This window comes from Bacillaceae bacterium S4-13-56 (assembly GCA_040191315.1).
Taxonomy (GTDB): domain Bacteria; phylum Bacillota; class Bacilli; order Bacillales; family JAWJLM01; genus JAWJLM01.
Window position 1 is genome coordinate 115,344 of record JAWJLM010000001.1, and the last position, 57,671, is coordinate 173,014.

At 37.1% G+C, this 57,671-nt stretch carries 59 protein-coding genes (2 of these 59 cut by a window edge); all 59 read left to right on the top strand.

Going from position 1 to position 57,671, the window contains the following annotated elements; all coding sequences use genetic code 11:
• Positions 1 to 428: the final stretch of a flagellar hook-length control protein FliK gene (locus RZN25_00580; GenBank protein MEQ6375328.1), read on the top strand. Its footprint begins 973 nt before the window's first position; 428 of the gene's 1,401 nt are visible here — the last part of the coding sequence; its start codon lies beyond the left edge, outside the window; it ends in the stop codon at positions 426 to 428.
• Positions 429 to 437: 9 nt separating this feature from the next.
• Entirely contained in the window at positions 438 to 872 is a 435-nt protein-coding gene (gene flgD, locus RZN25_00585) for a flagellar hook assembly protein FlgD (protein ID MEQ6375329.1), read from the top strand.
• A gap of 14 nt (positions 873 to 886) precedes the next feature.
• Complete coding sequence (locus tag RZN25_00590; protein ID MEQ6375330.1) at positions 887 to 1,258, top strand: TIGR02530 family flagellar biosynthesis protein; 372 nt, start codon at positions 887 to 889, stop codon at positions 1,256 to 1,258.
• 89 nt (positions 1,259 to 1,347) lie between these two features.
• Complete coding sequence (gene flgG, locus RZN25_00595; protein ID MEQ6375331.1) at positions 1,348 to 2,253, top strand: flagellar basal body rod protein FlgG; 906 nt, start codon at positions 1,348 to 1,350, stop codon at positions 2,251 to 2,253.
• A 48-nt stretch (positions 2,254 to 2,301) separates the two neighbouring features.
• Entirely contained in the window at positions 2,302 to 2,526 is a 225-nt protein-coding gene (locus RZN25_00600; GenBank protein MEQ6375332.1) for a flagellar FlbD family protein, read from the top strand.
• Complete coding sequence (fliL, locus tag RZN25_00605) at positions 2,516 to 2,938, top strand: flagellar basal body-associated protein FliL (protein ID MEQ6375333.1); 423 nt, start codon at positions 2,516 to 2,518, stop codon at positions 2,936 to 2,938. Before RZN25_00600 ends, fliL begins: the two co-directional genes overlap by 11 nt.
• 30 nt (positions 2,939 to 2,968) lie before the next feature.
• Positions 2,969 to 3,967 carry a flagellar motor switch protein FliM gene (fliM, locus tag RZN25_00610; GenBank protein MEQ6375334.1) on the top strand — a complete coding sequence of 333 codons (999 nt, stop codon included), beginning with the start codon at positions 2,969 to 2,971 and terminating at the stop codon, positions 3,965 to 3,967.
• Positions 3,957 to 5,096: a flagellar motor switch phosphatase FliY gene (fliY, locus tag RZN25_00615; GenBank protein ID MEQ6375335.1), complete on the top strand. Its 1,140-nt coding sequence runs from the start codon at positions 3,957 to 3,959 to the stop codon at positions 5,094 to 5,096. The genes fliM and fliY overlap by 11 nt, the downstream gene beginning before the upstream one ends.
• A gap of 26 nt (positions 5,097 to 5,122) precedes the next feature.
• The gene (locus RZN25_00620; GenBank protein MEQ6375336.1) at positions 5,123 to 5,485 is read left to right on the top strand and encodes a response regulator; all 363 of its coding nucleotides are present in this window, start codon (positions 5,123 to 5,125) and stop codon (positions 5,483 to 5,485) included.
• Positions 5,486 to 5,504: 19 nt separating this feature from the next.
• A complete protein-coding gene (fliO, locus tag RZN25_00625) occupies positions 5,505 to 6,149 on the top strand; it encodes a flagellar biosynthetic protein FliO (protein MEQ6375337.1) in 645 nt (214 codons plus the stop codon).
• Positions 6,142 to 6,807 (top strand): flagellar type III secretion system pore protein FliP, encoded by a 666-nt coding sequence (gene fliP, locus RZN25_00630; protein ID MEQ6375338.1) that lies wholly within the window; start codon positions 6,142 to 6,144, stop codon positions 6,805 to 6,807. Before fliO ends, fliP begins: the two co-directional genes overlap by 8 nt.
• A 21-nt stretch (positions 6,808 to 6,828) precedes the next feature.
• Positions 6,829 to 7,098, top strand: coding sequence for a flagellar biosynthesis protein FliQ (gene fliQ, locus RZN25_00635; GenBank protein ID MEQ6375339.1), 270 nt, complete (start codon positions 6,829 to 6,831; stop codon positions 7,096 to 7,098).
• A 4-nt stretch (positions 7,099 to 7,102) separates the two neighbouring features.
• The gene (fliR, locus tag RZN25_00640) at positions 7,103 to 7,882 is read left to right on the top strand and encodes a flagellar biosynthetic protein FliR (protein MEQ6375340.1); all 780 of its coding nucleotides are present in this window, start codon (positions 7,103 to 7,105) and stop codon (positions 7,880 to 7,882) included.
• Between the two features lie 9 nt (positions 7,883 to 7,891).
• A complete protein-coding gene (flhB, locus tag RZN25_00645) occupies positions 7,892 to 8,965 on the top strand; it encodes a flagellar biosynthesis protein FlhB (protein MEQ6375341.1) in 1,074 nt (357 codons plus the stop codon).
• Between the two features lie 21 nt (positions 8,966 to 8,986).
• Entirely contained in the window at positions 8,987 to 11,014 is a 2,028-nt protein-coding gene (flhA, locus tag RZN25_00650; protein ID MEQ6375342.1) for a flagellar biosynthesis protein FlhA, read from the top strand.
• The gene (gene flhF / locus RZN25_00655) at positions 11,011 to 12,144 is read left to right on the top strand and encodes a flagellar biosynthesis protein FlhF (GenBank protein MEQ6375343.1); all 1,134 of its coding nucleotides are present in this window, start codon (positions 11,011 to 11,013) and stop codon (positions 12,142 to 12,144) included. Before flhA ends, flhF begins: the two co-directional genes overlap by 4 nt.
• Entirely contained in the window at positions 12,144 to 13,004 is an 861-nt protein-coding gene (locus tag RZN25_00660) for a MinD/ParA family protein (protein ID MEQ6375344.1), read from the top strand. Before flhF ends, RZN25_00660 begins: the two co-directional genes overlap by 1 nt.
• Positions 13,005 to 13,012: 8 nt before the next feature.
• Positions 13,013 to 14,095: a chemotaxis response regulator protein-glutamate methylesterase gene (locus RZN25_00665; GenBank protein MEQ6375345.1), complete on the top strand. Its 1,083-nt coding sequence runs from the start codon at positions 13,013 to 13,015 to the stop codon at positions 14,093 to 14,095.
• A gap of 19 nt (positions 14,096 to 14,114) precedes the next feature.
• Complete coding sequence (locus tag RZN25_00670; protein MEQ6375346.1) at positions 14,115 to 16,139, top strand: chemotaxis protein CheA; 2,025 nt, start codon at positions 14,115 to 14,117, stop codon at positions 16,137 to 16,139.
• 12 nt (positions 16,140 to 16,151) lie between these two features.
• Positions 16,152 to 16,634 carry a chemotaxis protein CheW gene (locus tag RZN25_00675; GenBank protein MEQ6375347.1) on the top strand — a complete coding sequence of 161 codons (483 nt, stop codon included), beginning with the start codon at positions 16,152 to 16,154 and terminating at the stop codon, positions 16,632 to 16,634.
• A complete protein-coding gene (locus RZN25_00680) occupies positions 16,631 to 17,269 on the top strand; it encodes a chemotaxis protein CheC (protein ID MEQ6375348.1) in 639 nt (212 codons plus the stop codon). Before RZN25_00675 ends, RZN25_00680 begins: the two co-directional genes overlap by 4 nt.
• Positions 17,262 to 17,756: a chemotaxis protein CheD gene (locus RZN25_00685; GenBank protein ID MEQ6375349.1), complete on the top strand. Its 495-nt coding sequence runs from the start codon at positions 17,262 to 17,264 to the stop codon at positions 17,754 to 17,756. The genes RZN25_00680 and RZN25_00685 overlap by 8 nt, the downstream gene beginning before the upstream one ends.
• 25 nt (positions 17,757 to 17,781) lie before the next feature.
• On the top strand, positions 17,782 to 18,555 hold the full coding sequence (locus RZN25_00690) for a FliA/WhiG family RNA polymerase sigma factor (GenBank protein MEQ6375350.1): 774 nt from the start codon (positions 17,782 to 17,784) through the stop codon (positions 18,553 to 18,555).
• Positions 18,556 to 18,582: 27 nt separating this feature from the next.
• A complete protein-coding gene (locus RZN25_00695; GenBank protein ID MEQ6375351.1) occupies positions 18,583 to 19,971 on the top strand; it encodes a FapA family protein in 1,389 nt (462 codons plus the stop codon).
• 57 nt (positions 19,972 to 20,028) lie between these two features.
• On the top strand, positions 20,029 to 20,331 hold the full coding sequence (locus tag RZN25_00700) for a hypothetical protein (protein ID MEQ6375352.1): 303 nt from the start codon (positions 20,029 to 20,031) through the stop codon (positions 20,329 to 20,331).
• Positions 20,332 to 20,335: 4 nt separating this feature from the next.
• Positions 20,336 to 20,797 carry a coupling factor for flagellin transcription and translation gene (locus RZN25_00705; protein ID MEQ6375353.1) on the top strand — a complete coding sequence of 154 codons (462 nt, stop codon included), beginning with the start codon at positions 20,336 to 20,338 and terminating at the stop codon, positions 20,795 to 20,797.
• Between the two features lie 147 nt (positions 20,798 to 20,944).
• Entirely contained in the window at positions 20,945 to 21,679 is a 735-nt protein-coding gene (rpsB, locus tag RZN25_00710; GenBank protein ID MEQ6375354.1) for a 30S ribosomal protein S2, read from the top strand.
• A gap of 123 nt (positions 21,680 to 21,802) precedes the next feature.
• Entirely contained in the window at positions 21,803 to 22,687 is an 885-nt protein-coding gene (gene tsf, locus RZN25_00715) for a translation elongation factor Ts (GenBank protein ID MEQ6375355.1), read from the top strand.
• Positions 22,688 to 22,750: 63 nt separating this feature from the next.
• Entirely contained in the window at positions 22,751 to 23,473 is a 723-nt protein-coding gene (pyrH, locus tag RZN25_00720; protein MEQ6375356.1) for a UMP kinase, read from the top strand.
• A 1-nt stretch (position 23,474) separates the two neighbouring features.
• Positions 23,475 to 24,032 carry a ribosome recycling factor gene (frr, locus tag RZN25_00725; protein MEQ6375357.1) on the top strand — a complete coding sequence of 186 codons (558 nt, stop codon included), beginning with the start codon at positions 23,475 to 23,477 and terminating at the stop codon, positions 24,030 to 24,032.
• 153 nt (positions 24,033 to 24,185) lie between these two features.
• Positions 24,186 to 24,950 carry an isoprenyl transferase gene (locus RZN25_00730; GenBank protein ID MEQ6375358.1) on the top strand — a complete coding sequence of 255 codons (765 nt, stop codon included), beginning with the start codon at positions 24,186 to 24,188 and terminating at the stop codon, positions 24,948 to 24,950.
• 14 nt (positions 24,951 to 24,964) lie between these two features.
• Positions 24,965 to 25,738 (top strand): phosphatidate cytidylyltransferase, encoded by a 774-nt coding sequence (locus RZN25_00735; protein MEQ6375359.1) that lies wholly within the window; start codon positions 24,965 to 24,967, stop codon positions 25,736 to 25,738.
• 24 nt (positions 25,739 to 25,762) lie between these two features.
• Entirely contained in the window at positions 25,763 to 26,908 is a 1,146-nt protein-coding gene (dxr, locus tag RZN25_00740) for a 1-deoxy-D-xylulose-5-phosphate reductoisomerase (GenBank protein ID MEQ6375360.1), read from the top strand.
• A gap of 16 nt (positions 26,909 to 26,924) precedes the next feature.
• A complete protein-coding gene (gene rseP / locus RZN25_00745) occupies positions 26,925 to 28,187 on the top strand; it encodes an RIP metalloprotease RseP (protein MEQ6375361.1) in 1,263 nt (420 codons plus the stop codon).
• Positions 28,188 to 28,206: 19 nt separating this feature from the next.
• Positions 28,207 to 29,913: a proline--tRNA ligase gene (locus RZN25_00750; protein MEQ6375362.1), complete on the top strand. Its 1,707-nt coding sequence runs from the start codon at positions 28,207 to 28,209 to the stop codon at positions 29,911 to 29,913.
• A 139-nt stretch (positions 29,914 to 30,052) separates the two neighbouring features.
• Positions 30,053 to 34,354, top strand: a complete 4,302-nt coding sequence (locus RZN25_00755) for a PolC-type DNA polymerase III (protein MEQ6375363.1) — start codon at positions 30,053 to 30,055, stop codon at positions 34,352 to 34,354.
• 635 nt (positions 34,355 to 34,989) lie between these two features.
• Positions 34,990 to 35,463, top strand: coding sequence for a ribosome maturation factor RimP (rimP, locus tag RZN25_00760; GenBank protein ID MEQ6375364.1), 474 nt, complete (start codon positions 34,990 to 34,992; stop codon positions 35,461 to 35,463).
• A 15-nt stretch (positions 35,464 to 35,478) separates the two neighbouring features.
• Positions 35,479 to 36,585, top strand: a complete 1,107-nt coding sequence (gene nusA, locus RZN25_00765; GenBank protein ID MEQ6375365.1) for a transcription termination factor NusA — start codon at positions 35,479 to 35,481, stop codon at positions 36,583 to 36,585.
• A 12-nt stretch (positions 36,586 to 36,597) separates the two neighbouring features.
• A complete protein-coding gene (locus RZN25_00770; GenBank protein MEQ6375366.1) occupies positions 36,598 to 36,876 on the top strand; it encodes a YlxR family protein in 279 nt (92 codons plus the stop codon).
• Positions 36,869 to 37,183: a YlxQ family RNA-binding protein gene (locus RZN25_00775; protein MEQ6375367.1), complete on the top strand. Its 315-nt coding sequence runs from the start codon at positions 36,869 to 36,871 to the stop codon at positions 37,181 to 37,183. Before RZN25_00770 ends, RZN25_00775 begins: the two co-directional genes overlap by 8 nt.
• Positions 37,184 to 37,187: 4 nt before the next feature.
• The gene (gene infB / locus RZN25_00780) at positions 37,188 to 39,590 is read left to right on the top strand and encodes a translation initiation factor IF-2 (GenBank protein ID MEQ6375368.1); all 2,403 of its coding nucleotides are present in this window, start codon (positions 37,188 to 37,190) and stop codon (positions 39,588 to 39,590) included.
• Complete coding sequence (locus RZN25_00785) at positions 39,587 to 39,865, top strand: DUF503 domain-containing protein (protein ID MEQ6375369.1); 279 nt, start codon at positions 39,587 to 39,589, stop codon at positions 39,863 to 39,865. The genes infB and RZN25_00785 overlap by 4 nt, the downstream gene beginning before the upstream one ends.
• A 28-nt stretch (positions 39,866 to 39,893) precedes the next feature.
• Complete coding sequence (rbfA, locus tag RZN25_00790; protein ID MEQ6375370.1) at positions 39,894 to 40,244, top strand: 30S ribosome-binding factor RbfA; 351 nt, start codon at positions 39,894 to 39,896, stop codon at positions 40,242 to 40,244.
• 78 nt (positions 40,245 to 40,322) lie between these two features.
• Positions 40,323 to 41,222 (top strand): tRNA pseudouridine(55) synthase TruB, encoded by a 900-nt coding sequence (gene truB, locus RZN25_00795; GenBank protein MEQ6375371.1) that lies wholly within the window; start codon positions 40,323 to 40,325, stop codon positions 41,220 to 41,222.
• Positions 41,223 to 41,436: 214 nt separating this feature from the next.
• Positions 41,437 to 42,372: a riboflavin biosynthesis protein RibF gene (gene ribF / locus RZN25_00800; protein MEQ6375372.1), complete on the top strand. Its 936-nt coding sequence runs from the start codon at positions 41,437 to 41,439 to the stop codon at positions 42,370 to 42,372.
• A 151-nt stretch (positions 42,373 to 42,523) separates the two neighbouring features.
• On the top strand, positions 42,524 to 42,793 hold the full coding sequence (rpsO, locus tag RZN25_00805) for a 30S ribosomal protein S15 (protein MEQ6375373.1): 270 nt from the start codon (positions 42,524 to 42,526) through the stop codon (positions 42,791 to 42,793).
• 429 nt (positions 42,794 to 43,222) lie between these two features.
• Complete coding sequence (gene pnp, locus RZN25_00810) at positions 43,223 to 45,343, top strand: polyribonucleotide nucleotidyltransferase (GenBank protein ID MEQ6375374.1); 2,121 nt, start codon at positions 43,223 to 43,225, stop codon at positions 45,341 to 45,343.
• Positions 45,344 to 45,544: 201 nt separating this feature from the next.
• Positions 45,545 to 46,495 (top strand): polysaccharide deacetylase family protein, encoded by a 951-nt coding sequence (locus RZN25_00815; GenBank protein ID MEQ6375375.1) that lies wholly within the window; start codon positions 45,545 to 45,547, stop codon positions 46,493 to 46,495.
• Between the two features lie 20 nt (positions 46,496 to 46,515).
• Complete coding sequence (locus RZN25_00820) at positions 46,516 to 47,742, top strand: pitrilysin family protein (GenBank protein MEQ6375376.1); 1,227 nt, start codon at positions 46,516 to 46,518, stop codon at positions 47,740 to 47,742.
• 55 nt (positions 47,743 to 47,797) lie between these two features.
• Entirely contained in the window at positions 47,798 to 48,034 is a 237-nt protein-coding gene (locus RZN25_00825) for a YlmC/YmxH family sporulation protein (GenBank protein ID MEQ6375377.1), read from the top strand.
• Positions 48,035 to 48,436: 402 nt separating this feature from the next.
• Positions 48,437 to 49,333: a dipicolinic acid synthetase subunit A gene (gene dpaA, locus RZN25_00830; protein ID MEQ6375378.1), complete on the top strand. Its 897-nt coding sequence runs from the start codon at positions 48,437 to 48,439 to the stop codon at positions 49,331 to 49,333.
• Positions 49,333 to 49,920, top strand: a complete 588-nt coding sequence (gene dpaB, locus RZN25_00835; GenBank protein ID MEQ6375379.1) for a dipicolinate synthase subunit B — start codon at positions 49,333 to 49,335, stop codon at positions 49,918 to 49,920. The genes dpaA and dpaB overlap by 1 nt, the downstream gene beginning before the upstream one ends.
• Before the next feature lie 85 nt (positions 49,921 to 50,005).
• Positions 50,006 to 51,049 carry an aspartate-semialdehyde dehydrogenase gene (asd, locus tag RZN25_00840; protein MEQ6375380.1) on the top strand — a complete coding sequence of 348 codons (1,044 nt, stop codon included), beginning with the start codon at positions 50,006 to 50,008 and terminating at the stop codon, positions 51,047 to 51,049.
• Positions 51,050 to 51,079: 30 nt separating this feature from the next.
• Positions 51,080 to 52,315 (top strand): aspartate kinase, encoded by a 1,236-nt coding sequence (dapG, locus tag RZN25_00845; GenBank protein ID MEQ6375381.1) that lies wholly within the window; start codon positions 51,080 to 51,082, stop codon positions 52,313 to 52,315.
• A 13-nt stretch (positions 52,316 to 52,328) separates the two neighbouring features.
• The gene (gene dapA / locus RZN25_00850) at positions 52,329 to 53,195 is read left to right on the top strand and encodes a 4-hydroxy-tetrahydrodipicolinate synthase (protein MEQ6375382.1); all 867 of its coding nucleotides are present in this window, start codon (positions 52,329 to 52,331) and stop codon (positions 53,193 to 53,195) included.
• Between the two features lie 321 nt (positions 53,196 to 53,516).
• Positions 53,517 to 54,242, top strand: a complete 726-nt coding sequence (locus RZN25_00855) for an ATP-dependent Clp protease proteolytic subunit (GenBank protein MEQ6375383.1) — start codon at positions 53,517 to 53,519, stop codon at positions 54,240 to 54,242.
• Positions 54,239 to 54,445, top strand: a complete 207-nt coding sequence (locus RZN25_00860; protein ID MEQ6375384.1) for a YlzJ-like family protein — start codon at positions 54,239 to 54,241, stop codon at positions 54,443 to 54,445. The genes RZN25_00855 and RZN25_00860 overlap by 4 nt, the downstream gene beginning before the upstream one ends.
• A gap of 76 nt (positions 54,446 to 54,521) precedes the next feature.
• Positions 54,522 to 56,846 (top strand): DNA translocase FtsK, encoded by a 2,325-nt coding sequence (locus RZN25_00865; protein ID MEQ6375385.1) that lies wholly within the window; start codon positions 54,522 to 54,524, stop codon positions 56,844 to 56,846.
• A 237-nt stretch (positions 56,847 to 57,083) separates the two neighbouring features.
• A protein-coding gene (locus RZN25_00870) for a GntR family transcriptional regulator (protein MEQ6375386.1) crosses the window boundary here: on the top strand, positions 57,084 to 57,671 show its 5' portion. 138 nt of this gene lie beyond the right edge of the window; 588 of the gene's 726 nt are visible here — the first part of the coding sequence; the start codon lies at positions 57,084 to 57,086; its stop codon lies off the right edge, out of view.

The following is a 57,671-nucleotide window of genomic DNA, read 5'->3' on the forward strand; positions in this document are numbered from 1 at the left end:
AACAGCAACAAAGACAATTTTTACAAGAATTCCAAAAAGTAGTTCAAAAAAGCCAATTCCTTCAACAAGGAGGAGTTCAACAGCTTTCCATTCGTCTACAGCCCGAGAATCTAGGAAACATGTTGATGAGATTTGTAGAAGTTGATGGGGAAATGGTTGTTAAAATTACAGTAACAAGCTTAGCAGCAAAAGAATTATTGGAAGGTAATTTGCACCAGCTTAAACACATGTTTTCTCCTCACCAGGTAGTTGTAGAAAAACAAGAAACTCTACAACAGCAAAGCTTTCTTAGTCAAAAGCAGCAGGAACAATTAAATAAAGAACAGCAATCAAGGCAAGAACAACAACAGCAACAAAGACAGGAAAACCCAAAGGAAGATCATGAGGAATCCGTATTTAAGGAATTTTTATTAAATATGAAGGTATAGGTGAAGGAAATGAAAATTGATTCATCCGTGTATTTAGATCAGCAACAGAAAACGAATGGTTCATCCGGTAGTACTCTTGGAAAAGATGATTTTCTAAAGCTATTAATGGCACAATTGCAAAATCAAGACCCATTAAATCCAATGGAAGATAAAGAATTTATTTCTCAGATGACAACTTTTTCTTCCTTAGAACAAATGATGAGTATGCGCCAGGCTATAGAAAAAATGGCTGATAATCAACAAATTAACCCAATCGTACAATATAGTTCATTTATTGGAAAAGAGGTTGACTATCAAGATATTGATGAAAGTCAGGAAATAATAACCTCAAAGGTTACTTCAGTTTATAAAATTGGAAATGGTGTAGAGTTAGAATTAGAAAATGGGTCGAGAATAACCCCGGAACAGATAACACGAGTTGGAAAGGATCAAATCAATGAATAGAGGTGGAATAGTAAATGGATCATAGAATTCATCATTTGGCACCGCAACCTTTGCCATTAAAAAGAACTGTTCCCCAGCCGAATACAGATTTTCATGGAGTATCCTTTAAAGATATACTCCAGCAAGAAAGTGATTTAAAGATTAGTAAACATGCTACTCAGCGTATGGAAGACAGAAATATCACGATTGATTCTTCCGGTTGGGAAAAAATTAATCGATTAGTCAGTGAGGCAAGGTCTAAAGGTATCACTGATTCACTTGTGGTTACAAAAGATGCTGCGCTCATTGTTAGTGCAAAAAATAAAACGGTTGTCACAGCTATGGACCGGAAAGAAGCTTCTTCACAAATTTTCACTAATATTAATGGAACGATTTTAGTAGATTAGGCTGGACCGTAATGGAGGCCTAATTGTCACTGTGGACCGATTGAAGCAGTGAAACAATCAAAAACAAAATAAGAGAGGATTGAAGTCTCATGTTACGTTCAATGTATTCAGGTATTTCAGGTATGAAAGCTTTTCAAACTAAGTTAGATGTTGTGGGAAATAATATCGCTAATGTAAATACAAGTGGATATAAGAAGAGTGTCATCTCATTTAAAGATATGATGAGTCAAACAATGACAGGTTCTCAAGCTCCTGTGGCTAATGCAATGGGTAACCCAATAAGAGGAGGAATTAACCCCTCTCAGGTGGGATTAGGAACAACTGTTGGTTCTATTGATACGGTCCATACTCAAGGAAACCGACAAACTACAAATCGTCCACTAGACTTGGCTCTCGAGGGAGATGGAATGTTTGTCCTCGCAGAAGGGAATGGAACGGCCATCACAGGATCCAATATTGATGAAACAATTGCATCTATTTCTTTTACAAGAGCTGGAAATTTTTATTTAGATAGCCAAGGATATATTGTCAATTCAAGTGGTAAATATTTAATGGGTGAAACAACATCAGTCTCTACCGCTGATTACATTCGCATTCAAATTCCGGGAGACGCGAAGAGCTTTAGTGTAGGAAAAGATGGTAGTGTAAATTACGTAGATTCAACAGGCACCGCCCAGATAGCTGGTTATATCAAGCTAGCTAAGTTTTCCAATCCAGGAGGTTTGGAGAAAATTGGGGGGAGCGAATATCAATTAACTTCCAATGCGGGTTTAACAGATTCGACTGGAGCAGTTGTACAAGCAATTAGTACCCTTTATCCAGCAGGTCAAAACGGTGCAGCCCAAATTGTAGCTGGAGCATTGGAGATGTCGAACGTTGACCTTTCTGAAGAATTCACAGAAATGATTACTGCTCAGCGTGCATTCCAAGCAAATACTAGAATTATTACAACTTCAGATGAAATTCTTCAGGAACTTGTGAATCTAAAACGATAAGTGAGGAGGATAGGAGCTGAAGTATAACTTTAGCTCCTCCTTGTACATATGATTCCTTTAAACAAATTAAATGGTGAAGAGTTTATTTTAAATGCCTTATTAATTGAACAGATTCAGTCCTTACCAGATACAACAATCACATTGATATCAGGTAGGAAAATGGTCGTTCGAAACTCATTAGACGAAGTTATGGAAAAGATTAAAAAGTATCATCAGGAAATAGGCTTACTTGGAATTTCTGTAAAGGCTGGAGGGGAAGAGTATGAAAGGTAATGTATATAAAACCATGCTTATCATTCTCATAGGAATTACTTTAATAGGAGTAGCAGCCATCGTTGTTATAGTAAACGTTAAAGATTCAGAGGCCAAAGGGTCAGAACCTTCTCTGGAGGAAATTATAGAAAATTCCTTTGATACGGAAGAAGTTGTTACAAATTTAAAAGATGATGGATTTGTCAAAATCCAATTTAAAATTGTAACTGATAGCCAAGAGACCAAAGAAGAACTATCTCTTGGAGAATTTCAGATTAGAAATATAATCATAAAAGAGTTATCAAAGATGGAAAAAGAAGAATTTAATACAGGACTAGATAATATTGAGCAATTGATCAAACTTCGTTTAAATGAAACTTTAGAGTATGGAAAAGTAACGGATGTCTACACCATCAACAAATTATTACAATAACTCTCCATATGTAAATGGGAGGTGAGGAATTTGGCTGAAGAGGTACTATCTCAAAATGAAATAGATGCTCTTTTATCTGCACTATCATCTGGGGAAATGAATGCCGACGAGTTAAAGCAAGAAGAAAAAGAGAAAAGGGTAAAAGTGTATGACTTTAAGCGCGCCTTAAGGTTTTCGAAAGATCAAATTCGAAGTTTGTCTAGAATTCATGAAAACTTTGCACGGCTGCTAACCACTTATTTTTCAGCCCAGCTGCGAACCTATATTCAAATTTCTGTAGCTTCAGTAGATCAAATTCCTTATGAAGAATTTATCCGTTCTATCCCTAAGATGACAATTTTAAATATATTTTCAGTTTCTCCTCTAGAAGGGAGGATTTTATTAGAAATAAACCCTAATATAGCGTATTCCATGATGGATCGCACCCTAGGTGGAAGAGGTATTAGTGTAAACAAAGTAGATAATTTAACGGAAATCGAAACCAAAATCATGTCTCAACTTTTTGAAAAAGCAGTTGAAAACCTGCAGGAAGCATGGAGCTCTGTCGTTGAGATTGATCCAATATTAGAAGAATTTGAAGTGAACCCTCAGTTTCTACAAATGGTATCACCGAATGAAACTGTAATTGTTATATCATTGAATACAACCATTGGAGAAACAAGTGGAATGATTAATATTTGTATTCCACATGTGGTTTTGGAACCTATCATTCCTAAACTGTCTGTACATTACTGGATGCAAACACAATCAAAAGAAAGAAAGCCTGAAGAGTACGAGAGACTGTCTTCTCATGTGAAAGGTGCAACTGTAGGCGTTCAAGCTATATTAGGTGAATCTAGTATAACGATACAAGATTTATTGAGTATGGAAGTTGGAGATGTTATTGAGCTAAGACAACCTATAGATAAACCTCTTGAAATGAGAGTGGATCATTCACCAAAATTCTATATCCAACCAGGAAAGGTAAAAAATAAATTGGCAATACAAATCATGGAAGAAATTAAGGGGGGAACGATGGATGATGAGTGATGATATGCTTTCACAAGATGAAATCGATGCGCTATTAAAAGGAACCAACGATGATCAAAATACAGCAGTGGAGCAGCCCCCTGTTGACGATTTTCTTAGTGGACTAGAACAAGATGCTTTAGGTGAAATAGGGAATATATCTTTCGGAAGTGCTGCTACAGCCTTATCTACGCTACTAAACCAAAAGGTTGAGATTACAACTCCAACAACTTCTGCTGTAAAAAGAAGTTTACTAGAGCAAGAGTTTCCACAACCCCATGTAGCTGTACGCGTTACCTATACAAAAGGATTTGCTGGAATGAATGTACTTGTCATTCGTTCACAAGATGCAGCAGTTATAGCTGATTTAATGCTAGGGGGTGATGGAACAAATCCGGAAAGTGAGTTAAATGAGATTCACCTAAGTGCTGTGCAGGAAGCAATGAACCAAATGATGGGATCAGCTGCAACAAGTATGTCTACTATTTTTAACAAAAGAGTTGATATTTCGCCCCCTTCTATTGATGTATTAGACGTAAAACACGGCGAGGGGACGGAGCAAATCCCAGAGGAAGATATACTAATTAAAGTTTCCTTTCAGCTGAAGGTTGGCAATTTAATAGATTCAAGAATTATGCAGCTTTTGCCTATTGAGTTTTCTAAAGACTTGGTAGATCAATTGTTGAATCCGCAAGAAGAAGTTCTGGTCCCTCCGAAGGAGGAAATAAGAGTTTCTCAAGAAGAGAATAGCTTCCACCAAGAGTCTGGATACCAAGAGCCCGTTCATTCAACTCCAAAACACATGGGAGGATTATCCACTCGAGACGCGGAAGAGGCACAAACTGCTGAGTTTTCTGAATTTGTACCTAGCCAGATTGCTCCAAATGAACAGAGGAATTTAGATATGCTATTAGATATTCCTCTAAAGGTAACTGTTGAACTTGGAAGAACCAAAAGAACTATAAAGGATATTTTAGAATTATCAGCTGGTTCAATAGTAGAGTTAGATAAATTAGCAGGTGAGCCAGTCGATATACTTGTAAATGATAAGTTGATTGCTAAAGGAGAAGTAGTCGTCATTGATGAAAACTTTGGTGTTCGTGTAACGGACATTCTCAGTCAACGAGATCGTTTGAATAAAATACAGTAGATGTTGGTTAAGGGAGGATTTTTTTCATGGCAGATAAAATTTTAATCGTAGACGATGCAGCGTTTATGAGGATGATGATTAAGGATATTTTAACTAAAAATGGATACGAAGTTGTTGGAGAAGCGCAGGATGGTGTACAAGCAGTTGAAAAGTATAGTGAGTTAAAACCAGATCTTGTGACCATGGATATAACGATGCCAGAAATGGATGGAATTACGGCCTTAAAGGAAATAAAGAAAAAATTCTCGGACGCGAAAATTATTATGTGTTCTGCTATGGGACAACAGGCTATGGTAATTGATGCAATCCAAGCAGGCGCTAAAGATTTTATTGTAAAACCATTCCAAGCAGATAGGGTTTTAGAAGCGATTAAGAAAGCATTAGGATAAAAAAAGTGAGGGTTTCCCCATGAAACTACAAGTGTACAAAGTTTTTATTATTCTCCTTTTTACAAGTGTAATAAATCTCATCCCTTTCCAAGTTCATGCAGGAATAAACTCTGTTGAAAATGGGTTCAAAGAAGAACAACGAGAGACGAATGGGATGGAGGGAGAATTTAATGATGAAATAAATACTGTAGAGGAAGAAGGAAATACAGACTCTAGCCCTTCTCTTGCATGGACACTTGTTAAAATGGTATTTTCTTTATTTTTTGTATTAGCTCTCATTTATTTCTTATTACGATTCATTAATAAAAGAAATCGGATATTTTCAAGAGTAAAAACGTTAGAAAACTTGGGTGGACTTTCATTAGGAACAAATCGTTCCATTCAAATTGTTAGAATTGCAAATCGTTATTATGTGGTTGGAGTAGGAGACAACGTTGATTTATTAACAGAAATAACTGATGAAGATACAATAGCAGAGATTAATCAGAACCAGTATGACTTACAAAATCAGGGATTTATTCCTTCCTTAAAAAAGACAAATGTGGAGAACAAATCTACCATTCAATTTCAACAGTTATTTTCTAACGAGTTGAAAGGGATGAAAAATGGCAGGCAGACGATGATCAATCGTTATAAGGATAGAAAAGAGAATCAAGATGAATGATTTTATAGAAATTTTTTCAAGTGCAGAACCTGCAGCCATCTCCACGTCCGTTCGCTTGCTTTTGTTATTAACCATTTTGTCTCTAGCACCAAGTATACTAATTTTAATGACCAGTTTTACTAGAATTATCATTATTCTGTCCTTTGTAAGAACATCACTTGCTACTCAGCAAATGCCACCAAACCAAGTTTTAATTGGGTTAGCACTATTTTTAACTTTTTTCATTATGACACCTACATTTAATGAAGTGAATGAACAAGCATTAACCCCACTCTTTAGTGAAGAGATTACGTTAGATGAGGCTTATGATCGAGCGAGCGCACCTATCAAAGAATTCATGGCAAAACATACAAGACAAAAGGACTTAGCATTGTTTATGAATTATGCTCAGTTGGATCGTCCTGAAAGTATTGAAGATATACCGTTAACAGCACTTGTTCCGGCATTTGCTATCAGCGAATTAAAAACTGCCTTTCAAATGGGATTTATGATTTTTATTCCTTTTTTGGTTATTGATATGGCAGTTGCAAGTGTATTGATGGCCATGGGGATGATGATGCTTCCACCAGTAATGATCTCGCTCCCCTTTAAGATTCTATTATTTGTATTAGTTGATGGATGGTACTTAATTGCCCATTCAATCTTAGAAGGATTTTAGTGAAGAAAGGATGTTCCGACAATGACTAGTGACTTCGTTATATCACAAGCTGAAAAAGGGATTTACACCATCTTGATTGTTGTTGGTCCTTTATTAATTTTGGCCCTTGTTGTCGGATTACTTGTAAGTATCTTTCAAGCTACGACACAAATTCAGGAACAGACCCTTGCTTTTATACCTAAAATTGTAGCTGTATTAGTTGGACTTGTTTTCTTTGGACCATGGATGTTAAGTCACATGATTTCATATACCCTAGAAATATTTCAAAATTTAGATCGGTTTATAGGGTAGATTCATGATAGATATGATAAATATAAATACCTTTCCTGCTTTCCTTCTAATTTTTGTTAGGATCATGGCATTTTTCACGACCTTACCCATATTTTCTTATCGTAATCTACCAACACATTACAAAATCGGAATGGCCTTCTTTCTAGCCTGGATTATTTTTTATACCATTGATGTCCCTATGATTATAGTAAATGAGACTTTTATTTTATTAATTATAAAGGAAGCATTAATTGGACTTCTTATTGGATTAATAGCCTATATCATTTTGTCAGCTATACAAATTGCAGGCGGATTTATTGATTTCCAAATGGGATTTGCCATAGCCAATGTTATAGACCCACAAACGGGTGCTCAAAGCCCATTAATTGGTCAATATCTTTACATATTTGCCTTGCTATTCTTACTTGCTGTAGATGGGCATCATCTATTAATTGAAGGAATTTATTATAGTTTTCAATGGATTCCTATGCAAAAATTCATTACATTTTCTGATGGATCGATCGCTTCCTTTGTGATTCAATCCTTTAATCAAATGTTCATCATAGCATTTCAAATGTCTATCCCTATTGTTGGTTCTCTGTTCTTAGTGGATGTAGCGTTAGGAATAATTGCTCGCACAGTCCCGCAGTTGAACGTATTTGTTGTAGGGATTCCATTAAAAATACTAGTTAGTTTTTTTGTTATTTTTATATCATTGAGTTTGTATACGATATTAGTCAGAAATCTATTTGATACAGTTTTATACTCCATGAGAGGTTTAATTCAAATCATGGGAGGGACCTAAGTGAGACAAATGCGCCTGGATTTACAGTTTTTCGCGGGTGAGAAGACAGAAAAAGCAACCCCTAAGAAGAGGCAAGATTCTCGGAAAAAGGGACAAGTAGCTAAAAGCCAAGATATAAATACGGCACTTTTATTGTTCTGTATGTTTTTGCTTTTTCTTGTCTTCGGGCACTTCTTTGGAGAGAGGTTCTTGAACCTTTTCAAATATAGTTATCAGCAATATCTACATCTTGAGCTTACCCCAAGCAGTGTGACTCATATTTTTAATGAAGTGGCTATAGAGACAGCGATAACTTTAGCACCGATTTTATTAATATCCATTATTGCTGGTTTAGCTGCAAATTATCTGCAAGTTGGATTTCTATTATCTGCTGAACCGTTGAAATTTGATTTGAAGAAAATTGACCCGATTAAAGGGGCAAAAAAAATCTTTTCTGTCCGAGCGATCGTTGAGTTAGTAAAGTCATTATTAAAAATTTCTTTTATTGGAGTAGTGACCTTTTCTGTACTTTGGCTTCGGAAAGATGACATGCTAATGTTGTCTCAAAAATCCCCTGGAATAGCCATTTCATTTTTGGGTGAAACCATGGTTTGGATGGGTCTGGCTTCCTCAATCATACTTATGATTTTAGCTGTCTTAGATTATATGTATCAGAAATATGACTTTGAAAAAAACATACGAATGTCAAAGCAAGATATTCGTGATGAATATAAAAACATAGAAGGGGATCCTCTAATCAAATCAAAGATAAAAGAACGTCAAAGACAAATGGCGATGAGGCGTATGATGAGCGAGGTTCCTAATGCTGATGTTGTTATTACAAACCCAACTCACTATGCTATTGCTATTCGATATGATGAACAAAAATCAGATGCTCCCTATGTAGTTGCCAAAGGTGCTGATTATGTAGCTCAAAAAATCAAAGAAATTGCCAGACATAATCAAGTAGTAATGGTTGAAAATCGGCCATTGGCAAGGGCTTTATATGATCAGTTGGATATTGGTCAAAATATACCCGAGCAATTTTATCAAGCTGTAGCTGAAATCTTGGCATATGTGTATAGAATTCAAAAGAAAATATAGAAACATAGTGAGGTGAACCCAATGGCATTAAAGGATTTATCGGTATTGCTAGGAGTTATATTAATCATCGTTATGCTAGTAATCCCTCTAAGTGGATGGATCTTAAGCATACTTATTCTCTTTAATATTATTCTTGCATTAGTTGTCATTTTAGTATCGATGAACATAAAAGAGCCATTGGAATTTTCTATTTTTCCAACTTTGTTGCTCTTACTTACCTTGTTTCGGTTAGGATTAAATGTTTCTACTACTCGCTCAATTCTTAGTAAGGGGGAAGCAGGAGGAGTAGTTGACACTTTCGGTAATTTCGTAGTTGGTGGTGATCCACTAGTAGGTTTTGTTATTTTCCTAATTTTAGTTATTATTCAGTTTTTAGTTATAACCAAGGGTTCGGAACGTGTTTCTGAAGTGGCAGCAAGATTTACACTTGATGCAATGCCAGGAAAACAAATGAGTATTGATGCCGACCTGAATGCAGGGCTTATTAATGAACAACAAGCAAAGGCTAGACGTCAAAAAATAGAAAATGAAGCAGACTTTTATGGTTCTATGGATGGTGCTAGTAAATTTGTTAAAGGGGATGCTATTGCTGGTATTATCATTGTTTTGATCAACCTGATTGTGGGATTAATCATTGGTATGATACAAATGGGATTGCCCTTTGGGGAAGCAGTTAACATGTTTGTCCGATTAACTGTTGGGGATGGCTTAGTTTCCCAGATACCAGCATTGCTTATCTCCACTGCAACTGGTATCGTCGTAACCCGTGTAGCCTCTGAAGGAAATTTAGGAACGGATGTTACAGAACAACTATTAAGATATCCAAAGTTACTATACATTGCTGGAGGAACTATTTTTCTATTAGGCTTAACCCCAATTAATTTTGGTTTAACCACTTTTCTGTCTGGTGTTTTAGTATTAGGGGGATATCTGTTATCCCGACCAGAAACACAGCCTGAAAATGAAAGAATAGATGAAGAGGAACAAATAGATAGCAGTTCTATGAAAAATCCAGAAAATGTAGTGAACTTACTTAGCATGGATCCCATTGAATTCGAATTCGGCTACTCTCTTATACCTTTAGTGGACGCTACGCAGGGAGGAGACTTTTCAGATCGTATTGTCATGATAAGAAAGCAACTTGCTTTAGAACTTGGGATTGTTATCCCCGTTGTACGAATTCGAGACAATATACAGTTGAATCCTAATGAGTACCGTCTTAAAATCAAAGGGAATGAAGTAGCTAGAGGTGAATTATATTTAAATCATTATTTAGCAATGGGGCCGGACGACGACGATGGAATAGAGGGCATTGATACGGTTGAACCTGCATTTGGACTTCCGGCAAAATGGATTCCAGAAGAAATGCGAGATGAGGCTGAATTATCTGGATATACAGTTGTTGACCCTCCATCGGTGGTGTCCACTCATATTACAGAAGTTATTAAAAATCATTCTCATATATTAATTGGAAGACAGGAAACGAAACAGTTAGTTGATCATTTAAAGGAGCATTACCCAATCTTAGTTGAAGAGGTTACCCCTGATCCACTTAGTATAGGGAACATTCAAAAAGTGTTGGCTAAACTATTACGAGAGCAAGTCTCGATACGAAATTTACCTGTCATTTTTGAAACACTTGCTGATTTTGGAAAAATGACAACGGATACCGAATTGCTTGCAGAGTATGCTAGACAATCACTTTCTTCACAAATATCAAGGCAATACGCTCAGGATGGGAGATTAAAGGTAATGACCATATCAGGCAGAGTAGAAAAGATAATTGCAGAAAACATACAACAAACTGAACATGGAAGCTATTTATCTATGGATCCTGAAACACAACAAGCTATTATTCAGTCGGTCGTTCAACAGGTTGAACATATTTCATTACAACAAGATGTGCCAGTTTTGCTTTGCTCACCCGCTGTGCGAATGTATGTAAAACAATTGTTATCCCGTCATCTCCCTCAAGTGGTCGTATTGTCTTACAATGAATTGGAGCCAAATGTTGAGGTTCAAAGTGTAGGGGTGGTGAATGTCGCATGAAAGTAAAGAAGTTTGTTGCACCCACTATGCCAGAAGCTATGAAGAAAATAAGAAAAGAGTTAGGTGAAGAAGCTGTTATCTTGAACTCCAAGGTAGTAACAACAGGCGGTATCATGGGAATGTTTAGAAAGAAGAACATCGAAGTAATTGCTGCTATAGACCCTAAGCCAAAGCAGGAAAAACCAGTTGAACCAGTTCTGTTGAGTAAGGAAAGAGTACTCCCTAACGAATCAATCAAAACCAATCCGGATAAAACAGTAGATTTAAGCAACGAGGTCTTAAAAGAAATTCAAGAGTTAAAAGAACTCTTGAATAAAAAATCTCTTTCAAAGGGGACGCATTACCCACCAACTCTTCAAACGATTTATGAACATTTAATAGATCAAGAGATGGATGAAAGTGTCGCGCAAAAGCTTGTAACTACAATTTTTGAAAAGGATTATATAGCTTCTCCCAATGCCACAAAAGAAACAGCAATGAGCTGGCTGAAAAATGAGTTGAAGATGAGGATGAGTTCTCTAGATTTTGGTGGCGTTTATTTTGATACGAAGTACATTCACTTAGTAGGCCCAACCGGAGTAGGGAAAACGACTACTTTAGCTAAAATAGCAGCCGAGAGTGTCATAAAGCATAATAAGAAAGTCGCCTTTATCACCACAGATACGTACCGAATCGCAGCCATTGACCAATTAAAAACATATGCTAAAATCTTAGATGTTCCTCTGGAAGTTGCTTACAACTTAGAGGACTTTAAGAAAGCCAAAGAGAAATTTGAACATTACGATTTAATATTGGTAGATACAGCAGGGCGAAATTATCGAAACCCTAAATATGTTACAGAGTTGAATAAGGTGATTGAGTTCGACGAAAAATCAGAAATTTATTTAGTCTTATCACTAACTTCTAAGGCTCGTGACATGAATGAAATTTTTGAGCAATTTTCTTCTGTTCCTATTGAAAAGTTTATATTTACTAAAGTAGATGAGACATCCCGATATGGTACTATGGCAAGCATGATACTTGAACATCGTATTGGAGTAGCTTATCTTACGAATGGGCAAAATGTACCAGATGACATAAAAGCGGCTTCGTACGAAAGTATTATTTCAACGATAGTTGGTGAAAACTAATGCGAGATCAAGCAGAGCAATTAAGGGAAAAGCTATTACAAAAGCACAAAGGTGAAGCCAAAACCATCGCCATTGTAAGTGGAAAAGGCGGTGTTGGAAAGTCGAATGTTGCCTTAAACTTTGCACTTTCTTTGTCAAAGAAGAAGAAGAAAGTATTACTCTTTGATTTAGATATCGGAATGGGGAATATCGATATTTTGTTAGGACTTTCTCCAAAATATACGATTGTCAATTTATTTCATGATCAATTGTCGATTCATGATATTATTGAGGTAGGTCCAGAGTCCCTATCCTATATTGCAGCTGGAACAGGTCTTTCTGATATTTTTCAATTAGACGAAGAGAAATTCAACTTTTTTCTAGACCAGTTTCAATCTTTGTTAAACATATATGACTTTATTCTGTTTGACATGGGGGCAGGAATCTCTGTAGAAACCTTGCATTATGTACTTGCTGCGAATGAATGTTTTGTGGTTACCACTACAGAACCTACATCAATGACAGATGCTTACGGAATGATTAAACATATCGCGAAAAGAGATTCAAAACTCCCAATGTATTTATTAGTTAATCGGGCTTATAATGACTCTTCGGGAAAAGAAACAATGAAAAGACTCCAAAATGTAGTTCAACAATTTCTGAGTTTAGACTTGAACCCGTTAGGAATCTTGCCAGATGACCGAACGGTTACAAGGGCTGTTTCACGGCAAATTCCTTTTCTATTGTTTGATCAAAAGGCAATGGTATCTGTGGCTATGGAGCATATAGTCAATCAATATCTTGAAGAACATATTGATCTGTCTAAAAAGCTGCCGTTTACTTTTGTTTCGCGGCTTAAACATTACTTACTAGAAAGGTAGTCATACTTATGGATTCAATCACTGTTTTAGTAGTAGATGATTCAGCCTTTATGCGAAAAATGATAACTGATATGTTAGAACAGGACCATAGAATCCGTGTGGTTGGTACCGCTAGGAATGGTCAAGATGGTTTGAAAAAAATAAAAGAGCTTTCTCCTGATGTTGTGACCCTTGATGTGGAAATGCCAATAATGGATGGCTTAAATGCATTGCAAGAAATAATGAAGGAACATCCTCTTCCAGTAGTTATGTTATCAAGTGTTACGAAAGAAGGAGCAACAAGTACATTCCAAGCAATGGAAATGGGAGCCATTGATTTTGTATTAAAGACATCTGGAGCCATTAGCTTAGATATTGAAAAGGTCCAAAATGAACTAATCAATAAAGTTATTGCTGCTTCTAAGACGGATATGAATCTACTTCTTAAGCCTATTTCTAAAGTGAAAATGAATGCACCAAAAGAAAGTCAAAAGCGTAAAGAGTTATACAAAAATAAAATCTCGCATGCTAAAAAAATAGTAGCAATCGGAACTTCAACAGGAGGACCAAGAGCATTACAGCAAGTCTTAACTCAGTTACCAGCAACTATAGAAGCACCTATCCTGGTGGTTCAACATATGCCCCCAGGTTTTACTCGCTCCTTAGCTGAACGGCTGAATTCTTTATGTAAGATTACCGTTAAAGAAGCAGAGAATGAGCAAGTTCTAGAAAACGGCGTTGCATATATAGCACCGGGAAATTTTCATTTAAAAGTAAAACAAAAAGGCGTCCAACTTTTAACAGAAATAAATCAGGCAGAATTAGTGAATGGTCATCGTCCTTCTGTAGATGTGCTATTTGATTCCATTGCTAGGATATCCAATTATGAGAAAATTGCTGTGATCATGACAGGCATGGGATCTGATGGTGCGAAGTCTTTATATTCCCTAAAGACTTCTGGTCAAAATTCAACGATTATCTCAGAGTCACAAGAAACTTCTGTTGTGTTTGGAATGCCCAAAGCTGCTATTAACACAAAGATGGTTGACTATGTGGTCGACCTCCAAAATATTGGTTCGAAAATTGTAAATATAGTTGAAAATAGAAGATAATTTGAGGGGGGTATAAGAAATGGATATGAATCAATATATTGATGTGTTTATTGATGAAAGCAAAGAGAATTTACAATCAATGAACGACTTGTTGTTAGAACTCGAAAAGAGTCCCACAGATTTAGATATCGTTGGAGAGATTTTTCGTGCAGCACATACTTTAAAAGGAATGTCTGCCACAATGGGTTTTCAAGACTTAGCTAATTTAACTCACAAAATGGAAAATGTGTTAGATGGAGTGAGAAATCAACAAATTGTAGTGACCTCTGATATTTTAGATGTGGTCTTTGAATCAGTCGATGACTTGGAAGCCATGATTCAGGATATAGCATCTGGTGGAAATGGGAAACGCGACGTATCTCTTGTAGTTCATAAACTCCAGGATATAGAAGAAGGTCGTTACATAGCGAATAATAGTCAGAATGAAGTAGCAGCAGCGACGCAAGTACATACTAAAGTTGAGAACTCTTTTAAGCGATTAGATGAATTTGAATTAAGTGTGTTGGAAGAATCAAGAGAACAGGGATACCAAAACTTATACGTCTATGTTCAATTAAGAAATGATTGCTTGTTAAAAGCAGCAAGAGTATATATGGTTTTTGATGTTCTAGAGCAGATTGGTGAAATTATTAAATCAAATCCCTCAGTGGAAGCACTTGAGGAAGAACAATTCGACTATGAGTTTACAGTTTTGTTAGTTACAAAGGAAACCCCTGAAGATGTAAAACAAAGGATATTAAAGGTTTCAGAGATTGATAAAGTGGAAGTAGAAATATTTAATCAAGACTCTTTTTCGAAACAAAAGGAAGAACAATTTAATCCCAAAGAGCCGTCTTCCTCTTCTGGTAAAGATAAGGAAAGCACTGAAAAATCATCTACCCAAAAATCTCAAACAACAGGAAAAACGATTCGTGTAAATATAGACAGGCTTGACGTACTAATGAATTTATTTGAAGAACTAGTCATTGATCGTGGAAGATTGGAACAAATCTCAAATGAACTGGAACATCAAGGACTACACGAAACAGTGGAAAGAATGTCAAGAATCTCTGGTGATTTACAAAGTATTATTCTCAATATGCGTATGGTTCCTGTAGATCAAGTTTTTAATCGATTCCCAAGGATGGTAAGACAATTAGCTAAAGATCTACATAAACAAGTAAACCTTGAAATATCAGGGGCTGAAACAGAATTAGATAGAACAGTTATTGATGAAATTGGTGATCCGCTTGTTCATTTAATAAGAAATGCTTTGGATCATGGAATTGAATTACCAGAAGAACGATCTCGAAAAGGGAAACTTGAAGAAGGCATGCTTTCCTTAAGAGCCTATCATAGTGGTAACCATGTGTTTATCGAAATTGAAGATGATGGCGCTGGTATCAATCGCGAGAAGGTGGTTCAAAAAGCTATTCACAATGGACTAGTATCGAAGGAGCAAGCTCAATCCTTATCTGATTCACAAATCAATGAGCTCATTATGGAAAGTGGTTTTTCAACAGCGGAAAAAATTTCAGATGTGTCGGGTCGTGGGGTAGGGTTAGATGTGGTAAAGAATACAATTGAATCTCTTGGTGGCTCTATTTTTATTGAGTCAAAATTAGACAAAGGTTCACTTTTTTCTATACAGCTTCCTTTAACACTCTCGATTATTTCTGTCATGTTAGTAGAGATTCAGGAGGAGAAATTTGCAATCCCTCTTTCCTCCATCATTGAAACTGCTATTGTAAAAAAAGAAGAAATTATGAGCGCTCACCATAAAAAGGTGATTGATTTCCGAGGAAAAGTAGTACCTCTTGTCTTCTTAAAAGATGTCTTTGATATTCCTACTGGTGACTCAGAAGATTCATTCTTTTCTATAGTGATTGTGAGAAAAGGAGATAAGATGGCAGGGCTTGTTGTTGACTCTTTAATTGGTCAGCAAGAGATTGTGCTTAAGTCCTTAGGAAATTATTTAACAAATGTTTTTGCTATTTCTGGGGCAACGATACTTGGAGATGGTCAAGTAGCCTTAATTATTGATAGTAATGCACTTATAAAATAAGGAGGATCTGTTATGGCAGAGTCAATTGCGCAAGATCTAAAGGTTATTGTATTTCGATTAAAAGATGAAGAATATGGAGTCCCTGTACAACAAGTTGGTTCAATTGAAAGAATGCAACATATTACAAGAGTGCCAAATACCCCTGAATTCGTAAAAGGAGTCATTAATTTAAGAGGAGTGGTTACTCCTATTCTTGATTTAAGAAAGCGATTTGGAATAGAAAATGTTGATTATACAGAGAGTACTAGAATTATTATCGTCTATGTTGATGATATTGAAGTTGGCTTGATCGTCGATGCGGCTAATGATGTCATTGACATTCCGACAGATGCGATTGAACCAGCCCCTGAGGTTGTCGGCACGATAGATGATGATTATATACATGGTGTTGCAAAATTAGATAAGAGATTACTTGTTTTATTAGATTTGAAGAATACTCTATCTCATGGTGAAGTTAAGGAAATAAAAACGATGGAAGGGTCTAGGGAACAGTGACACTAAAAGATTTCTCTACCTATCATCTGGATATATTAAAAGAAATTGGAAACATTGGGGCGGGCCATGCAGCTACGTCCCTTTCGACCATCCTTAATAGAAAGATTAATATGAGTGTACCCTCTGTTCGAGTGGTAGACTTTAATGAAGTTATGGAGATTATTGGCGGACCTGAAAAGGTAGTTGTTTCTGTTTTTTTGAGAATAGAAGGGGATGCTCCTGGAAGTATGTTTTATCTTCTTTCCCCTGAACAAGCTAGTCGTTTTGTCAAACAAATGACAGGTGAAGATTCCTTTTTTTTAGATCAAACATCGTATTCAGAGATTTCGATTTCTGCTATTCATGAGTTAGGAAATATCTTGGCAGGATCTTACTTAACATCACTATCAGATTTTACCAATTTAATGCTTCAATCTTCAGTGCCTTCCATGGCTGTCGATATGGCAGGATCTATTTTAAGCTTTGGGCTCATAGAACTGTCACAGATCAGTGACTATGCCATTATTATTGATACATGCTTAAGCGATGATAGTGTTATGGCATCAAAAGATGTGGAAGGGCATTTTCTTTTACTGCCCGACCCGAAATCATTTTCGGTTATTTTTCGAGCATTAGGAGTTAATGAAGATGAATGAAGTGATTGAAATTGTAAAGGTTGGAATAGCTGATTTAAACATTATTAAGGCCCCACAAGTCATTCGAACTTCAGGATTAGGATCTTGTGTTGGTGTTGTCATCTATGATTCTAATCAAAAATTGGCCGGAATGGTTCATGTTATGCTACCAGATTCCTCTTTTGCTAAAGAACCATTTAATAAAGCAAAATATGCAGACTCTGGGATTGATGAGCTCGTATTTTTGCTTGAAAACAATGGTATTTTCCGACATAAAATGAAAGCCAAAATAGCTGGAGGGTCACAAATGTTTCAATTTGCATCCACCAATGACACAATGAGGATTGGTCCAAGAAATGTCGAAGCGGTGAAAAAGAAGCTTGACCAATTACGAATTAGAATTCTAGCAGAAGATGTTGGAGGGCAAAGTGGAAGAACAATTGAGTTTAATCCTTTGACAGGACTTTTAAAGGTGAGAACAGTTAACCTAGGGGAAAAAGAGATCTAAATTTTTGTGAGGAAGGAGGTAACCAATGGAAAAGCAATCTTCTCAAGAACAGATGCTCTGGAGAAACTGGGCAAACAAACGAGATTCTGAGGCTGCCAATGAACTCATTAAATATTATATTCACCTTGTACATTATCATGTTCAGCGCATTTCTGTTGCGTTACCACAAAGTGCAAACAAGGATGATTTATTTAGCTTAGGTTTAATTGGTTTATATGACGCTCTAGAAAAATTCGAAATGAATAGAGATTTAAAGTTTGAGACCTATGCATCCTTTCGAATTAAAGGAGCCATCCTAGATGGACTAAGAAAAGAGGATTGGTTGCCTCGGTCTATGCGTGATAAAACGAAAAAAATTGAGACGGAGTATAGAAAACTTGAACAAGAGCTAAATCGAACCCCTACCATAAAAGAAATAGCAAATCAATTGTCCCTTCCTGCAAAAGAAGTGGAAGATGCCATGAAGGACTCTTTTTTCTCACATATCCTTTCTATAGAAGAAAAGCCAAAGGAATTTGATTCAAAGCAAAGAGAAGGTATTGGCTATAGTTTACCTGATGAAACATCAAAGCAACCTGATGAAGAGCTTTTATATAGTGAAACAGTCGAAGATTTGCAACAGGGGATAAGACAATTAAATCAAAGCGAACAAATGGTGGTTAGTCTTTTTTATCACGAAGAACTGACTCTTACGGAAATAGGACAAGTTTTGGGATTAACTACTTCAAGAATCTCCCAAATTCATTCTAAGGCTCTATATAAATTAGGAAATTATCTTAAAAAAGCTCATGCTATTTAGTGGATGAAGAAAAGGAGGACTAACTTTATGCCTGTGACACAACATTGCTCGGATTTCTTTCAGATTCATGTACAACCCGGAAAAATGGAGGCCGCTCTTGTAATTCAGCAAAGCTATGCATTAGAGGAACCATTATCAGTGGAGCAATTAAAGGAATTCTTAAACGAAAATCATATTGTTCATGGTACTTTAGAGGATGTACTTCTCCAAATAGCTTCCATGGAGTTCTTAGAAGAGGGTACAATTGTGGTAGCCAAGGGCACTCCTCCAGTACACGGAAAAGATGGTTTTATTAAATATGAGCAGAAATATTCAAGAAAGCTAGATCTTGATGATCGAAGGAATATTAATTTTCGAGAAGTGATGACGATCCCAACAGTGGTAGAAGGCGAAAAGATCGCCACCATTTTTTCTCCAACTCTAGGAGAAAGTGGAATGAATGTCTTGGGTGAAGCCGTTCCTGCAGTACCAGGAAAAAAAGTTTTGATAAAACCAGGAAAAAATACAGAATGGAAAGAGGAAGAGCAGGCCATTTATTCTATGATTGATGGTCAGTTAAGTGTTGAGCCGCGTGCCGTTCATGTGTATCCTCAGTATGAAGTTAATGGGGATATAACAATGAAAATAGGGAATCTGAATTTTGTTGGAACAATTGTTATTCGTGGAAATGTGCCAACAGGCTACCAAATAATAGCAGATGGAGATATAAAAATCTATGGTCTTGTTGAAGGTGCAACCTTAATTGCAGGCGGATCTATTTTTATATCTGAAGGAATTGTAGGATCCAATAAAAGTCGAATTAAAGCAGGGACAGATGTCAGAGTAGGCTACATTAATCAAGGTCATGTAGTTTCTAACAGAAACATTTTTGTAGAGAACTCTATTTTACATAGCCAATGTGTTGCGAAAGAACATATATATTGTCAAAGAGGGAATATCATAGGAGGTTCACTTTCAGCAGGTGTATCCATTCATGCAAAAGATATTGGAAATCGAATGAGTACAAAAACAGAATTGTTTTTAGGAATGAATAAAGAAAGTATAGAAAAAGTGAAGAAATTGAATGAGGAAAAGGAAGAGGTCGTCAATTCCATAAAAAAGCTAGAACTTATTGGTGAAAAGTTAAAATTAAAAGAAGAAAAAATATCATCTTTAACTCCGAAAGAAAAGGTAGTCTTGTTAAGACAAAGAAATTCTCTGACTCAATCCGTAGAAAGATTGGCTCAAGTCGATGAAGAACTACTTCTATTAAAACATGATCTTAAATTAATGGAAGAAGCACATGTAATTGTTACTGGAGTTATGTATTTAAATGTTGATATTTCTTTCGGAAAATATAGAAAAATAATAAATCATGTTTATCAACATGTTAAAATTAAATTAGAAAATAAAGAGGTTGCGATTACTAGTTTATAGATTCTTGTCAGCTGAGATCCTTCTATCAGGTTTAAAGGTAACGTGAGGAGTGAGGAAATGAGCTGGAAGTCCATTGAAATGCAGGTTGCTCTTCCAAGAACACAAGATATTGGGAAAATTCAAGAATTGATGCAGTCTAGGTCTACCCAACAGCAGGAAATGATAACGGCCAGCCAATTGCAGTATGAGGAATTAAAAAGAACAACAGTGAATCAAATGGGGCATAAGAATGATGTTATTCTTCGCGACGAGAAAAATACAAAAAAGGAATTGGGAAAGAAAAAATCACAAAACAATCAGTCAAGAGATACAACTGAAAATCACCCGTATCTTGGGAAGAGAATTGACTTGAAAGGATAAGTAGATGCAAACTTATTTATTAGTTATAAGTTTTTTATTACATGGTTTAACTATTTTTTGGATCATTGTACTCTCACAAAGAGTTCAAAAAAGCAAAGAACTCGAGCTGCGCCAAGAAAAAGTAGCGAAAGAGATTGAGGATTTGTTTACAACTTACCTTTTAGAAATAAAAGAAGAAAATGAACGTTTAACACAGCTCATCAAAGGAGATGCTGTTAGCAAACCAACCAATAGTTATTCTAAAAACCTTGAAAATAAAAACACTAATCATAAAAAAGACACTAATCTAAACGATTCCTTTCCTGCATTAGATTCTAACCTTCACGATATAGTAGAGGAATCTTTGAGTGCTAAGGTATATCATCTATATGATCAAGGATATTCTATTGAAGAAATTGCTAGAAAACTGGATCGGGGAAAAACCGAAATAGAACTTCTTGTCAAATTTCATCCGATTAAGTCATAATTTTACTTGATTGCACCATTCTCATGTGATATATTTACTTTTGGTGTCAAACACACACGCTTGTGGAATGTCTCATTGGTGCTCTTTAAAAGGGTCTTGAGTCGTGATGAATCAAGCGGAGGGAAAAAACCATTAGGAGGAAAAAACATGTCAGTAATTTCAATGAAACAACTTCTTGAAGCTGGTGTTCATTTTGGACATCAAACTCGTCGTTGGAATCCGAAGATGAAAAAGTACATCTTCACAGAACGTAATGGGATTTACATCATCGACCTTCAAAAAACAGTTAAGAAGGTTGAGGAAGCATATCAAGTTATTCGTGATATCGCTGCTGATGGAGGAACAATCCTTTTTGTTGGTACAAAGAAGCAAGCACAAGATTCTGTAAAAGAAGAAGCAATTCGTTGTGGAATGTACTTCGTCAACCAACGTTGGCTAGGTGGTACATTAACAAACTTTGAAACGATTCAGAAGCGAATCAAACGCCTAAAGGATATCGAAAGAATGGAAGAAGATGGAACTTTCCAAGTGCTTCCTAAGAAAGAAGTTGTACAACTTCTTAAAGAAAAAGAACGTTTAGTAAAATTCCTTGGTGGAATTAAAGATATGGATCGCATTCCTGATGCGCTATTTATTATCGACCCACGTAAAGAACGTATTGCGGTTGCAGAAGCTCATAAATTAAATATTCCAATTATCGGTATCGTTGATACTAACTGTGATCCAGACGAAATTGACCATGTGATCCCAGCTAATGATGATGCGATTCGTGCTGTTAAACTTCTTACTGCTAAAATGGCTGACGCTGTACTTGAAGCAAGACAAGGTGAAGGTACTGCGGAAGAAGTGGTAGAAGAGGAAGTAGGAGCAGTACAAGAATAAGAAATGAATGGAAAGGTGATAAGAGGAAGAAAAGCCTTTTATCACCTTTTTTTCAGAAATCATAGGATAAAGATGAAAAAAGATACTTAGAATACAACTGGAAAGATAAAAGGAGGCAATACAATGGCAGTAACTGCTCAAATGGTAAAAGAACTTCGTGAAAAAACTGGCGCTGGTATGATGGATTGCAAGAAGGCATTAACTGAAACTGATGGGGATATGGAAAAAGCGATAGACTATCTTCGTGAAAAAGGTATTGCAAAAGCTGCGAAGAAAGCGGACCGTATTGCTGCGGAAGGATCAGCTAACATTGTAGTAGATGGAAATACAGCGGTACTAATTGAAGTAAACTGTGAAACTGATTTTGTTACTAAAAATGATCAGTTTAAAACACTTCTTGAAGAACTTGGACAACATATCCTTTCTCAAAAACCTGCTGATGTTGAAGGGGCTCTAAACCAAAAACTGAATGGTGAAGGAATCCCAGTGGGAGAGCACATTAATAGTGTAATTGCTAAGATTGGGGAAAAAATCTCGCTTCGCCGTTTTGCTATTTTAGAAAAAGGTGAAAATGCTGCATTTGGTGCTTACTTACATTTAGGAGGGCGCATTGGAGTTTTAACTGTACTTGATGGGACTACTGATGAAGACCTTGCAAAGGATGTTGCTATGCATGTTGCTGCAGCAAATCCACGTTACCTATCTACTGACAGTGTATCCTCTGAAGAAATTGCTCATGAGCGTGAAGTGTTAAAGCAACAAGCTTTAAATGAAGGTAAGCCTGAAAAAATTGTAGAGAAAATGGTAGAGGGACGTTTAAATAAATTTTTTGAAGAAATTTGTTTGTTAGAGCAAGGCTTTGTTAAAGATCCTGATCAAAAAGTTAAGAAATACGTTGCAGATAAAGGTGCTTCTGTTGTTACTTTCGTACGCTATGAAGTTGGCGAAGGTATGGAAAAACGTGAAGATAACTTTGCAGAAGAAGTTATGAGTCAGGTGAAAAAATAAGATTTTCATAAGGGGGACACATTTGTGTTCCCTATTTTTGAAAAAATTTTATTGGAGGTCCATATGACAACAGCGCGCTATCGTAGAATTGTGTTAAAATTAAGTGGAGAAGCCTTAAGTGGTGATATAGGATATGGAATTGATCCTAAAGTTATTCAATCGATTTCTACTCAAGTTAAAGAAGTAGCAGAACTTGGTGTTGAAATTGCTATTGTTGTCGGCGCAGGTAATATTTGGAGAGGAAAAGTAGGAAGTGAAATGGGTATGGACCGCGCAACAGCGGACTATATGGGAATGCTTGCTACTGTCATGAATTCTTTAGCCCTCCAAGACAGTTTAGAAAATAACGGAATTCCTACTCGTGTTCAATCTTCTATCGAAATGAGGCAGGTGGCTGAACCATATATTCGCAGAAGAGCCATTCGCCACTTAGAAAAAAACCGTGTTGTCATTTTTGCAGCAGGGACTGGCAACCCTTATTTTTCAACCGATACAACTGCTGCATTACGAGCAGCGGAAATTGAGGCAGATGTCATTTTAATGGCAAAAAATGATGTCGATGGAGTTTATACTGCAGATCCAAAACTTAACAAAGATGCTAAAAAGTACGATGAATTATCATACTTAAAAGTTTTAAATGAAGGATTAGGAGTTATGGATTCAACTGCATCCTCTTTATGTATGGATAATGACATCCCAATCCTCGTATTTTCAATATCAGAAGAAGGAAACATTAAAAAGGCTGTAATGGGCGAAAACATAGGAACTATTGTGAGGGGGAAATAATATGTCAGAAGCTGTCATAAAAGAAACAAAGGAAAAAATGCAAGCCGCTGTTAATGCCTTTACTCGTCAATTATCAACAGTTCGTGCGGGTAGAGCAAATCCTGCTCTCTTAGACCAGGTGCATGTAGATTATTATGGAGCGTCCACACCATTAAAGCAATTAGCTACTATTTCTGCTCCTGATGCACGTTTACTTCTTATTACTCCATATGACAAAACTTCCATTGGAGATATTGAAAAGGCTATTCAAAAAGCAGACCTAGGCTTGTCTCCATCTAGTGATGGTAATGTAGTAAGAATTAATATTCCGGCACTTACTGAGGAACGTCGTAAAGAATTAGTGAAAGTGGTTCGGAAATATGCTGAGGAAGCAAAAGTCCATGTTAGAAATATCCGTAGAGATAGTAATGATCACTTAAAGAAGCTTGAAAAAGATGGAGAATTAACAGAGGATGAGCTTCGCGGATATCAAGATGATGTTCAAAAAGTAACAGATAAGTTTGTAAATGAAATTGACTCTCTTACTCAGAATAAAGAAAAAGAAATGATGGAAGTATAATACATTTCCATGTACAATAAGATGAGACCCTCTTTTTAAGGGGGTTTTTGTACATTTTCCCGCATTAACGGGCAGTATTACCCCCACTATGAATTTTTGTGGATATAATAAAGGCAACAGGTGGGAAAACTGTTATTCAAATGGAGGATTAAAATGGATGTAAAGCTTCCTTTTTTTCAAAAGAAAAGAAAACAACCCCAAACAACCCAATTAGATAAAAATAATATCCCTAAACATATTGCAATAATAATGGATGGTAATGGACGTTGGGCGAATAACAAGGGGTTACCTAGAATAGCCGGACATCATGAAGGGATGAAAGTTGTCCGAAAAATAGTATCGCACTCATCTAGATTAGGAGTTGAGATATTAACCTTATATGCCTTTTCAACTGAAAACTGGAAAAGACCTAAATCAGAAGTGGATTTTTTAATGAGACTTCCGGAGGAATTTCTGGATACATACTTGCCTGATCTTTATGAAAATAACGTAAAAGTTATTTGTATTGGGGACCCTTCTAACTTACCTCCACATACTCAGAAAGCATTAGAATCTGCTATGGAAAAAACGAAAAACAATACAGGAATGAAATTAAACTTTGCTTTAAATTATGGAAGTCGCAATGAAATAGTATGTGCCGTTAACCAAATCATAATGGATAAAGAAAACGGTGTTATCTCTGATCAAGAAATAACGGAAGATCTGTTTTCTTCCTATTTATATACAAAGTCTATTCAGGACCCTGACCTGCTCATTCGGACAAGTGGAGAAATTCGGTTAAGCAATTTCTTGCTGTGGCAAGTTGCTTACACAGAATTTTGGTTTACCGAAGTGTTGTGGCCTGATTTTTGTGAAAATGAGTTAAATAAAGCCCTGTTAGATTATCAAAAACGGAAAAGAAAATACGGGGGCATTTAAGGTGGTCGGATAAAATGGTTCAACGAATAATTACAGCAGTCATTGCAGCACTACTTTTTTTACCCTTTGTGATCTTAGGGGGATGGGCCTTTAGAATAATAACCGTGATTCTTGCAGTAGTTGGCCTATTTGAGTTATTTCGAATGAAAAGTATTCCAATCTTTTCAACCTCTGGTTTTCTTTCAGTATTGGTGATTTGGGTAATCATGCTACCTGAAGTTCCCTTCGGATTAACTAAAATGGAGATTATTTTGGTTTATGCTCTTCTCCTATTAGCGTATACAGTTCTCGTAAAAAATCGATTTACTTTTGATGAAGTTGGATTCTTACTTTTGTCAATTGTTTATGTGGGAATGGGATTTTATTATTTACTTGAAACTAGGAGTGCTGGACTAGAATTTATTATTTATGCCTTTGCTGTTATTTGGGCAACGGATTCTGGAGCTTATTTTTTCGGAAGGGCTTTTGGTAAAACAAAACTTTGGCCTTTGATTAGTCCCAAGAAGACAGTAGAAGGGTTTATTGGAGGAATCGGTTTAGCAGTCATCACAGCTTTGATTTTCCAATATATATATCCAATCCATTCCTCTGTGTGGATTGTCATTATCGTTACTATTTTCACTTCTATTTGTGGACAAATTGGTGATTTAGTTGAATCGGCATTAAAACGTCATTATAATGTAAAGGATTCGGGAAAACTTCTTCCTGGTCATGGAGGAATTCTCGATCGTTTTGATAGCCTTATATATATTTTACCGATATTGCATTTTGTACAATTTATATCATAATTATTATTATACAGGAGAGAAATTATGAAAAAAATCGGGTTGCTAGGTGCAACAGGTTCAATCGGGATTCAAACCCTTGATGTGATAAGAGAACATTCTGATCAGTTTCAGTTAACATCGTTATCCTTTGGAGCAAATGTTAAAAAGGCAGTTTCCATCATTAAAGAGTTCAACCCGAAATTTGTGGTTGTTAAGGATAGTCAAACGAAGGTAGAGTTGAATACCTACTTTCCCACTTTACCTATAGACGTAGGAAAAGAGGGAATGGTTCAAATAGCTAGGGATGATAAGACGGATATATTTGTGAATGCTGTCATGGGTAGTATTGGATTAGAGCCGACTTTAGAAGCAATAAGATCAAATAAAACCGTAGCTATAGCAAACAAAGAAACTCTTGTTACAGCAGGACATCTAGTGATGGAAGAGGCTAACCTCCATAAAGTAAGAATCCTGCCTGTAGATAGTGAACACTCTGCTATTTTTCAATGTCTGCAAGGTGAAAATCCAAAATCCATTTCACGCCTTCTTTTAACTGCATCTGGAGGAAGTTTTAGAGACTTAACACGACAACAATTAGAAGACGTTACCGTTGAACGAGCTTTAAAACATCCAAACTGGAGTATGGGAGCGAAAATCACGATTGATTCTGCGACCATGATGAACAAAGGTTTGGAAGTTATTGAGGCTCATTGGTTATTTTCTGTACCTTACGAACAAATTGATGTTCTTCTCCATAGAGAGAGCATTATTCATTCAATGGTTGAATTTAGGGATCGGAGTGTAATTGCACAAATGGGGACTCCAGATATGAGAATACCTATTCAATATGCACTTTCTTATCCTGAACGTTTAAGCTTCCAGCATTCTGAACCATTAGATTTATTGAAAGTTGGGAAATTGCATTTTGAACAAATGAGTTTTGAGAGGTTCCCTTGCTTGAAACTTGCTTTTGAAGCAGGTAAAGTAGGAGGAACAATGACAACTGTTTTAAATGCTGCCAATGAGGAGGCTGTTTCACAGTTCCTTCAGCATAAAATTTCTTTTTTACAAATTGAGGAAATGATAGAAAAAGCATTAGAGCAACATATTTCTATCAAACACCCATCTCTTGATACGATATTACAAGTAGATGAAGAAACGCGAAGAAGAGTACATTCGTTTTTAACATAAAAGGTAGGTGGATGATGTGCAAACAGTAATAGCTTTTATCCTAATGTTTGGGTTGCTTGTTTTTATTCATGAATTTGGACATATGATTTTTGCAAAACGGGCTGGAATGCTTGTTCGTGAGTTCGCCATTGGAATGGGCCCAAAGATGTTCTCTATTCAAAAAAGCGAAACACTTTATACCATTCGTTTGTTACCTATTGGAGGATATGTTCGGGTTGCCGGGGAAGATCCTGAAATTATTGAGTTAAAACCAGGACATCATATTGGTCTTGAGTTTACTGAAACAGGTAAGGTTTCAAGGATTATCGTTAATAACAAATCCAAGCATCCAAATGCGCGCGTAATAGAAGTCGAAAATGCCGACTTAACCCATTCATTAAAAATTGAAGGATATGACGCAAATGAAGATCAAAGGCTTTCGTTTGATGTAGATCGAAAAGCAGTGTTTGTTATGGATGAGAGAGAGACCCAAATTGCTCCTTTTGACCGTCAATTTGGTTCTAAATCAGTTCCTCAAAGAGCTATGCAGATTTTTGCTGGACCACTTATGAATTTTGTACTAGCAGTGATTATTTTTATTATATTAGGGCTAATCCAAGGGGTTCCTGTAAATGATCCCATTTTGGGTGAGATTTCAGAAGGTGGAGCTGCTCAGGAAGCTGGATTACAAGAAGGAGATAAGATTCTTAAAGTAGATCAAACTGCTGTTTCAAGTTGGACAGAATTTGTTACAGAAATCCAGCAGCATCCGGGTGAAGAATTAACTTTGCAGGTTGACCGATTTGGGGAATACTTAACTGTTCCTGTTACTCCAGAGGTAATCAAAGAACAGGATATGGAGTTTGGCAGAATTGGGGTTTTACGGCCTTTTGAAAAATCCGTAGTTTCTGCATTTACTAATGGGTTTGTTCAGACCTATGAATGGACTAAGTTGATTTTAATAAATGTAGGTAAACTGGTTACAGGCCAATTTTCAATTGATATGCTGGCAGGTCCAGTTGGTATTTATGATGCAACAGACCAAGTAGTACAGACAGGATTATACAATTTCTTGATATGGACTTCTATGCTTAGTATTAACCTAGGAATTGTTAACCTCCTTCCATTACCTGCTTTGGATGGCGGAAGGTTATTGTTTATTGGATTTGAAGCTGTTAGAGGAAAACCAATCGATCCTCAAAAAGAGGGGCTTGTCCATTTCATTGGATTTGCTTTGTTAATGTTACTAATGATTGTAGTGACATGGAATGACATCCAACGAATATTCTTTTTTGACTAAGACAATTGAGGTGCAGTAAATGAAGCAAAGTAATATGTTTCTACCAACATTACGTGAAATACCTTCTGATGCAGAAGTGATAAGTCACCAGCTGTTAGTTAGAGCTGGATTTATACGACAAGTGGCATCTGGTTTATATAGTTTTTTACCGCTTGGAAAACGTGTTTTATCAAAAGTTGAACAAATTGTTAGAGAAGAAATGGAAAATGCAGGAGTCTTTGAAATGCTTATGCCTGCTCTTCAACCATCTGAATTGTGGAAGGAATCAGGCAGGTGGTCCACTTTTGGTCCTGAATTAATGAGATTAAATGATCGTCATGACAGAGAATTTGCCTTAGGAGCAACTCATGAAGAAGTAATTACTAGCTTAATTCGTGATGAAATTAAATCCTATAAAAAACTTCCGCTTGCTGTTTACCAAATACAGACCAAATTCCGAGATGAAAAACGCCCTCGCTTCGGTTTGTTGCGTGGCAGAGAGTTTCTGATGAAGGATGCTTATTCTTTTCACGAATCAAAGGAAAGCCTTGATGAAGGCTACGAAAAAATGTTTCAAGCGTATCAAAATATTTTCACTCGATGTGGATTGAATTTTAGAGCTGTAATCGCAGATTCAGGTGCTATGGGTGGAAAAGACACACATGAATTTATGGTTCTATCTGACATTGGTGAGGATACAATTGCCTATTCTGATGAATCTACCTTTGCCGCGAATTTAGAGATGGCTCCAGTATTGGATACGTATGCAAAACCAGAGACCCCATTAAAGGGTATGGATAAGGTGGAAACCCCGAATCAGAAAACGATGGAAGACGTTGCCCGCTATCTGAATCACAGTCTGCAAGAAGGACTTAAAACACTAATGTTTAAAGTTGACGACAAGCTTGTACTTGTAGTTACAAGAGGCGACCATGAAGTGAATGATATTAAACTAAAGAACCTATACCAGGCAAGTGTGGTAGAGTTAGCAAATGAAGAAGAAACTAGAAATGCTATAGGAGCTGGATTTGGGTCCTTAGGGCCTGTAGGAGTTCCTTCTGTGATTGATGTAGTTGCAGATATAGCTGTAAAAGCAATGGTAAATGTTTCCTGCGGTGCAAATCAAGATGGATATCATTATGTTAACGTGAATCCAGGGCGAGATTTTGAAGTAAAGGAATATGCTGATTTACGATTCATTCGGGAAGGTGACCCTTCTCCAGATGGAAAAGGAACGATTAAGTTTGCAAGAGGCATTGAAGTTGGGCATGTATTTAAGTTAGGAAACTTCTATGCTGACAAAATGAATGCTCAATATCTAGATGAAAATGGTCGTAATCAAACGATGATCATGGGTTGTTACGGGATAGGTGTTTCTCGTACAGTTGCTGCTATTGTAGAACAATACCATGATGAGAATGGAATCAATTGGCCTATTCAAATCGCTCCATTCCACATTCACTTGTTAGCTATGAATATAAACAATGAGGAGCAAATGGAATTATCACAGAAGATCTATGACAGATTGAAAAGAGATCGTTGGGAAGTCCTTTTTGATGATCGTAAAGAAAGAGCTGGTGTAAAGTTTGCAGATTCCGATCTCATAGGTATTCCTTACCGCATTACTGTTGGAAAACGTGCAGCAGAAGGCGTAGTTGAAGTGAAAGTGAGATTTACTGGGGAACAGATGGAAGTCCATGTGGACGAGCTCCCATCACTATTAACAAATTTAATAAAAGAAAAATAATGAACAACAGATCCTTGTTAAGAAAGCAGGGGTCTGTTGTTTGCCTTTTAAAAATAAAACGAGTAATGACCTTTACGATTTTTGTTGAATCTAATAAACTAGTAGAGAGTTATTTTACGATTAAGGGGAGAACCATAGGATGGATGTTACCCGTAAAGAGAAATTATTATATGTGTTAGAACAAATTCAATTTCCTATAGAGACAATGGGGCATTTCTTTCAAGATGGGGAATTAGTAAAACTTGAAGTTGACCCTATAGAGAAGGCTTGGCGTTTTCATTTTGCATTTCCAACAATTTTGCCACCAGCTACGTTCGAAATTTTTACTGAAAAGCTGCTCAAAACATTTTCATCATTGGCTTCTGTGCATTGGGAAATTTCCTATCAATCTCCAAAAGTTGATGATGAATTACTTTTTGGGTATTGGAAAATATTTATCAAACAAATAGAAAATATTTCACCAGCCTATCATGATGTGGTTGTCAACCAATCTCCAAAATTTGAAGGAAATAAAATCTTACTTTTAGCTCGTAATGAAGCGGAAGGACAAGCTATTAAAAAAAGATTAGATGGTCCTTTTCAGAAGTTTTGTCAAGAAGTGGGATTACCAATTTATCGAATGGAGGTTGGACTTAAGTCTACATCACAGGAGGATGTCTATCGTTTTAGAGAGCAAAAAGCAAAAGAGGATCAAGATCTCGTTCAAAGAGCTGTTGCTGAGATGGAAAAGAAAAAACAACAGCAAGGCAAGGAAGAGTCAGCTATTGAAGGACCATTAATGTTGGGATATAACATACAGGATGAGCCTGTTCCTATCGAACAGATCTTAGAAGAAGAAAAGAGAATTGCCATTCAAGGCTACGTTTTTGATGTAGATATCCGCGAATTGCGATCAGGAAGACATTTGCTTATGGTAAAAATTACAGATTACACGGATTCCCTTCAGTTCAAAATTTTCTCTCGTGGAGATGAAGATATTACTAAGTTTAAGCATCTTAAGAAAGGGATGTGGGTGAAAGCAAGAGGAAGTATTCAAACAGACCAATATTCAAATGAGCTTGTCATGATGGCCAATGATGTAAATCAGATAACGGTCGAACCGCGTCAAGATCGCGGATACAACGGCTTGAAGAGAAGTGAATTACATGCACATACAATGATGAGTCAAATGGATGCACCTGTTTCTGCCTCTCGTTTAATAGAACAGGCTGCCAAATGGGGACATGAAGCTATTGCTATTACAGATCATGCAGTTGTTCAATCATTTCCCGAAGCGTATGCGAGTGGGAAAAAGCATGGAATCAAGATTATTTACGGCGTAGAAGCAAATCTTGTGGATGATGGGGTCCCTATTGTTTACAACGAAACAGATCGAGAGTTGGACTCAGCACAATATGTGGTTTTTGACGTTGAGACCACAGGATTATCAGCTAATTACGACACAATTATTGAACTAGCAGCTGTAAAGATGGAAAAAGGAGAAATTATAGACCGATTTGAAGCATTTGCAAATCCTCATCACCCATTGTCTCAAACGACGATAGAGTTAACCGGAATTACAGATGAAATGGTTCAAGATGCACCTGATATTAGTGAAGTATTGAAGGATTTTCATCAATGGATGGGCAATGCCATTTTAGTAGCACATAATGCGAGCTTTGACATGGGGTTTATTAACCAAGGCTTTAAAAGAATAGATTATGAGGAAGCAGCTAACCCAGTAATAGACACCTTAGAGCTTGCTAGACTTTTACTGCCGGAACTGAAAAATCATCGATTAAATACACTATGTAAATTTTTCGATATTGAGCTTACTCAACACCATCGAGCTATATATGATGCGGAATCCACAGGCTTTTTATTGTTTAAACTATTAAAACGGGCAGAAGAAAAAGGCATCTCAAACCATATACATTTTAACGAGTTTATGGGTGAAGGGAATGCTTATCAGAGATCACGCCCTTATCACTGCATAATTTTAGCTAAAAACGAAGAAGGGTTAAAAAATCTATATAAATTAGTTTCTCTTGCGCATGTTGATTATTTTTATCGCGTTCCTAGAATTCCACGTTCAAAGCTACAAAAATACAGAACGGGACTTATGATAGGGTCAGCCTGCGATCAAGGGGAAGTATTTGAAACAATGATGCAAAAATCGATGGAGGAAGCAGAAAAAGTCGCTGCCTTCTATGACTATATAGAGATTCAGCCTCCGTCTAATTATGCTCATTTAATAGAAAAAGAGCTTGTTCGAAACAAAGAGGATCTTCTTGACATTATGAAAAATTTAGTCACTTTGGCTCAAAAACTAGATAAACCTGCTGTTGCAACAGGTAATGTTCATTATTTGGAACCACATGACAAAATTTATCGACAAATCCTTATTAGTTCACAAAGCGGAAACCCTTTAAACCGTCAAACCTTACCTGATGTTTATTTCAAAACAACAGAGGAAATGGTGGAATCCTTCAAGTTTCTTGGGGAAGACACCGCTGTTGATTTAGTTCTTTACGAACCGAAAAAAATCATTGAAAGAATTGAAGATATAAAACCAATCAAAGATGATCTATATACCCCAAATATTGAAGGTGCTGATGAAGAAATTCGTAATATGAGCTATTCAATGGCTAAAAGTATTTATGGAGACCCTCTCCCTGAACTGGTGGAAAAACGTTTAGAGAAAGAACTTGCAAGCATTATTGGCCATGGATTTGCGGTTATTTATTTGATCAGTCATAAATTAGTTAAAAAGTCGCTCGATGATGGATACCTGGTAGGTTCCCGAGGATCTGTTGGTTCATCCTTTGTTGCCACTATGACGGAAATCACTGAAGTCAATCCATTGCCACCTCATTATGCATGTCCAAGTTGTCAGCATTCAGAATTTATTACTGATGGTTCTATTGCTTCAGGATTTGATTTGCCTGATAAAGAATGTCCAAAATGTCAAACGAAAATGAACAAGGACGGCCAGGACATTCCATTTGAAACGTTCTTAGGGTTTAAAGGTGACAAAGTTCCCGATATTGATTTAAACTTCTCGGGTGATTATCAACCGAGAGCACATAACTATACTAAAGTCCTTTTCGGTGAAGACAATGTTTATCGTGCAGGAACGATTGGTACAATTGCAGAAAAAACCGCTTTTGGATATGTGAAAGGGTATGCCAAGGACAATCAGCTTCATATTAGAGGTGCTGAAGTTGATCGTTTAGTCCAAGGGTTTACAGGGGTTAAAAGAACGACTGGACAGCATCCAGGTGGTATCATTGTAGTTCCAGATGATCAAGAAATTTATGACTTTACTCCAATTCAATACCCAGCAGATGATCGTAACTCAGAATGGAAAACAACCCATTTTGATTTCCATTCCATCCATGACAACTTGTTAAAACTTGATATACTTGGGCACGATGATCCGACCGTGATCAGAATGCTTCAGGACCTAAGTGGACTAGATCCAAAGAAAATACCTGTTGGTGACCCAGAAGTTATGAAAATCTTTAATGGTACAGAGGCATTAGGGGTTACATCGGAACAAATAATGTGTAAAACAGGAACCTTGGGAGTCCCAGAGTTTGGAACAAGGTTTGTAAGACAAATGCTTGAAGATACGCGCCCATCAACATTTGGTGAACTTGTTATCATTTCTGGTCTTTCACATGGTACAGATGTGTGGTTAGGGAATGCACAAGAGCTTATCAATAATAAAATTTGCGAGCTTGCAGATGTAATCGGGTGCCGTGATGACATTATGGTTTATCTCATGCATAAAGGATTAGAGCCTTCCCTAGCTTTTAAAATCATGGAGTTTGTTCGAAAAGGAAAAGGCCTGCAAGATGAGTGGATTGAAGAAATGAGAAAACACGATGTGCCAGACTGGTATATTGATTCCTGTAAAAAAATTAAATATATGTTTCCAAAAGCCCATGCTGCTGCTTATGTCTTAATGGCTGTTCGTATTGCTTACTTTAAAGTCCATCACCCTATTCTTTTCTATGCCGCATACTTTACCGTTCGTGCTGCGGATTTTGACATTGCTACGATGATTAAGGGCTCACAAGCGATTCGTTCTAAAATTGAGGAGATCAATTTTAAGGGGAATGATGCCTCCCCTAAGGAAAAGAACCTGTTAACCGTTCTTGAATTAGCATTAGAAATGTGGGAGCGAGGATTCCGCTTTCAGCCTGTTGACCTGTATCGATCTAGTGCTACAGACTTTATAGTTGATGGTGATTCCTTAATTCCTCCTTTTAATTCAATTGATGGCTTAGGAACGAATGCAGCATTGAATATTGTCAAAGCACGAGAAGATGGAGAGTTTTTGTCTAAAGAAGACCTGCAACAAAGAAGTCGTATATCAAAAACCGTTCTTGAATATTTAGATGATCAAGGTTGCTTGAAAGAACTTCCAGAAGCCAATCAATTATCGTTATTTTAACGTACTCGCAATCAGAATAATGGGAAAAATCAATAGTGAACCGAGCTCTGCGATATTTTTATCCATCTTAAATCATAAATTAGGGTATCAAGGTCTTTCTTTATAGAAAATAATACTTATGATGCAAAAACAAGTCCGTATAATCATATGAAAATATAACAAAAACAGCTATCAGAAAGATGGAATGATTTTGGGGGATTTCTGATTCAACGGGAGTTATATAGTGCGTTTTTAATAAGAAACACGAACGACACTCTCGATGCTATTATTGTAAATGTATCCCGCATGAAACGGGCAGCCAACTATGAAGTAAGCTTCACCAACAAGGATGAAAAATTTAATGTTTTATTTTCATGGCGGTTTATCTTCTACCTACTTGAGTTGGTGGTACTACATGAACATTTCTTTTGGAAATTTCTTTGGCTTGCAACCTTTATTTGGTTATGTTATAGTTTTATTGGATTCATAAGGACTTGTTGAGGAGAGTGGGGCAACCCACTCTCTTGTCGTAGTATTCGAGAAATTTTTTTATTTTTTGATTCCCTGCTGTTTCAGCAGGGAATTTTGTTGCATCCTAATGGTAAAGGATCACCCTCTTTATTATCCCACTTCGACAACAAAGGAGGCAGGAATCAATGAGTCAAAATGTAACAGACATAACAGAACAATTAGTAACACCAATTTTAAACCAATTGAATCTGGAATTGGTCGATATTGAGTTTGTAAAAGAAGGGAAAAATTGGTTTTTGAGAGTATATGTAGATAAAGAAGGTGGAATTGATATTGAGGAATGTGGATTAGTTAATGAACGCTTGAGTGAAAAACTTGATGAAGTTGATCCCATATCTCAGCCATACTTTCTTGAGGTTTCTTCACCAGGTGTAGAAAGACCTCTAAAGAAACCACAAGATTTCGAAAAACAGATAGGCCATAATGTCCATATTAAGCTGTATGAACATATCAATGGGGAAAAGGAATTCGAGGGTAAACTTTTGAAGTTTGAAGAAGGAACAGTTACCGTGGAAATTCAAATCAAAGCGAGAAAGAATACCGTTGAAATTCCTTATGATAAAATTGCTAAAGCAAGATTAGCAGTTACTTTTCATTAAAAGGGGGAACAAACGTTGAGCAGTGAGTTATTTGACGCCATTCAGTATTTAGAGAAAGAAAAAGGAATTGATAAAAATTTACTTTTGGAAGCTTTAGAAGCGGCGTTAATTTCTGCATACAAGAAAAATTTTAAGTCAGCAACAAATGTAAGAGTGGACTTGAATGAAATGACAGGAACTATGAAAGTGTATGCAAGAAAAACAGTTGTAGAAGAAGTTATGGACGACCAACAAGAAATTTCTCTAGAAGATGCTAAGAAAATGGATCCTAATTACGAACTTGAAGATGTTATTGAATTAGAGGTTACTCCTAGAGACTTTGGAAGAATTGCAGCCCAGGCTGCAAAGCAAGTCGTAACCCAGCGAGTAAGAGAAGCAGAGCGTGGAGTTATCTATGGCGAATATGCTGACCGTGAAGAAGATGTTATGACTGGTATTATCCAAAGAATGGATAATCGCTTTATCTATGTGAACCTTGGAAAAATTGAAGCGCGCTTGCCACAAGGGGAGCAAATGCCAAATGAGGATTATCAGGTTCATGATCGTTTAAAGGTTTATATTACAAAGGTTGAGAATACAAATAAAGGTCCACAAATTTATGTATCTAGAACACATCCTGGACTGCTAAAGCGCCTATTCGAGATGGAAGTTCCAGAAATTTTTGATGGAACAGTTGAAATCAAATCTGTTGCCCGTGAAGCAGGAGATCGTTCTAAAATCTCGGTTTATGCTGATGATCCAGAGATCGATCCAGTAGGTTCATGTGTTGGTCAAAGAGGTCAGCGTGTTCAAGCTATTGTCAACGAATTGAAAGGTGAAAAAATCGACATCGTTGAATGGTCTGAAAATCCGGTTGTTTATGTATCTAATGCTTTAAGTCCAGCCAAGGTTGTTGAAGTGAAAGTTGATGAAGAGAATAAGGCTACCACAGTAATTGTCCCAGATCACCAATTATCATTAGCTATTGGAAAAAGAGGCCAAAATGCTAGACTTGCCGCCAAACTTTCTGGTTGGAAAATTGATATTAAAAGTGAATCTGAAGCAAGAGAAGAAGGCATCCTAAGTGATTACCAAGAAGACGATGATTCGTATTCAGAGGTTGAAGAAGACCTGTTTGAATAGGAGGAAGGAAAAATGGCTGTAAACAAAAAGATTCCTCTTCGAAAATGTGTAGTAACTAAAGAAATGAAGCCTAAAAAAGAATTGATCCGAGTTGTGAAAAATAAGGATGGAGATGTCTTTGTTGATGTAACCGGAAAGAAGAACGGAAGAGGAGCATATTTGAGCAAAGATATACAGGTCATTGAAACTGCGGAGGAAAAAAACATTTTGGGACATCACTTGCAAACTAAAATAGATGATGACATATATGTTCAATTAAAATCCATAGTCAGAGGAGAAAAGAATGAATAATTCTCTTTTTCAATTGTTGGGGTTAGCTTTTCGTGCTGGCAAGATAGTTCATGGGGAAGAATCAATTCTTAGAGAAGTACAAAGTCAAAAAGCAAAATTAGTTATACTAGCTGATGATGCGGGGCCGAATACATCTAAGCGGTTAATGGATAAGTGTAAGTATTATCGTGTTCCCCTTTTTCGTTCAATGGACCGTCAGCAATTAGGAAATGCCATAGGTAAGCACGAAAGAGTGGCTTTATGCATAATAGATGAAGGATTTGCCGCAAAAATGATAACTTTGCTCGATGAATCTAATCGGGGGTGAACGCATGAGTAAAATGCGAGTATATGAATATGCAAAAGAAAAAGGATTAAGTAGCAAACAGGTAATAACAAAATTGGAGCAAATGAACGTCGAAGTCTCCAATCATATGTCTACAATTGATGATGATGTAAGAATAAAATTGGATCAGGTTTTCCAAGAGAAGAAATCTTCTCAACCGAAAGGAAATAAACCAAGCTCACAAGGAAATAGACCAAGTTCACAAGGAAATAAACCAAGTTCACAAGGAAATAAACCAAGCTCACAAGGGAATAGACCAAGTTCACAAGGAAATAAACCAAGCTCACAAGGGAATAGACCAAGTTCACAAGGGAATAGACCAAGTTCAAAACAACAATCTAGACCTAAACAAGAGCAGCGTACTTCAGAAGGTGAAGGAAGTCCTAAAACTTCACAGCAGCCCGTTTCAAAGGAAACAAGCGATCATTCTAAGGAAAATCTTTCAAAAAAACCTAAACATGATGAAGTGGTTTCTTCTAAGAAAGTTGAAAAAGATGAAGAGCATCATTTAAACAAGGTCAAGAAAAATAAAGGGAACCATAAGCAAAAGAACCAGGGGAATAATTATAAAAACCAAGAAAATCAACAAAAGGATCAGAAACAACAATTTAAAGAACAGCCGAAAAAAGAAACACCAGCCAAAATTACATTTTCTGAAAGCTTAACGGTTGGAAAGCTTGCGGAAAAACTCCATAAAGAGCCATCAGAAATTATTAAAAAATTAATGTTTCATGGAGTTATGGCTACTATCAATCAAGAGCTTGACAAAGATTCTATTGAACTCATCTGCGGAGAATATGATGTAGAAGTAGAAGAAGAGGTAGTTGTTGATGAAACAGACCTTGAGAACTATATCGCTAAAGAAACTGATTCTTCAAATGTTGTTGAACGTCCATCTGTGGTAACCATTATGGGTCACGTTGACCACGGTAAAACAACGCTTCTTGATTCCATCCGTCACACAAAGGTGACTGCTGGAGAGGCAGGGGGAATTACTCAACATATTGGTGCATATCAAGTTGAAGTAAATGGAAAGAAAATTACATTCCTAGATACTCCTGGACACGCAGCCTTTACAAGCATGCGTTCTCGTGGAGCACAAATAACAGATATTGCGATCTTGGTTGTAGCTGCAGATGACGGGGTAATGCCTCAAACAGTAGAAGCTATTAGCCATGCTAAGGCAGCAGAAGTACCAATTATCATTGCGGTCAACAAAATGGATAAAGAGGGTGCTAACCCTGACCGAGTTATGCAAGAGTTAACCGAGTATGGTTTAGTTCCAGAGGCTTGGGGAGGCGACACAATCTTCGTTCAGCTTTCAGCTATTAAAGGAGAAGGAATTGACGAGCTTTTAGAAATGATTCTTCTTGTTTCCGAGGTTGAAGAGTTAAAAGCAGATCCTAATCGTTTAGCAGTGGGAACTGTAATCGAAGCAGAATTGGATAAGGGTCGAGGAGCTACTGCTACTCTACTTGTTCAGAATGGAACCCTCCGAGTAGGAGATCCAATTGTTGTTGGCAATACATTTGGACGTGTAAGAGCCATGGTTAATGATCTTGGTCGTCGTGTAAAATCAGCACCTCCAAGTATGCCAGTTGAAGTTACAGGTCTAAGCGATGTTCCACAGGCTGGAGATCGATTTGTTGTCTTTAGTGAGGAGAAGAAAGCTCGTCAAATTGGTGAAGCTCGTCAACAAAAGAAAATTCAAGAGCAACGTAGTGATAAATCAAGATTAAGTCTAGATGATCTGTTTGAACAAATTAAACAAGGTAAAGTGAAAGACATCAATATTATTTTAAAAGCTGATGTTCAAGGGTCATTAGAAGCGTTGGCTTCATCACTTCAAAAAATTGATGTTGAAGGTGTGAATGTAAAAATTATTCATACTGGAGTAGGTGCCATTACGGAATCTGACATCATATTGGCATCCGCATCCAACGCTATTGTTATAGGATTTAATGTGAGACCTGACAATAATGCGAAAAAAGCTGCAGATACTGAGAATGTTGATATTCGCCTTCATCGCATTATCTATAAGGTTATTGAAGAAATTGAATCAGCTATGAAGGGTATGCTTGATCCAGAATATGAGGAGAAAGTGATTGGGCAAGCAGAAGTCCGCGAGATTTTCAAAGTCTCAAAAATTGGAACCATTGCTGGTAGCTATGTAACAGAGGGAAAAATAACAAGAGATGCTGGAATCCGTGTGATTCGTGATGGTGTTGTGCAATTTGAAGGGGAAATTGATACACTCAAACGTTTTAAGGATGATGTAAAAGAAGTTGCACAAAACTATGAGTGTGGAATCACTGTTAAAAATTATAATGACATAAAAGAAGGCGATGTTTTTGAAGCCTTTGTCATGGAGGAAATTGAGAGAAAATGATTGGTTCATTAACGGTGGAGTGTCTCTTATATAATCCTCAATCATTGAAGGATAAACGTTCCATAATTAAAAAAGTACAGTCAAGGGCAAGCAAGGATTTAAATGTCGCTGTCAGTGAACTGGATTTTCAAAACCTCTGGCAGCGAACACTCCTTGGATTTGTAACGATATCCAGTTCAAAAACACCGGCAGAAAAAGAGCTTCAGCGAGTCATTTCTATTTTGGAATCCTTTCCGGAATTAGAAATTACCTCAACCCATTTTGAATGGTACTAGCTCTTACTTATCATAAGGGGTGAGAACCATGAGTGATTTACGTGCAAACCGTGTTGGTGAACAGATTCAAAAGGAATTAGGAGAAATTATTAGCCGAAGAATTAAAGACCCTAGAGTTGGATTCGTCACTGTCACGGAAGTTAAAGTGACGGGAGATTTGCAGCAGGCTAAAGTATATATCACTGTTCTTGGAGATGATGATCAAAAGCAAGATACCCTTAAAGGGCTCGCTAAAGCTAAAGGATTTATTCGATCTGAAATAGGCAAAAGAATTCGACTCCGTAAAACTCCAGATATTACATTTGAATTTGACGAAGCAACGGATTATGGAAATCGGATTGAGTCTATTTTACGGGAACTAAATCAACCAGGATCATAGATCTTGAAAAAGGAGTACATTCAAAGGATAGGACGTGAGTGTTCTATCCTTTTGTATGGTTTAAAAGAGGTGATTTAGATGAACGGTATTTTGCCTTTATGGAAAGAAAGAGGGCTAACTTCGCATGATTGTGTGATGAGGCTTAGAAAAATACTAAAAATGAAGGCTATTGGTCATACTGGTACACTTGACCCCGAAGTAGAGGGAGTACTCCCCATATGTATTGGAAGGGCAACAAAAGTGGCTGCTTACTTAACTGATTCTCCAAAAGAGTATGAAGCTCAAGTTACCATAGGGACTGCGACTGAAACAGAGGATCAAACAGGAGAAATCATTGAAAAAACGGCGGATGTTCCTTGGATTGATAAAAAGGAGATTCTTGCAGTCCTGCAAACCTTTGTGGGAGAAATCACCCAAGTTCCTCCAATGTATTCAGCCGTAAAAGTAAATGGAAAAAGGCTGTATGAATATGCAAGAGAAGGTAAAATAGTAAAGCGTCCCGAAAGAAAAGTAACTATTTATAACATCAGCCTTATTTCTGACCCATTTAAAGATAACGACGGATTCCATTTTTCCATAAAAGTAAAATGTTCAAAAGGTACATATATTCGAACTCTTTGTGTTGATATTGGGAAAACTTTAGGGTATCCTTCTCATATGTCGAAACTTGTTCGAACAAAAGCAGGCGGCTTCGATATTAGTCACACAATGACCTTAGAAGAAGTGAAACAGAAGCTAGAAGAGAATAAACTAGAAGAAAGTTTATATCCAATGGATAGGGGAGTAGAACACTTGCCTTTTCTTAAGGTTAATGAAACGGTTCAAAAACAAGTTATGAATGGACGAGTTCTTCCAATTCCTGAAAATATTCCTAAATCTGATCCTTTTCGTATGATAGGAGTAGATGGGACTACCATTGCTCTGTATCAAAAACATCCAGAAAAGCAAGGCTTAATAAAACCAGTACGTGTATTCTAATAACAAGTAACATCTATGGTGCTCATTTTTATCCTGCATGAAAAGGTAGTAATGCCCACCTCAGATTATAAGAAAAACGATAAGAGTAGATGGGGGATAAACTCCCCATAAATGTTGATTGGTCTAAGGGCCCTTAGGTCATAGCCTTGGGCACAAACCATCAGTAGGGGCCTCCACTAATTGAAGTTTCACTTTATAAAAGTTGGTGAAAGTTTTGAAAACTATTTATTTAGAAAATCATCAAGTGATAGATTCAAACCAATTTCCGCCAGTAGTCCTTGCTATTGGATATTTTGATGGTGTACATTTAGGTCATCAACAAGTGATTAAAAAAGCCGTTGAAATTGCACAGGAAAAAGGTTTGGATAGTGCTGTTATGACATTTTTTCCGCATCCCTCCGTTGTCTTAAAGAGAGAGAAACCTCATACTAGATACATTTCACCCATTGTGGATAAGAAAGAATTAATGAAATCTCTAGGGGTGGAGCACTTATATTTAGTTCATTTTACAGAGGAATTAGCTAATTTATTGCCACAAGAATTTGTTGATCGCTTCTTTATTGATTTACAAGTGAAGCATGTTGTCGCAGGATTTGATTTTTCTTATGGCAGATTAGGCAAAGGGACAATGGAAACTCTTCCTTTCCACTCTAGAGGAGCCTTTGAACAAACTACGATTAATCAAGTTAATGATCAAGTTGGGAAAATTAGTTCTACTCGGATACGAAATGCTTTAGTTAATGGAAAAATAGAGGAAGCAAATTTTTTGTTGGGACGGCCATATTATATTAAGGGCAAAGTAGTTCTAGGAGATCAAAGAGGGAGAACTATTGGAGTTCCCACAGCCAATATTCATATGGATGGTGAGTATTTTATTCCAAGAACAGGCGTATATGCGGTTACAGTTGAAATAGACGGAAAATCTTTTACTGGAATGGCGAATTTAGGATATAAGCCCACCTTTCATTCCGACAAAAATGAACCTATCTTAGAGGTTCACCTATTTGATGTTCATAAAGACTTATATGATCGAATTTTGAAGGTTGAATTTCATCGATTTATTCGAGATGAAAAGAAATTTTCTGGCATTGATGAATTAATTAAACAAATAAAAGAGGATGAAGAAAAAATCCGCTTGTTTTTTAGCTGATTTTCTGAAAGCATGGATGAAATGAACTTATACTTGCTTTTTTATCTGAAAAGAGGTAATCTAGTATCCGTACTAGAAAACCATTGCTTGGCAAGACGAATCACCGACGCTTGCTCGGCAATTGGGGATTAACTATTAGGAGGTGAAAAGGATGGCTATTACTCAAGAACGTAAAAATCAAATCATTGAGGAATACAAGACTCATGATCAAGACACTGGATCTCCTGAGGTTCAGATTGCTGTCCTTACGGAACAGATCAATACGCTAAATGAGCACTTGCGTACCCATAAGAAGGATCATCATTCACGTCGTGGTCTTCTTAAAATGGTTGGTAAGCGTCGTAACCTTTTGAATTACTTACGTAATAAAGATGTTACACGTTACCGTGAACTTATCCAAAAGCTAGGATTACGTCGTTAGTAAAAGCGGGATTATTCCCGCTTTTTCTATAGCATGAAACTGAAAGTAAAAAAAGAATTTAATCTACTTTTGAAAGAACTTCATGATCCTAACAAAGGATTATTATAGAATTTTACATAGACATCGTAGATTAAGTCCAAAATGAAACTGTAAACCATTTATCCCACATGAACGGGCAGCCAACCATGAAGCAAGCTTCATCAACAAGGATGAAGAAATTTAATGTTTTATTTTCATGGCAGTAATACCCCCAACTCAAGTTTTAAGTGAAACGAAAAGAGTAGGTGGGAGATAAACTGCCCGCAAATGTCCGATTGGTTCAAGTGCCTTTAGGTCATACCCTTAGGGTGCTAACAATCAACGGGGGATGAAGAAAACTCACTAATTCAAGTTTCACTTTATTTACATTGTTTGAGAGGAGTTAGACAAATGGCAGAGAATAAACAAGTTTTCTCTATTGAAGTTGCAGGACGCTTATTAACTGTAGAAGTCGGTGAACTTGCCAAGCAAGCCAATGGCGCCTGCATGATTCGTTATGGAGATACATCGGTTTTATCAACTGCAACTGGTTCAAAAGAACCTAAGGATCTTCCTTTTTTCCCATTAACTGTGAATTATGAGGAGCGTCTTTATGCAGTAGGTAAAATCCCTGGCGGTTTTATTAAAAGAGAAGGAAGACCAAGTGAAAAAGCGGTGTTGGCATCTCGTCTGATAGACCGTCCGATTCGTCCTCTTTTTCCAGATGGATTTCGAAATGACGTACAAGTCATTAGTATCGTAATGAGTGTGGACCAAGACTGTTCTTCAGAAATGGCAGCTATGCTTGGGTCTTCGCTAGCTCTATCTATTTCTGATATTCCTTTTGGTGGCCCTATAGCAGGTGTTATAGTTGGCCGTGTAGATGGCGAATTCATCATTAACCCAACAGTGGATCAAGAAGAGAAAAGTGATATTTACCTCAGCGTCGCAGGTACGAAAGACGCTGTAAACATGGTAGAAGCTGAAGCTAAAGAAGTTCCAGAAGATGTTATGCTTGAGGCCATCATGTTTGGACATGAAGAAATTAAGCGTCTTATTGCTTTTCAAGAAAAAATTGTTGCTCAAGTTGGTAAAGAAAAAATGCAAGTAAAACTTCTTGAAACTCCTAAAGATTTGGAAGAAGAAGTTTCCGATAAAGCAAAGGAAAAGCTTCTTCGTGCGATTCGAGTAGAAGAAAAACATGCTCGTGAAGATGCGATTTCAGAAGTGAAAAAAGAAATTGTTTCTCAGTACGAAAAAGAAGAAGCAGATGAAGAAAAGATTAAATTGGTTGAAAAGATTTTAGATAAAATGGTAAAAGAAGAAGTTCGCCGACTCATTACAAAGGAAAAAGTACGTCCCGATGGTCGAAAAATCGATGAAATACGTCCATTATCCTCTAGAGTAGGCATTTTACCAAGAACACATGGTTCTGGATTATTTACGCGTGGACAAACTCAAGCGTTAAGTATCTGTACTCTTGGCGCGCTTGGTGATGTTCAAATTCTAGATGGCCTTGATTTAGAAGAATCCAAACGTTTTATGCACCATTACAACTTTCCATCCTTCAGTGTAGGTGAAACAGGTCCAATACGTGGTCCAGGTCGCCGTGAAATTGGGCATGGAGCACTTGGCGAACGTGCTTTAGAGCAAGTGATTCCAGATGAAAAAGAGTTCCCTTATACAATTCGTTTAGTCTCGGAAGTTTTAGAATCAAATGGTTCAACTTCTCAAGCAAGTATTTGTGCGAGTACACTTGCGATGATGGATGCAGGGGTTCCTATTAAAGCTCCTGTTGCGGGAATTGCTATGGGTCTTGTTAAATCTGGTGAGGATTACACCATTCTTACAGATATTCAAGGAATGGAAGATTTTCTTGGAGACATGGACTTTAAGGTTGCTGGAACTGAGAAGGGTGTAACTGCTTTACAAATGGATATCAAGATTGAAGGTCTTTCTAGAGAAATTTTAGATGAGGCTCTACATCAAGCAAGAGTTGGACGTCTTGAAATCTTAAAGCATATGCTTTCAACTTTAAATCAGCCGCGTACAGAGCTTTCAACTTATGCTCCTAAGATACTAACTATGGCTATTAAACCTGATAAAATTCGAGATGTCATTGGCCCAAGTGGCAAGCAGATCAATAAAATCATTGAAGAAACAGGCGTTAAGATTGATATTGAACAGGATGGTTCAGTCTTCATCTCAAGCATCGATTCAGAAATGAATGAAAAGGCAAAGAAAATTATTGAAGATATTGTACGCGAGGTACAAGTAGGACAAACCTACCTCGGAACAGTCAAACGAATTGAAAAATTTGGTGCTTTTGTTGAGATCTTCAGTGGAAAAGAAGGGCTTGTTCACATTTCTGAAGTTGCCGAGGAAAGAATTAATAAAGTAGAAGATGTATTGTCAATTGGTGATAAGATTCTTGTCAAAGTGAAGGAAATAGATCGCCAAGGTCGAGTTAACCTTTCTAGAAAAGCTATTCTTTTAGAGCAGAAAGAAAGGGAACAATCAGCAAAATCCTAAAATATAGCTTAAAGAATGGAAAGAAGCTGGCTATCCAGTTTCTTTTTTACATACTATACTATTAGAAAAAGCTCACCATCTGGCGAGCTTTTTCTAATAGTATCAGCTATTTATCCCGCATGAATGGTTCTATTTTCGTTCTTATCTTTTTGGTATACCTTGTCCTCCTCTTTCATACGTTATACGGAGGGGGGAAGGTGAATGGGAAAGAAATATGTTCATTTTCTAGTATTTATTTTATTTGCTTATCTATCTTGGAATGCCTATGATAATCCATATACAGAAAGCTACATTGATGCCTTAGAAACAGTACCAGTAACTTCCAATCAACAAGAACAAGAACTTATGAATAAAATTAAAGAAATAGGTGCTCAATATGAAGAGGAGCCAAAGGATGCAGTGATTGACAAAGTATGGAAAAAAATCCCGGGATATAATGGGTTAAAACTAGATGTGGAAGAATCTTATAATCAAATGAAAGAAAAAGGGAAGTTTGATAAGAACTTACTATCATTTCGTGAAGTTGAGCCTGAGATCTCTCTGAATGAATTACCACCTGCTCCGATCTATAGGGGAAATCCTAATAAGAATATGGTTTCCTTAATGATTAATGTGTCATGGGGAAGGGAGCATATTCCCGCTATGCTTCAAGCACTTAAGGATCAAAAAGTAAAAGCAACATTTTTCATAGAAGGAAAGTGGGCTCAAGAACATGAAGAAGATGTCAAACTTATTTTAGAAGAAGGACATGAGATTGGAAATCATGCCTATAACCATCCGGATCTTCGAACAAAATCAATAAGTGAAATAAGACAACAGTTAGAGCAAACCAACGAAATCCTAGAAAGCATTACTGGTGAAGTGCCTACGCTATTTGCTCCTCCTAGTGGAGCATTTACCCAAGATGTAGTAGAGGTTGCTTCAAGTTTAGGAATGGAAACCATCCTTTGGACAGCGGATACAATTGATTGGAAAAAGCCTACTGAGCACGTCATGATAAAAAGAGTTATGGACAAAATTGATAACGGAACACTCATTCTTATGCATCCTACACCAGTAATGGCTAATGGATTAGAGGAACTAATTTTGAAAATTAAAGAAAAAGAGTATAGAATAGGTACTGTAACAAATACATTAAGTGAAAAGCGGTAAAATGTGTAGGAGGAAGTAACTTGGTAAAAAAACATACTTGTCCAAATGGACTACGTGTCGTACTTGAACAAATTCCAACCGTACGCTCGGCCACTATTGGAATTTGGGTATTAGCAGGATCCCGTAATGAAACGACTGAACAAAATGGAATTTCACACTTTATTGAACATATGTTTTTTAAGGGAACAAAACATCGTACGGCAAAAGATATTGCTGAAGCATTTGATGCCATTGGTGGGCAGGTAAATGCATTTACATCAAAGGAGTATACCTGTTATTACTCAAAAGTACTTGATGAGCATGCATCATATGCCTTAGATGTATTATCCGATATGTTCTTTCACTCAACCTTTGATCCAAACGAAATGGACAGGGAAAAAAAGGTTGTATTAGAAGAGATTAAGATGTATGATGACACACCAGATGATATTGTTCATGATTTATTAGCAAAGGCTTCTTTCGGTAATCATGCCTTGGCCTATCCGATTCTCGGAACAGAGGAAACGTTAACCTCTTTTAAATCCGAGGATTTAAGACAGTATATGAGTGATTATTATTCACCAGATCGTGTTGTTATTTCTGTAGCGGGAAATGTAGATGAGAGCTTCTTTAATGTAGTGGAAAAGAAATTTGGTACTTATGAGGGAAATTCAAGTACCAAAATTACTTTTAAAGAAAAGAGCTTTAATTTTGATCACATTAAGAGAAAGAAGGAAACAGAGCAAGCGCATTTATGCATTGGATATCAAGGGCTGCCAATTGGAGATGAAGATATCTATAGCCTTATTGTCCTAAATAATGTTCTGGGAGGAAGTATGAGCTCTAGGTTATTTCAAGAGGTAAGGGAACAACGGGGGTTAGCTTATTCCATTTTTTCATACCATAGTTCATTTTTGGACAATGGCCTGCTAACGATTTATGGCGGGACCGGTAAGGATCAACTTTCAGAACTACGTGAAATAATTGGGGTTACTGTAGAGAACTTAATTCAAAATGGCCTTTCAGATAAGGAACTATTAAATAGTAAGGAACAATTAAAGGGAAGTTTAATGCTCGGTCTTGAAAGTACAAACAGTAGGATGAGTCAAAACGGCAAGAATGAGCTACTACTTCAACGACATAGAACGATGGATGAAATAATTGATTTGATTCAGAAAGTCGATCATAGCTCAATTAAAAGAGTCATGGATCATGTTTTTCAAGATGGATTCTCAAGTGCTGTCATTTCACCAATAGAAAACGAATAGATCAATCATGCTTTTCGTTCCTTAGACATATAGTTGAGTAAAAGGAGGGAAAACCATGAGATACAGTTCCTTAAGTCAAAAAGAAATTGTTGACGTAAATAAAGGTCTTAGGATGGGTCTTCTGGGCCAAACAGATTTGGAAATTGACGAAAAGACTGGTGAGATTCATGCTTTTGTAATTCCAAGTTATAAATGGTTTGGGATGAAAAAAGAAGGGAATCATGTTAGAATCCGATGGGATGACATTCAAACTATTGGGGAAGATATGATCATTCTTTCACCTAAATTATAAAGGCGCTCAATTATTAGAGCGCCTTTTTTCATTTTCAGAAGTTCGCCAAACGGCGAGCTTTTCTTACAAAAGTATAAAATTTGTCTAGCTCCAGCGAAAAAGCATCATAGAGTAATCTTCGAAGTTTTTGCCCCGAGTAATCGCACAAAGGAAAGCTAAATAGAGCTACTTCGCAGAAACAAGCGATTTTCTTGTTTCGAGGTAGCTTGCGCTTTTCTTACTCAGGATTTGTAACTTTAGTCGGTTGATAGTATGTGAATAAAATTCGGCTTATCGCCAATAGGACTTGGTGATAAGCCGAATTTTTCTATGTAAAATTTATTTCACTTTTTTGGGTTTCTGTCATAGGATATTGAGAAACATCTGGCAACAAGCAAAAGAGGTGGGATACACGTGAACAACATGCTTACTGATTTTAATATTGCCATAATAGGAGGAGACGCAAGACAGTTAGAGGTTATACGAAAGCTTTGCGAATGGGATGCTACTATCTATTTGTGTGGCTTCGATCAATTAGATCATCGTTTTAGTGGCTCTACTCCTTTGGAATATGATGAATTACCATTTGATCAGTTAGATGCCATAGTGCTTCCAGTACCAGGAACAGACGATACAGGGAAAGTGGAGGCAATCTTTTCTAAAGAAAATATTGTTCTTCAGGAGGAAGATGTTGCAAAAACCCCAGAACACTGCATCATATTCTCTGGAATTACAAATAAATATTTAAATCAAATGGCTTCTCAAACGAAAAGAACGCTTATTCCATTATTTAATCGTGATGATGTAGCTATATACAACTCGATTCCAACAGTCGAAGGTACGATTATGATGGCTATACAGCATACAGATTTTACCATTCATTCCTCTAATATAGTAGTAACTGGATTAGGAAGAGTAGGAATGAGTACTGCTAGAACCTTTGATGCATTAGGGGCAAATGTGTCAGTTGGTGCTCGAAAATCAGAGGATCTTGCTAGAATTACTGAGATGGGGTTAACTCCATTTGAGATGAAGGACCTGGAACATTATGTTAAAGACTGTGATATCTTAATTAATACTGTTCCAGCTCCAGTGGTGAGCGCATCAGTGATAGCAAATTTACCACCTAACGCTCTCATACTTGATCTTGCCTCCAAACCAGGGGGAACAGATTTTCGATATGCTGAAAAAAGGGGAGTGCAAGCTATTCTTGCCCTAGGCTTACCAGGAATGGTAGCTCCAAAGACAGCAGGTTTAATACTTGCTAAAGTTATTTCACAGCTTATCCAAGAGCAGTTAAAGGAAAGGGGAGATTCATAATGGATCTTAAAGGAAAACGAATTGGATTTGGTCTTACTGGATCACACTGCACCTATGATGCGGTTTTTCCACAACTGAAGAATTTAGTAGATGGTGGTGCAGAGGTTATTCCAGTCGTTTCTTATACTGTAAAGAATACAGACTCCAAATTTGGTGAGGCTGCTGAGCATATTAGAAAAATTGAGGAAATTACAGGGAGAGAGGTGATTGCCTCTATACCTGATGCAGAACCATTAGGACCCAAATTTCCGTTAGATTGCATGGTAATTGCACCTCTTACTGGTAATTCCATGAGTAAGTTTGCTAATGCTCTAACAGATTCACCAGTTCTCATGGCTGCTAAAGCGACTTTACGAAATCAAAATCCTGTCGTTCTAGGAATTTCAACGAACGATGCCCTTGGTCTAAACGGTGTAAATCTAATGAGACTAATGGCTACGAAAGGAATCTATTTTATTCCTTATGGCCAAGATGACCCAATTAAAAAACCAAATTCACTAGTCGCAGATATGAATCAACTAATCCCAGCAGTTGAAAAAGCATTGGATCGAGAACAACTTCAACCAGTAATTGTTCCTAAAACGTAAAGGTGTCCTCTACCCCCTGCACAAAAATATGATAGAATAGAAGATATGTTTTTTATGCAAGGGATAGAAGGGAGAATAATAATAAATGAGTGAAAAAACAACTTATCATGTAGCAATAGTAGGCGCAACAGGTGCCGTAGGGCAAAAAATGATAGAAACACTTGAGAAAAAAGACTTTCCTATAGGGCAATTGACTTTGTTATCTTCCAGTCGATCTGCTGGAAAAGTTATTAAGGCTTTTGGAAAGGACGTAACAGTAAAGGAAGCTACACCTGAAGCATTTGAAGGTGTTGATATAGCTTTATTCTCTGCAGGTGGTTCTGTATCTAAAAAGCTAGCTCCAGAGGCTGTGAAGCGTGGAGCGGTAGTTGTTGACAATACCAGTGCCTTTCGAATGGATCCAGAAATTCCTCTTGTAGTACCTGAAGTTAACGAAAAGGATATTAAGGAGCATAAAGGGATTATTGCAAACCCAAACTGTTCAACGATCCAAATGGTTGCTGCGCTTGAACCAATTCGTAAGCAATTTGGATTAAAGAGGGTAATTGTTTCCACTTATCAAGCTGTCTCAGGTGCAGGGGCACAAGCTGTAGAAGAGTTGGAAACGCAATCAAGAGCTTTTCTTGATGGTAAAGAAGTGGAAGCGAACTTATTACCTGTTAAAGGGGATAAAAAGCATTATCCAATTGCTTTTAACGCTCTACCACAAATTGATGTTTTCCAAGAAAATGGATACACGTTTGAAGAGATGAAAATGATTAACGAAACTAAGAAAATCATGCATTTGCCGACATTGTCCGTGGCTGCAACCTGTGTAAGATTACCATTCTATAATGCTCATGCAGAAAGTGTATATATTGAGTTGGATCAAGAGGCTACAGTTGAAAAGATTCATGAAGCACTAAAAAATGCCGAAGGAGTTACGTTAGAAGATGATCCATCACAACAAATCTATCCAACACCTCTATCTTCACAAGGAAAACCAGATGTATTTGTTGGAAGAGTTAGAAGAGATCTGGATCAAGTAGATGGTTATCATCTATGGATTGTTTCAGATAATTTACTAAAGGGAGCAGCGTGGAATTCGGTTCAAATTGCTGAAAGTTTGATAAAAAACAATTGGCTTTAGGACCAATATATTAGTTGAGGTGTCAACAACATGAATATCGTAGTGCAAAAATTTGGTGGCACGTCCGTTAAGGATAAGGAAGGGCGTGCTCATGCTATCCATCATATCAAGAATGCCCTGAAGGAGTATGACAAAGTAGTAGTTGTTGTATCTGCAATGGGACGTAAAGGAAATCCTTATTCAACAGATACCCTGTTAAGTTTAATAGACTACCCGAACACAACTGTTACTTCAAGGGAGCTGGATTTGATGATGTCATGTGGAGAAACGATTTCTTCTATTGTATTTACACATGAATGTCAGCAGGCAGGAATAAATGCGACAGCACTAACGGGAGCACAAGCAGGAATACGCACTTCAGCAGATTATACAGAAGCAAAAATAAAAGAAATTAACACGGAGCGATTATTAGGTGAGTTAACAACAAAGGATGTTGTTGTCGTGGCAGGATTCCAAGGGCAAGCGAAAAACGGTGATACGACTACAATCGGACGCGGAGGCAGTGATACAACTGCTGCTGCACTAGGTTCTGCATTAAATGCTAACTCTGTAGATATTTTTACTGATGTAAAAGGAATTATGACAGCAGACCCTAGGATTGTTGATAGTGCTAGGCAATTAGATGTTGTCACATATAATGAAATCAGTAACTTAGCATACCAAGGAGCAAAAGTCGTCCATCCGCGAGCAGTTGAAATTGCGATGCATGGGAAGATACCGCTTCGAATTCGCTCCACTTATTCAGACGATAAAGGAACATTAGTAACAGATATACGAGAATCAATAACAGGAAGAGATATCCCCGATCGATTAGTGACTGGAATCGCGCATTTACCCGGAATAACTCAAGTGAAGGTTCAGGCTAAGAAAGGTGGATATCAGCTTCAATCAGATGTATTTAAATCGATGGCGGAAGCAGGTATTTCGGTAGACTTTATAAATATTTCTCCACAAGGGGTTATTTACACGATCCCAGAGAAAAATACGGATAAAGCATTATCGATTTTAGATGCACTTGGATACGATGTGGAAATAATAAGAAATTGCGCTAAAATTTCTGCTGTTGGTGCAGGAATGACGGGCGTTCCCGGTGTTACAGCCAAAATCGTTCAGTGTTTGATTGATGCTGAAATCCAAATTCTTCAGTCTGCTGATAGCCACACCACAATTTGGGTGTTAGTACGAGAGGAAGATTTAGTGTCTGCTGTTAACACACTTCATCAAGCCTTCGAATTGAACAAAGAAAAGGAAGTTTCCAGAACGTGAAAGGGGAATACTCATGATTTTCGGAAAAGTATTGACCGCTATGGTGACTCCGTTCGATAATCGTGGAAATGTAGATTTCAATAAAACCACGGAACTGATAAATTATTTGCTTGATCATGGGACAGATGGTCTAGTTGTTGCAGGAACAACTGGAGAATCTCCAACTTTGTCAACGGAAGAGAAATTGGCTTTGTTTCAACATGTCGTTCAAGTTGTAAATGGAAGGGTCCCGGTAATTGCAGGTACTGGTAGTAACAATACTCATGCATCCATTGACTTAACAAAGAAGGCTGAAAAGGCCGGCGTGGATGGCATTATGCTAGTGACTCCGTATTATAATAAACCTTCTCAGGAAGGAATGTTCTACCACTTCTCTACCATTGCAGAATCTACTCAACTTCCTATTATGCTTTATAATATACCAGGTCGTTCAGCAGTCAACATGGATGTGGATACGGTTATCCGGTTGTCACAAGTGAGTAACATTGTAGCTATAAAAGAGGCAAGTGGAAATTTGGATGCCATGTCCTCTATTATAGAAAACACAGACGATGATTTTATCTTGTACAGTGGAGATGACACATTAACTTTACCGATATTAGCAATAGGAGGGAAGGGCGTTGTCTCTGTAGTCTCACATGTTATTGGTGATTCTGTTCAAGACATGGTTCAACTTTTTGAACAAGGAAGGGTAGAGGAAGCAGCTGCCTTGCATCGGAAATTACTTCCTATCATAAAATCAGTTTTTATGGCTCCTTCACCCTCACCGATTAAAACTGCACTTCAGATCAAAGGACTAGATGTTGGAGGAGTTAGATTGCCACTTGTTCCTCTAACAGCTGAACAACGTCAGCAGTTATTAGAGACATTGAATCAATAAAACGCTTAAGCACCTAATCCAATTCTGTCTATGGAGCTGAAGCTAGAGATATATCTAAGGCCTGCAAGTTTGCAGGCCTTTTTATAAAGTTAATAAAGTATAAAATCTGTCTAACTCCAGCGTAAAAGTTTCATTGAGTATTCTTAGAAGCTTTTGTCCCAAGTAATCGTACTAAGGTAAGCTACTTAGCTTCTTCGCAGAAACAAGTGCTTTTCTGTTCTAAGGACGCTTGCGCTTTTCTTACTTTCTATTCCCTTCTTATGTATGGGAACTTTTCATCTATACATACTAAATATAGATGAAGAAAGGAGAGTAGGTAAAATGAATAAAGACGATCAATCTCCACAGGAAGAGCATAAGCCTTCTTCCTCACTCGTAGAAAAAATTCAGCAGCTTGGTACTACACAAGTTCCACAGATGGCTGATTCAAACATTCATGTGCTACCGATTATTGGACAAATAGAGGGCCATATCCAGCTTCCACCTCAAAATAAAACAACAAAATATGAACATCTAATTCCCCAACTGATTGCAATTGAACAAAATCCTAAAATTGAAGGTGTTATTGTTTTGTTAAATACAGTAGGAGGAGATGTTGAAGCAGGATTAGCGATTTCAGAAATGGTAGCATCACTATCTAAGCCGAGTGTATCCATTGTTCTTGGAGGAGGCCATTCCATAGGTGTTCCAATTGCCGTTTCAACAACTTATTCCTTTATTACTGAAACGGCTACGATGACGATTCACCCCGTAAGACTTACTGGACTTGTCATAGGAGTACCACAAACCTTTGAATACTTAGATAAGATGCAGGAACGTGTCGTGCAGTTTGTCTTACGGCACTCCAATATTACAGAGGAAAAATTCAAAGAGCTTATGTTCCAAAAAGGGAATTTGACTAGAGATATAGGTACAAATGTTATAGGGAAAGATGCAGTAGATTATGGTTTGATCAATGAAGTTGGGGGAGTCAGTGAAGCGATGACCAAATTAAGAGAGCTTATTGAACAGAATAAAATGAATGAAGGAACGCAGGTGATACAATGATACATTATTCACCACTTCCATATGAGGATATTTATCCACAATCGATGGAAAGCTATGACAAAATCCAGATGATTCAAATTAATGGAAAGCTAGTACTTGCCGAGCGGTTAGAAGATGGATCCTATCGTATTATTCGTCTACTTTCTACAGATCCCCAACATTTTCTAGATGGAAGTGTGGAACCCGGTACCATTATGATATAATGAGAAGCAGCCAAGTATGGTTGCTTCTTTTCTTACATAATAGGAAGACTTGAATTCTTAAAGATAGGTGAAATGAATGGCTAAAAAGAGAAAAAACAGTCGAAAGAAAAAACAACACAAGCTTAAAGCTTCGGTTAAGAATGAGCTTATTGGATTACTGTTTATACTCATTGCCGTGTTTGGCAGTGGAGCGAGTGCAGTCAGTGGAGGCGCAATTCCAGCACTTTTAACGGAGGGGTTCCAATTTTTATTTGGAATTTGGTTTTTTGTTGCCTCCGTTTTTATGTTATTTGTTGGTATATTTTTCATGATAAAACAACGGAAACCAAATTTCGGGCATAAAAGACTTATTGGATTTTACATTTTGTTTACCAGTGTTCTGCTTATTACACATATACAAGTTTACGAAAAAATTATGACACAAACATATGAACCTTCTTTACTAAAAGCAACATGGAATCAATTTACTGCTTATACGAATGGAATAGTTCCACCAGGTGATCTTGGTGGCGGAATGTTAGGAGCTGTATTATTTACATTTACCTATTATTTATTTTCTTCTACTGGGGCAAAAATTGTTGCTTTTTTCGGTGGAATAGTAGGCGTTTTATTTCTTACTGAGTTTTCCATTGGAAAAGCTATTGAATCGAATTGGAATTCTTTTAAAAAAGTTATTGTGGAGCAGAAAAACAGTCTAATTGCGAATCGAACAGAAAAACAAAAAGAGAAAAAACAACAAGTTATGGCTAATCATGAACCAAAAATTGAAAAGGTGACTACTTATGATGAATCATTTGAAGAGGAGCCTATCATTCAAGACTTTACAGATATAGCCTATGCTATGAATACAACAGAGGGATATAATAAAACGCCCCAAGGAAATAAGAGTTTAGACGGAGAAAAACAGGATGAGAAAGAGGAGTTTGACTCTATAGATTTATCAAATTCTACTGCTGTTACCGAAATGGAAAATGAAGACTATATTCTCCCGCCTCTTGAAATATTAGAAGAGCCAAACTTCAGTTCCCAACAAAACGAAAGGTCACACATCCAACAAACCGTTAAAAAACTTGAAAGAACATTTCAAAGTTTTGGAGTAAAGGCTAAAGTAACAAAGGTTCATGTAGGTCCAGCAGTAACTAAATATGAAGTTTATCCTGACATGGGTGTAAAGGTAAGTAAAATAGTAGGTCTTCACGATGATCTGGCTTTAGCACTAGCAGCAAAGGACATACGAATAGAAGCACCAATTCCAGGTAAATCAGCTGTTGGTATTGAAGTACCTAATCAAGAGGTTGCTATGGTTTCATTAAGAGAGGTTTTAGACCAACAAACGATGCAAAATACTTCAAAGTTAGCTTTTGTCTTAGGCAGAGACATTTCGGGAGATGCAGTAGTAGGTGAATTGAACAAAATGCCGCATTTACTAGTAGCAGGAGCTACAGGAAGCGGTAAGAGTGTTTGTATTAATGGGATTATTACTAGTATTCTCATGAGGGCCAAGCCCCATGAGGTCAAAATGATGATGATAGATCCAAAAAAGGTAGAGCTTAATGTATATAATGGGATTCCCCACCTCCTTTCTCCAGTGGTTACGGATCCGAAGAAAGCTTCAAGGGCATTAAAAAAGGTTGTGTCTGAAATGGAAAGAAGATACGATCTTTTCTCAGAAACAGGCACTAGAAATATTGAAGCCTACAATAATTATATTCGTCGCTGGAATGAAGAAGGAGAGGAATTACAACCAACTCTTCCTTACATTGTTGTTTTAGTTGACGAGCTTGCGGATTTAATGATGGTTGCTTCGAACGATGTGGAGGATGCGATTACAAGATTAGCACAAATGGCCCGTGCTGCTGGTATTCATTTAATTATTGCTACTCAGCGGCCGTCTGTGGATGTTATAACAGGAGTCATTAAAGCTAACATTCCATCAAGAATAGCGTTTAGCGTTTCTTCACAAACTGATTCAAGAACCATTCTTGACATGGGAGGAGCAGAAAAGTTATTAGGACGAGGGGATATGCTATATATGCCAGTTGGTATATCCAAGCCTACCCGAGTTCAAGGTGCTTTTCTATCAGATGAAGAGGTAGAACGCGTCGTCAATCATTGTATAGAGCAACAAAAAGCACAATACCAAGAGGATATGATTCCAGAAGAAGAGTCAGCTGTAAAAGAAGAAGTGGATGATGAATTATATGAAGATGCTGTAGAGCTAATATTAGAAATGCAAACAGCGAGCGTTTCTATGCTTCAACGTCGCTTTAGAATTGGTTATACTCGTGCAGCACGATTAATCGATGCAATGGAACAAAGAGGAATAGTCGGTCCATATGAAGGAAGCAAACCGAGAGAAGTTCTATTGTCAAAATCTGTAGAAGAAGAAAGAACATTATAGAAATAATCACAAGAAGATCTGTCTTTTCGATAGGTCTTTTTGTGCATAAATAGCACTCTCTATTCAAACAATAAATTATTGAACATGGAAAAGGGATATTCAAATACCAGAAAAAAAGTAAAAACTAAAACTTCCTATTTATTTCTAGATGAATTAATGGTATATTTATCACAGAAATATAAAGAGTCGACGTCAGAGGTCAGATCTCTTAAAGTCGAAGGGAAATAAGGTGGAAATATGTCGATTCGTCCTGATAATAGACATTTATATCTACAAGTTATTGATCAAATAAAAAAGGACATTGAAGAAGGCGTTTACAAGGAAGGGGAAAAACTTCCATCTGAATTTCATTTATCTAAAATGTTGGGAATCTCAAGGGCAACTTTGAGAGAGGCGTTACGGGTATTGGATGAAGAAAATGTGGTTACAAGAAGGCATGGGGTTGGGACCTTCGTCAATTCTCGCCCAATGTTTTCGTCAGGGATCGAAGAATTGTATAGTGTAACAAATATGATTGAGAGAATTGGTATGGTTGCTGGTTCTCGTTACTTGAGCGCAGAGGTTGTTACAGCAAATGACGAGGATAAAAAAAGGTTTCATCCATTGGAATTTGATGAGGTTTCGGTTGTTGAACGGGTCCGAACAGCAGATGCAACACCTGTAGTATATTGTATCGACCGATTTCCGGCTCACTTGGTTTCCATTCACGATATACATAAGTCAGACTCGTTTTTTAAAGTCATTGAGGAAGAAGCTCATAAAAGAATAAGTTATGCTGTGACTTATATTGAGCCGATTGGTTTTCATGAAACAATATCGCCTATT

Excerpts from the sequence above, each read along its gene's own strand:
- RZN25_00590 (MEQ6375330.1), top strand. The coding sequence starts at position 887 with ATGGATCATAGAATTCATCATTTGGCACCGCAACCTTTGCCATTAAAA.
- rbfA (MEQ6375370.1), top strand. The coding sequence starts at position 39,894 with ATGAGTGATTTACGTGCAAACCGTGTTGGTGAACAGATTCAAAAGGAA.
- truB (MEQ6375371.1), top strand. The coding sequence starts at position 40,323 with ATGAACGGTATTTTGCCTTTATGGAAAGAAAGAGGGCTAACTTCGCAT.
- flhF (MEQ6375343.1), top strand. The coding sequence starts at position 11,011 with ATGAAAGTAAAGAAGTTTGTTGCACCCACTATGCCAGAAGCTATGAAG.
- rimP (MEQ6375364.1), top strand. The coding sequence starts at position 34,990 with ATGAGTCAAAATGTAACAGACATAACAGAACAATTAGTAACACCAATT.
- RZN25_00735 (MEQ6375359.1), top strand. The coding sequence starts at position 24,965 with ATGGTTCAACGAATAATTACAGCAGTCATTGCAGCACTACTTTTTTTA.
- RZN25_00750 (MEQ6375362.1), top strand. The coding sequence starts at position 28,207 with ATGAAGCAAAGTAATATGTTTCTACCAACATTACGTGAAATACCTTCT.
- RZN25_00865 (MEQ6375385.1), top strand. The coding sequence starts at position 54,522 with ATGGCTAAAAAGAGAAAAAACAGTCGAAAGAAAAAACAACACAAGCTT.
- fliL (MEQ6375333.1), top strand. The coding sequence starts at position 2,516 with ATGAAAGGTAATGTATATAAAACCATGCTTATCATTCTCATAGGAATT.
- RZN25_00755 (MEQ6375363.1), top strand. The coding sequence starts at position 30,053 with ATGGATGTTACCCGTAAAGAGAAATTATTATATGTGTTAGAACAAATT.
- RZN25_00825 (MEQ6375377.1), top strand. The coding sequence starts at position 47,798 with ATGAGATACAGTTCCTTAAGTCAAAAAGAAATTGTTGACGTAAATAAA.
- pnp (MEQ6375374.1), top strand. The coding sequence starts at position 43,223 with ATGGCAGAGAATAAACAAGTTTTCTCTATTGAAGTTGCAGGACGCTTA.
- RZN25_00705 (MEQ6375353.1), top strand. The coding sequence starts at position 20,336 with ATGCAAACTTATTTATTAGTTATAAGTTTTTTATTACATGGTTTAACT.
- flgD (MEQ6375329.1), top strand. The coding sequence starts at position 438 with ATGAAAATTGATTCATCCGTGTATTTAGATCAGCAACAGAAAACGAAT.
- dpaB (MEQ6375379.1), top strand. The coding sequence starts at position 49,333 with ATGGATCTTAAAGGAAAACGAATTGGATTTGGTCTTACTGGATCACAC.
- rpsB (MEQ6375354.1), top strand. The coding sequence starts at position 20,945 with ATGTCAGTAATTTCAATGAAACAACTTCTTGAAGCTGGTGTTCATTTT.
- infB (MEQ6375368.1), top strand. The coding sequence starts at position 37,188 with ATGAGTAAAATGCGAGTATATGAATATGCAAAAGAAAAAGGATTAAGT.
- fliO (MEQ6375337.1), top strand. The coding sequence starts at position 5,505 with ATGAAACTACAAGTGTACAAAGTTTTTATTATTCTCCTTTTTACAAGT.
- RZN25_00775 (MEQ6375367.1), top strand. The coding sequence starts at position 36,869 with ATGAATAATTCTCTTTTTCAATTGTTGGGGTTAGCTTTTCGTGCTGGC.
- RZN25_00685 (MEQ6375349.1), top strand. The coding sequence starts at position 17,262 with ATGAATGAAGTGATTGAAATTGTAAAGGTTGGAATAGCTGATTTAAAC.
- RZN25_00815 (MEQ6375375.1), top strand. The coding sequence starts at position 45,545 with ATGGGAAAGAAATATGTTCATTTTCTAGTATTTATTTTATTTGCTTAT.
- dpaA (MEQ6375378.1), top strand. The coding sequence starts at position 48,437 with ATGCTTACTGATTTTAATATTGCCATAATAGGAGGAGACGCAAGACAG.
- rpsO (MEQ6375373.1), top strand. The coding sequence starts at position 42,524 with ATGGCTATTACTCAAGAACGTAAAAATCAAATCATTGAGGAATACAAG.
- asd (MEQ6375380.1), top strand. The coding sequence starts at position 50,006 with ATGAGTGAAAAAACAACTTATCATGTAGCAATAGTAGGCGCAACAGGT.
- frr (MEQ6375357.1), top strand. The coding sequence starts at position 23,475 with ATGTCAGAAGCTGTCATAAAAGAAACAAAGGAAAAAATGCAAGCCGCT.
- RZN25_00670 (MEQ6375346.1), top strand. The coding sequence starts at position 14,115 with ATGGATATGAATCAATATATTGATGTGTTTATTGATGAAAGCAAAGAG.
- dxr (MEQ6375360.1), top strand. The coding sequence starts at position 25,763 with ATGAAAAAAATCGGGTTGCTAGGTGCAACAGGTTCAATCGGGATTCAA.
- dapG (MEQ6375381.1), top strand. The coding sequence starts at position 51,080 with ATGAATATCGTAGTGCAAAAATTTGGTGGCACGTCCGTTAAGGATAAG.
- flhB (MEQ6375341.1), top strand. The coding sequence starts at position 7,892 with ATGCGCCTGGATTTACAGTTTTTCGCGGGTGAGAAGACAGAAAAAGCA.
- RZN25_00695 (MEQ6375351.1), top strand. The coding sequence starts at position 18,583 with ATGCCTGTGACACAACATTGCTCGGATTTCTTTCAGATTCATGTACAA.
- flhA (MEQ6375342.1), top strand. The coding sequence starts at position 8,987 with ATGGCATTAAAGGATTTATCGGTATTGCTAGGAGTTATATTAATCATC.
- RZN25_00785 (MEQ6375369.1), top strand. The coding sequence starts at position 39,587 with ATGATTGGTTCATTAACGGTGGAGTGTCTCTTATATAATCCTCAATCA.
- RZN25_00660 (MEQ6375344.1), top strand. The coding sequence starts at position 12,144 with ATGCGAGATCAAGCAGAGCAATTAAGGGAAAAGCTATTACAAAAGCAC.
- fliY (MEQ6375335.1), top strand. The coding sequence starts at position 3,957 with ATGATGAGTGATGATATGCTTTCACAAGATGAAATCGATGCGCTATTA.
- RZN25_00860 (MEQ6375384.1), top strand. The coding sequence starts at position 54,239 with ATGATACATTATTCACCACTTCCATATGAGGATATTTATCCACAATCG.
- RZN25_00675 (MEQ6375347.1), top strand. The coding sequence starts at position 16,152 with ATGGCAGAGTCAATTGCGCAAGATCTAAAGGTTATTGTATTTCGATTA.
- fliQ (MEQ6375339.1), top strand. The coding sequence starts at position 6,829 with ATGACTAGTGACTTCGTTATATCACAAGCTGAAAAAGGGATTTACACC.
- RZN25_00700 (MEQ6375352.1), top strand. The coding sequence starts at position 20,029 with ATGAGCTGGAAGTCCATTGAAATGCAGGTTGCTCTTCCAAGAACACAA.
- tsf (MEQ6375355.1), top strand. The coding sequence starts at position 21,803 with ATGGCAGTAACTGCTCAAATGGTAAAAGAACTTCGTGAAAAAACTGGC.
- fliR (MEQ6375340.1), top strand. The coding sequence starts at position 7,103 with ATGATAGATATGATAAATATAAATACCTTTCCTGCTTTCCTTCTAATT.
- pyrH (MEQ6375356.1), top strand. The coding sequence starts at position 22,751 with ATGACAACAGCGCGCTATCGTAGAATTGTGTTAAAATTAAGTGGAGAA.
- dapA (MEQ6375382.1), top strand. The coding sequence starts at position 52,329 with ATGATTTTCGGAAAAGTATTGACCGCTATGGTGACTCCGTTCGATAAT.
- RZN25_00665 (MEQ6375345.1), top strand. The coding sequence starts at position 13,013 with ATGGATTCAATCACTGTTTTAGTAGTAGATGATTCAGCCTTTATGCGA.
- RZN25_00730 (MEQ6375358.1), top strand. The coding sequence starts at position 24,186 with ATGGATGTAAAGCTTCCTTTTTTTCAAAAGAAAAGAAAACAACCCCAA.
- RZN25_00855 (MEQ6375383.1), top strand. The coding sequence starts at position 53,517 with ATGAATAAAGACGATCAATCTCCACAGGAAGAGCATAAGCCTTCTTCC.
- RZN25_00690 (MEQ6375350.1), top strand. The coding sequence starts at position 17,782 with ATGGAAAAGCAATCTTCTCAAGAACAGATGCTCTGGAGAAACTGGGCA.
- fliP (MEQ6375338.1), top strand. The coding sequence starts at position 6,142 with ATGAATGATTTTATAGAAATTTTTTCAAGTGCAGAACCTGCAGCCATC.
- RZN25_00770 (MEQ6375366.1), top strand. The coding sequence starts at position 36,598 with ATGGCTGTAAACAAAAAGATTCCTCTTCGAAAATGTGTAGTAACTAAA.
- RZN25_00620 (MEQ6375336.1), top strand. The coding sequence starts at position 5,123 with ATGGCAGATAAAATTTTAATCGTAGACGATGCAGCGTTTATGAGGATG.
- flgG (MEQ6375331.1), top strand. The coding sequence starts at position 1,348 with ATGTTACGTTCAATGTATTCAGGTATTTCAGGTATGAAAGCTTTTCAA.
- RZN25_00600 (MEQ6375332.1), top strand. The coding sequence starts at position 2,302 with ATGATTCCTTTAAACAAATTAAATGGTGAAGAGTTTATTTTAAATGCC.